Raw genomic sequence first — 57,671 nt, 5'->3', positions numbered from 1 at the left:
GCGAACTCGCCGTACCACCGGTTGGCCTCGCCCTGGGCGGGGCCGGAGATGATCAGCGGGGTGCGGGCCTCGTCGATGAGGATCGAGTCCACCTCGTCGACGATCGCGTAGTGGTGCTCACGCTGCACGAGCTCGTCGAGGGACCAGGCCATGTTGTCCCGGAGGAAGTCGAAGCCGAACTCGTTGTTCGTGCCGTAGGTGATGTCCGCGGCGTACTGCTCGCGGCGTACGGCCGGGGTCTGGCCCGCCACGATGACGCCCGTCTGCATGCCGAGGAAGCGGAACACGCGGCCCATGAGGTCGGCCTGGTAGGAGGCGAGGAAGTCGTTGACCGTCACCACGTGCACGCCCCTGCCGGACAGTGCGTTGAGGTAGGCCGGAGCGGTGGCCACGAGGGTCTTGCCCTCGCCGGTCTTCATCTCCGCGATGTTGCCCTGGTGCAGCGCGATGCCGCCGAGCAGCTGGACGTCGTAGTGCCGCTGGCCGAGCGTGCGTCCCGCGGCCTCGCGGACCGCGGCGAACGCCTCCGGCAGGAGCAGGTCCAACGACTCGCCGTCCGCATGCCGGGCCCGGAGCGTGTCCGTCTCGGCACGCAGCTCCGCGTCGCTGAGCGCCCGGAAGTCATCCTCGAGGAGGTTCACGGCGTCCACCGTGGCCTGCATGCGCTTGAGGACGCGGTTGTCCGAGATCTTCAGGACGCGGTCGATGATCGAAGGCACTGGTTCTCTGCTCCCTTGCGGTGTGGCCGGGGCGGGACGGGATGCCCCTCGCGCTCGGCCGTGGCGCGGTCTCCGGGACAGTGTACGGGCCGAGTCCGGACGGGCCGCGGCGCCCGTCCCGGAGGGGACGGGCGCCGCGGCGTCAGCAGGTCGTGGTCGACGTCGGCGGGGCGGTCAGTCCTCGCGCGCCTGGTAGGCCCGCTCCCCCTCGGAGGCGGAGACGTGATCCTGCGGGAGGGACTCGTCCAGGCGGATCACGCCGTAGCTCCAGCCCCGGCGGCGGTAGACCACGGAGGGCACGCCGGTCTCGGCGTTCTGGAAGAGGAAGAAGTCATGGCCCACCAGCTCCATCGCGTCCACGGCCTCGTCCACGCTCATGGGGGTCGCGGGGAACGCCTTCTGGCGGATGCGCACCGGGGTGCCCACCTCGGGGGCGTCCTGCTCGGCGGCCTCCTCCGCGGCCAGCGCGGCACCCGACGGCGGCAGCGGCGGCACGAATCCGACCTCGCCCGCGCCGCGGGAGGCGCCGAGCTTGCCGTGACGGCGGTCCTTGCGGCGGTCGCGCATGCGCCGCAGGCGCTCGGCCAGTCGGGTGGCGGCCTGGTCGAAGGCGACCAGCTTGTCGTCCGCGTCGGCCTCGGCCCGCACGACGTCCCGCGGGCCACGGACCGTCAGTTCCACGCGGACCGTCTCGTCCGAGTGCTTGTGGTGGGAGGACTTCGTCACGCGGACCTCGAGCGTGTCGGCGCCCTCGGCGAGCGGCTGGAGGCGCTCGGTGCGCTCGACGACGTGGTCGCGGAAGCTCTCCGGGAGCCTGAGGTTGCGGGCGATGTAGCTGACATCCATGGTCATGGCGTCCTCCTGGTCCGACTCTCACGGGTCCGGCCTCGGGAGGGGAGGTGCGCCTCGGTGTCGCGTCCGCAGGGCGGCGGCGGGTCCGAGGGTGCGACCTCCTTCCAGCCGTCGGCAGGACGGGAACCGTAGGGGCGATTCCGTGCCGTTCACCCTACCCGGGGGCCTGGCCGGGGGCCAGGCTCGGCGGGGTCCCGCGGCGGGGCCACGGCCGCGAGCACGACGGCCCCGACGGGGTGCCCGCCGGCGCGGCGCACCGCCTCCGCGAGCGCGGCGAGGGTGGCGCCGGTGGTGAGGACGTCGTCCACGAGCAGGACGGGCGCGCCGGCCGGCAGCCGCCCGGCGGCGACGCGCCAGTCCCGGGCCCGCCGGCGGCGCTGGCCCGCCCCGGCGCCCGCGTGGGACGGGCCGCCGCCCCGGAGCGTGCTCGCGCGGGGCAGCAGGCGCGCACGGACGGCGTCGGAGACCAGCCACGGCGCCGGCAGCGCCCGGGTGAGCTCGGCGAGCGGGTCGTAGCCGCGCCGTCGGAATCCGACCGCGCCGCCCGGGACCGGGACGAGCAGGGCGTGCCGCGCCCCGGGCAGGTCCGGCTCGAGACGCGCCGCGGCGACGGCCCGGCAGAGGGCCTCGCCCAGCACGCCGCGCAGGTGCAGCGCGTGATGGTCCTTGAACGCGAGCACGGCGGCCGCCAGCGGGTCTGCGTAGCGCCCGGCCGCCATCACCGGCAGCGGAGCGCCGCCGGGGCCCAAGGGTAAGGCCGGGGCGTCCTGCTCCGCCCGGAAGGGCCGGGACAGGACGGCGGTCAGTCCCTCCGCGCAGGCCGGGCAGAGCCGGTGGCCCGGCGCCGCGCACACCGCGCACTCGGCGGGCAGGACCAGGTCGGCCAGGGCCCGACCGAGGGCGCCGAACGCCGGGGACGGGGAGGACGGCGGGGAGCGCATGGGACGAGTCCACCGCACGACACCGCCGTCCAGGCGCCGGGGCGGGCCGCTGTGCGGGACAGGACGGCTGTGCAGGAGTGGACGACGGGGCGGTGAGCGCCGGCCCGGCTCAGTCCGGGAACGAGAGGTCGCGTACCCCGCGGTCGAGCTCCTGCGCCCGCCACGAGGAGCCCACCAGCAGGAACACGAACTCCTCCGTCTCCGCGTAATAGGCGCCGTCGTCGCCGGCGGAGATCCCCCGCAGGCCGCCCAGTGGGTTGAGCTCCCGGACGGTGCCATCGACCGAGACGATCCGCGGCACCACGCGCTCGTCGGGCTTCGCGGCGTACGCCGAGACGAGCAGGTTCGTGTCGCCGGCCCACTCCACCGAGTCCTCCGACCCGGAGGAGGGCAGCAGGATCGGCTCGGTCAGGGCGTTCGGCACCCCGTCCGAACCGCGCACGACGCCGGACACGCGCAGGGTGGTCCGCTGGCCGTCGTCGACGAGCATCGCGGCCCGGGCCCCGCTCCGGGCCAACCGCAGGTCGACGATCCGCTCGCCGGGGCGCAGCCAGGTGGCCGTCACGATGCGCTCCTGCCCGCCGGGCTGGGCCGAGACGGCGCGGATCCGCGAGGTCGTGCCCCGGTCGGCCGCCCACACCCAGCCCAGGAGGTCCAGCGACGGGACGGTAAGCCCGGTGCCGCGCAGCACCTCCCGCAGGGAGCCGTCCGTGCCGGCGACGTGGACCGCCGTCCGGTCACCGGTGACGAACGCGAATCGGCTGCGGTCGCCGGACATCGTCGGGCGGACCGGATCGAGCGCGGTGACGTCCGGAGCGCCGCCCACCGGCGTGACGCTGCTCCCCTGCACGTACACGAGTCCGCCCGTCGCCGCGTCGATGCCCACCTGGACCGATCTGACGGCGGGGTCGGTCTGGACCGGGGCGGGGCCGTCGTCTCCCGACGTGGACAGCTGGGCACCGGCGACGGTCACCTCGACCTCCTTGACCGACTGGAGGCCCCTCAGGGTCAGCTCCAGCTGCTCCCGCATGCGGTGCCGCCGCTCGGCGTCGGCCCCCTCGGCGGCCGCCTGGGTGAGGTCGACGTGGGCCACGCCGTCGTCGTCGACGGGCACCGTGGGCGCGGCCAGGTCGGTGCCGGTGCGCAGCGGGAAGGCCGTCTCCACCGCCCCGGCCAGATACGGTGCCGGCCCGCGCAGCAGCGCTCGCGTCACCGCGGTCACGGTGGTGCCCCGATTGACGAACCACCGCACGTCCGGCACGATATAGCGCTTCGCGGTGTCGTAGAAGGCGAGCTCGTGCGGCGCGAACAGCTGTCCGAACTGCGCCTGGGAGAGCAGCGTGCCGTTCTCCGTGGACGTGATCCGCATGCCCTGGGGCCGTTCCTGCACCGTGACCGCCCAGGCCCGTGTGGTCCCCGGCGGCGCGACGGTCCGCAGGCCGTACTCGTCGATCTCCGAGTCGACCTCGACCAGGACCTGATAGTCCCCGTCGCCGTCGCCCCGGGTGATGCGCGGCTCCGCCGAGTACACGAGGGTGCGCTGCCCGGGCGTCCACTGGGTGGCCGCGGGGCCGTCGAGGAACTCGCGCGCCACCGCGTAGTCGTCCTGCGGGCTCGTGCCCGCGAGCAGGAAGCCCCGGATGGCCTCCTCCGCCGTGTCCGACTCGGCGGGTCCCGGCGGATGGAACTGCGGCGCGTCGGCGGCCGCGCCGGCCCCGTCGACCGGGTCGGCACTGCGCACTTCGGAGCTCTGGGGGATCTGGGTGCAGCCGCTGAGGGCGAGCACCAGGGCGACGATCACCGCGACGACGGCGACACGCGGCGGACGGGGCGGCTGCGGATCCACGGTGGTCATCGGGCCTCCTCTGCCGCATCCTCGCCGGTCCGGTCCCCGGCGGCCGGCCCGTCGGCGGGATCCCCCGGAGGGACCCTGCGCACCGGCCGGGTCGGTGCGGTCAGGGCCTGCTCGTCCTGGCGCGCGCACGGCGGGGCGTCCGCGGCCGTGGCGGCGACGTCCGCGACCCTGCCGACGGCGTCGGCGTCGGCGTCCGCCTCCTGCGGGACGGGTCGGGACAGGTCATCGGCGTACCGGCGGTCCGCCGTGCTGTAGCGGGGCGGGATGGGCAGCACGGAGCGGCCGATCGGTTCCGGGGCCTCCGCGCCCTGCGCGGCCGGGCGCGGCGCCCGCGGCAGGGTCACCATGAACGTGGACCCCTCCCCCAGCTCGCCCCACGCCTCGAGCCGGCCGCCGTGCAGCCGGGTGTCCTCGGTGGCGATCGCCAGACCCAGTCCGGACCCGCCGGTGGTGCGCTTGCGTGAGGGGTCGGCCCGCCAGAACCGGTCGAACACGCGCTGCACCTGCTCGGGGCTCATGCCGATGCCGTGGTCCACGACGGCGAACGTGACGGCCTCCTCGTCGGCCGCCACGAGCACGTCCACCGGCCGGCCCTCGGCGTGCTCGATCGCGTTGTTCACCAGGTTGCGCAGGATCCGTTCGATCCGCCGCGGGTCGACCCAGGCGACGTGGCCGTCGGCGCGGTCCCGGTCCATGGGCACCACGTACACGGGCACGCCGCTCTGATCGGCCAACGGCTGAGAGGTGAGCACGACGTCGCGGGCCAGCTCGAGCATGTCCGTGGCCTCGAGGGCTGGGGTGGCGGCGCCGGCGTCGAACCGGGTGATCTCCAGCAGGTCCGCGAGCATGGCCTGGAAGCGATCGACCTGGTGGTAGAGCAGCTCGGTCGAGCGTCGGTTGACCGGGTCGAAGTCCTCGCGCGAGCCGTACAGCACGTCGGCCGCCATCCGCACGGTCGTCAGCGGCGTGCGCAGCTCATGGGAGACGTCCGAGACGAACCGCTGCTGCATCTGGGACAGCTGGGCGAGCTGGCCGATCTGGTCCTGGATGCTGTCCGCCATCCGGTTGAAGGACATGCCCAGGCGGGCCATCTCGTCCTCACCGTCGACCGGCATCCGCACGGCCAGGTTGCCGCTCGAGAGGGACTCGGCCGCCCGGGCCGCCTGCTGCACGGGCAGGGTCACACGCCGCGAGACCCACCACGAGACCAGCACGTTGATCACCAGGAATCCGACGCCGAACACCAGCAGCACCCCGAGCACCGAGTCCAGCGAGCTCTGGACGTCCGCGAGGTCGTAGACGAGGTAGAGCCCGTAGGTGGCACCCGGGGGCAGCACCACCTGGGCGCCGAACACGAGGCCGGGCCGGGTGCCGCCGCCGGGGTCCGGCAGCGCCACGCTCGCGTCGTACACGCCCGGCCCGGAGGCGACCGCGTCCTGCAGCTCCTGGGGGATCACCGCGGGATCGAGACCGGCGGAGGAGATCGTCCCCACGTACGCGGACTCGGAGCCCGGCAGCGGGGCGAGGTGGTAGCGGCGGCGGATCGTCGTGCCCGAGTCCCCCTCGAGGGCACGCAGGGTCTGGGTCACCAGCACGTCCGTGCTCTGCGCGTCCGTGGCGGTGGTCTGCGCGAACGTCTCGCGCACCTGACTCAGGCCACGGCGGGCCTCGGCCTGGACCTGCTCGTAGCGGGCCTCGAAGAGGGCCTGGGTGATCTGCTGCGTCAGGAACGCGGCGACCACGAGGCCCGCGAGGATCGAGAGCAGGGCCGCGAGCACCGCCGTGCGCAGCCGCAGGGACCGACGCCACCGGCGGCGCAGCGCACGCCACGCGGGGCCGGGGACCCACGACCGTGGGCGGCCGGCGGCGGGCTCGACCGGCTCGGCGCCGGGCTCGGCCGCCGGGGCCGCGCTCAGACCCGGGCCGGACACCGTCATGCCCTCAGCCCTGGCCGGCCTTGTACCCGACGCCGCGGACGGTCAGCACGACGCACGGGTTCTCGGGATCCGGCTCGACCTTCGAGCGCAGGCGCTGGACGTGGACGTTCACGAGCCGGGTGTCGGCCTGGTGCCGGTACCCCCAGACCTCCTCCAGCAGCATCTCGCGGGTGAAGACGTGGCGCGGCCGCCGGGCGAGGGCCACGAGGAGGTCGAACTCCAGCGGGGTGAGGGCGATGCCGACGCCGCCGCGGGTGACCTCGTGGCCCGCCACGTCGATCTCGAGGTCCCCGATGTGCAGGACCTCCGCCGGCTTGGCCTCCCCCTCACGCAGGCGGGCCCGGACGCGGGCCACGAGCTCGGCCGGCTTGAACGGCTTGGGCACGTAGTCGTCCGCACCCGACTCGAGGCCGCGCACGACGTCCGCCGTGTCCGACTTGGCCGTGAGCATCACGATCGGCACGTCCGACTCGTCTCGGATGAGCCTGCAGACCTCGATGCCGTCGATGCCGGGGAGCATGAGGTCCAGCAGCACGAGATCGGGACGCTCGCGGTGGAACGCGGGCAGTGCGGAGGTGCCGTCCGCGGCGAACGCCGGCTCGAAGCCGTCGTTGCGCAGGACGATGCCGATCATCTCGGCCAGCGCCTCGTCGTCGTCCACCACCAGGATCTTGGCCTTGCCCATCCTGACCTCCTCGTCAGCGCTCCCCCCGGCGCCGCAGGCGGGACCGGCCCCGGGCACAGGAAATTTTCAGGATCAGCCCGATGATACCCGCCGGGCGGGCCCGTCCACGGCCGACGACGCCGGAGGTCGTCCCGGTCCGTCGGGGCGCCGGCTCAGCCGCGCAGCTCGGCGAGCCGTGCGGTCAGCTCCTCCGCGTCCCGCCGCAGAGTGTGGAGCACGACCGGGTCGTGCAGCCCCGCCGCCGTGAGGCCGACGTCGCCCACGCGTCCGGGGTCCACCCCCAGCCGTTCCCACGTGCGGACGACCTCGACCGGGCGCACGCCCGGTTCGGGGGCCAGGGTCAGCCCGCGCCCGATGTCGGCCCAGCCGGCCGCCGCCTCCCACGCCTCGCGGGTGCCGGGCGTGCCGTCCGCGCCGTCGTCGAGGGCGCCCACGCCCACCACGAGGGAGACCGGGGCCGGGGCGGGCGCGTCCGCGGCTGCGTCGGGCCTGGGCAGGGACTCTCCCGTCAGCGTTGACAGCGCGGCGGGCCCGGGCAGCTCGGCCCCCGGGGAGGCGGCGCGGCGGCCCGGTGCGAGCCACACCCGGGCGACGTCGGGCAGGGCGGTGAGCCCGTCGAGGGCGGCGCGCCACAGCCCGCGGGCCTCCTCGCGCGGCAGCGACCGGACGGTGCGGTACCCGCTCGCGGTGGGCAGGGTCCCGGCGAGGACGGCCGCCGCCCACGGCTCGTCGACGACGACGCCGAGGCGTCCCGCGCCGGTGGCCCTCCGGAGGCGGGGCAGGGCGTCCTGCAGTCCCTCGAGATAGGACTCGGCGACGTCGCGGCGCGCGCCGTGGTCGCCGAGCACGCGCTCTCCCCCGGGCAGCCAGAGGCAGGCGAGCAGGCTGAGCGGGCCGCGCACCCGCACGGCCAGACGTTCGACGACGGCGCCCTCGGCCCCCGCGGTGTCCGCCCAGCGGTGCGCGTCCTCGTGCCAGAGGGAGACGGCGCGGCGTCGGTCGCGGCCGGAGCCGGCGGCCCCGGGCGGGCTGACCCGCCAGCCGTGCGGCTGCAGGTCGACGGCCAGCTCCTGCAGGAGGGCGGCCGAGCGGCCGGTGGCGTCGGCGCCGGGTCCGCGATCGGGCAGCTCGGGGAGCACCGGCCAGTGGTCCGCGCCGAGCTCGCCGAGCGTGACGCGCTGCGCCTCGGCGACGTCGGTGCCGCGCCACGGCGTGCCGCCGAGGGCGACGGGGCCGGTGGCGCCGTCGTCGTGGGCGGCCTCAGTCATCCGCGTCCCCGGGGCTCTCCCCCGGCTCCGCCTCGGCGTCCGGCCGGCCCTCGGCCGCCAGCGCGCGGTGGTGGCGGATGACCTCGGCGATGATGAAGTTCAGGAACTTCTCGGCGAACGCGGGCTCGAGGTCCGCCTCGAGCGCGAGTCGGTGCAGCCGCGCGATCTGGGCGGCCTCACGTCCGGGGTCCGAGGGCGGCAGGTCGTGCCGGGCCTTGAGCGCGCCGACCCGCTGCGTGAACTTGAACCGCTCGGCCAGCAGGTAGACGAGCGAGGCGTCGATGTTGTCGATGCTGCCGCGGATCGCGAAGAGCTCGTCGAGGACCGCCGGGTCCGCGGTGCCGGGCAGCGAGCTGGCGTGGGGGTCGTAGTCCGGGCTCATGGCCGAAGCCTACGCATCCGCGGGGGCGGACAGCCGGGCATTGCGGGCGGTGTCGATGGTGGCCTGGCCGAGCACGCGGGTGCCCCGGTACAGGACGGCCGTCTGACCGGGGGCCACCCCGCGCAGGGGGCGCGCCGGCTCGATCTCCCACCCCGGGTGCCCCGCCGCGTCCGCGCGCTGGCGGGCGCGGGCCTCGACGATCTCGCCGTGGGCCCGGAACTGCAGCGCGCAGTCGAACCAGGCGCCCGTGCGGGCTTCGGGCACCGGGGCGCCGGCCCAGGACGGGCGGATGCCGGTGATGCGGTCGACGTCGAGCAGCTCGCGCCCGCCGACGACCACGGTGTTCTCCTTCGGCCGCACCTCGAGCACGAACCGGGGCTTGCCGTCGGGCGCGGGACGGCCGATGGCCAGGCCCTTGCGCTGGCCGACCGTGAACGCCTGGGCGCCCGCGTGGGTGCCGAGCTCCTGCCCCTCCGGGTCCACGATGGGGCCGGGGGCGAGGTCGATGCGCTCGGCGAGCCAGCCGCGGGTGTCGCCGTCCGGGATGAAGCAGATGTCGTGGGAGTCCGGCTTCGCCGCCACGGACAGGCCGCGCTCGGCCGCCTCGGCGCGCACGAGCTCCTTGGACGGCGTGTCCGCGAGCGGGAAGAGGCAGTGGGCGAGCTGATCCGCGGTGAGCACGCCGAGCACGTAGGACTGGTCCTTCGCGTCGTCCGCGGCGCGGTGCAGCTCCAGCGAGCCGTCCGGACCGGGCCGCACGGCGGCGTAGTGGCCGGTGCAGACGGCGTCGAAGCCCAGCTCGAGGGCGCGCTCGAGCAGCGCCGCGAACTTGATGCGCTCGTTGCAGCGCATGCACGGGTTGGGCGTGCGGCCGGCCTCGTACTCGGCCACGAAGTCGTCCACGACGTCCTCCGCGAACCGCTCGGAGAAGTCCCACGTGTAGAAGGGGATGCCGAGCCGCTCGCACGCGCGCCACGCGTCCGAGGCGTCCTCGATGGTGCAGCAGCCACGCGAGCCGGTGCGCAGGGTGCCGGGCATGCGGGACAGGGCCAGGTGGACGCCGACGACGTCGTGCCCGGCGTCCACGGCACGCGCCGCGGCGACGGCGGAGTCGACTCCCCCGGACATGGCAGCCAGGACCTTCACGGGCGGACTCCTCTCTCGACGACGGACGCTGCTGGGGCCGGGCGTCTAGACTGGACCGCCCGCCCCAGCAGCGTCCGCAGCGCGTCGATGAGCGCGGCCGCCTCGGCCGGCGTCGTCGTCCGGCCGAGGGCGAACCGCTGGGTGGCCCGTGCGTCGGCCTCCGTCCGCCCCGGCAGGGCCGCGACCACGTGCGACGGCTCGGCCACCCCGGCGGTGCACGCCGACCCGGACGAGGTGTCCAGTCCGGCCATGTCGAAGGAGAACAGCAGCGCGTCCGCCGTCCGGCCCGGCACGGTGATGTGGACGTTGCCGGGCAGTCGGCGCGTCCCCGGCGGCAGCGGCTCCCCCGTCGCCGGGTCGAGGTCCCGCGGCCCGGTCAGGCGCACCCCGTCCAGGGCGTCGACGGCGGCGATCACCTCGTCCCGCAGCCCGCCCAGGCGGGCGGCCTCGGCGGGCTGCTCCGCGACGGCCTCCGCCACGGCGGCCGCCAGCGCGGCGGCCAGCGCCACCGACACCGTGCCCGAGCGCAGGCGGCGTTCCTGACCGCCGCCGTGCACCACGGCCTCCAGGGTGACGTCCCGGCGCACGAACAGGGCGCCGACACCCACGGGGGCACCGACCTTGTGCCCCGAGACGGCCAGGGTCGCGGCCCCGGACGCGGCGAAGTCCACGGGCACCGCCCCGAGGGCCTGGACGGCGTCGGTGTGCAACGGGATCCCGTGGTCGGCCGCGAGCCGGGCGGCCTCCGCGACGGGCTGGACCGTGCCGATCTCGTTGTTGGCCCACATCAGCGTGGCCAGGGCGGTCCGCTCGGGCGCGGCCGCCAGCGCGGCCCCCCATGCGGCGAGGTCGACCCGCCCGTCGTCGTCGACCGGGACGAGCACCGGCTCGGCACCCTCGTGCGCGGCGAGCCAGTCCACCACGTCGAGGACCGCGTGGTGCTCGATGCCGGTCAGCACGATCCGGGTGCGCTCCGGCGCGACCGCGCGGCGGGCCCGGTACAGCCCCTGGACGGCGAGGTTGTCCGCCTCGGTGCCCCCGGACGTGAGGATCACCTCGGGGGGGTGCGCCCCGAGCGCCGCGGCGATGCGCTCCCGCGCCTCCTCGAGGTGCAGCTTGGCCCGGCGGCCGGAGGCGTGGAGGGAGGCCGGGTTGCCCGGCAGCGCGGCCGCCTCGGCCAGGGCCGCGAGCGCGGTGGGGCGCACCGTCGTGGTGGCGGCGTGGTCCAGGTGCACGCGGTCCGGGGTGGTCACCCGGCCAGTCTAGGAGCCGCGCCGGATGTGCCCGGATCAGTCCCGGGCGAGGAACCGCTCGACGTCGCGGGTCGGGCCCACCAGGAGGATCGTGTCCTCGGGCTCGAGGACGTAGTGACTCGGCGGGTAGAGCCACGTGCCGCGGCTGCGGACCGCGACCACGCGCATGCCCCGCTCCCCCGCGAGCCCGGTGGCTCGCAGGTCCCTGCCCAGCAGGCGCGACGGCGGCGTGGCCCGGACCATGGCCAGGCCCGGCTCGACCTCGACGAAGTCCTGGAAGGACGTGCTGACCAGGTGCGCCACGCGGCGGCCCATGTCCCGCTCCGGGTGGACCACGTGCTCCACGCCGAGCTGACGCAGGATCTCGCCGTGGCGGTCGTCATTGGCCTTGGCCCAGAGCTGGTGCGTCCCGAACCGCCGCATCAGCGAGACGGTGAGGATCGAGTCCGCGAGGTCGCCGCCGATGGCGACGACGACGTGGTCCATCTCGTGGACCGAGAGCTGGCGCATCGCCTCCTCGTCCGTGCTGTCCGCGCGGACGACGTGGGTCAGCCGGCCGTTGAGCGCCTGGACGGCCTCGGCATCGGCGTCGACCCCCAGCACGTGGCAGTCGGACTCCATGAGCTCGCGGGCGACCCCTGAGCCGAACCGGCCGAGCCCGAGGACGGCCACGGTGGGGCGGTCGCCCCGGCGGGGGGCGAACAGGGAACGGGTGAGATCAGCCAATGAGGGGTCTCTCCTTCGGGTACTCGAAGTGGCGGGTGCGGTCGGTCAGGGCCAGGCTGCCGGCGACGGTGGCGGGGCCGATGCGGCCGACGAACATGAGGAGCATCAGGATGCCCTGCGCGGCCGGCGGCAGCTGGGCGGTGATGCCGGTGGACAGGCCCACCGTGCTGAACGCGGACACGCACTCGAACAGGATCTGGTCGGTCGTGAACGAGGACAGGCCCATGAGCGCCATCGTGGCGACGGCGATCGCGGTCGCGGAGAGCATGATCACGGTGATCGCCTCGCGGTGCGTGGTCCGGGAGAGCCGGCGGCCGAACGCATGGACGGCGCCCTCCCCCCGGATCTCCGCGAGCACGATGAACAGCAGGACGCTCGCCGTCGTGATCTTCACGCCCGAGGCGGTGCCGGCGGGGCCGCCGCCGATGAACATGAGCACGTCGGTGGCGAAGAGCGTCACGGGGTGCATCTGCCCGTAGTCCAGGGTGTTGAAGCCGGCGGTGCGGGTCGTGACGGACTGGAAGAACGCCGCGAGCACGCGCGAGGCCGGGTCCAGACCGCCCAGGGTCCGCGGGTTGGACCACTCGAGGACGAGGTACATGAGCGTGCCGCCCACCAGCAGCACCGCGGTGCCCACGAGCACGAGCCGGACCGTGAGGTTCCACCGCTCGGGTCGGCGCAGGTCTCGCCGCAGGGTCAGCACGACCGGCAGGCCCAGGCCGCCCAAGATGATCGCCGCCGCGATCGGCAGGCAGATGAACGGGTCCGAGACGAAGCCCATGAGGTTGTCGCTGAACAGCGCGAACCCGGCGTTGTTGAATGCGGAGACCGCGTGGAAGACCCCCTGCCACAGTGCCTGGCCCGGGGACATTCCCGCGCCCAGCCAGAAGCGCAGGCTCAGCAGCAGCGCCACCGAGGCCTCGACGGCCGTGGAGTACAGGATCAGGGCCCGCAGCACCCGGGGCAGGTCCCCGATCCCCTCGGCCCGGGTGGAGGCCGCGGCGTCGAGGCGCTGGGTGAGGCCGAGCCGCCGGAGGATCACCAGCCCCAGCAGCGACGTGAACGTCATGACGCCCAGGCCACCGAGCTTGATGAGCGTGAGGATCACGAGCTGACCCAGGGGTGTCCAGAACGTCTGGGTGTCCACGACGCCGAGGCCCGTCACCGTGGTGGCGCTGGTCGCCGTGAACGCGGCCTCCAGCGGGGTGGGCGCGCGGCCCTGATACGAGGCGGGCAGCAGCAGTGCGCCGGTGCCCGTCACGATGGCGACGAGGAAGGACCCGACCACGAGCTGGGTCGGACGGATGCGGGGCCGGCGCGGGCCGACCCGCGGCGACGAGGTAAATGTCACGGGAGGGAAACATAGTCCTTCCGGGGCGCACTGTCACCGTGCGGCGCCGGTGGTTGAATGGCCGGGTGCCGACCCCCTCCGTCCCGCTCGTCCACCCGGTGCACCGGTTCGCCCACCACGAGATCGACTTCCGCCGCCGGATCGTCACGATGGCCGTGGTCAACCGCACCCCGGACTCCTTCTACGACGACGGCGCCGGCGCCGTCCTGGAGGACGCCCTCGCCCAGGCCCACGCCGCGGCGGACGCCGGAGCCGAGTGGGTCGACGTCGGCGGCGTGCCGTTCGCGCCCGGGGCGGAGCTCGACCCGACCGAGGAGGCGGCGCGGGTGGTCCCCCTGATCGCGGCCCTGCGGAGCGGGGACGGGGCCGGGTCGTCCGAGGCATCGCGCCGGCTGATCCTCTCGGCGGACACGTTCCAGCCGGCCGTGGCCGAGGCGGCCCTGGCGGCGGGGGCGGACGTCGTCAACGACACCACGGGACTGTTCCACGCGGACCTGGGCCGGGTGGTGGCCGCCGCGGGCGCGCACCTCGTGGTCACCCACTCCCTCGCCCACGTGCGCGGACCCCGGGCCGTGGTCCCCCGGCCGACCTACGGCGACGTCGTCAGGGAGGTCCGCGACCACCTGCGGCGCACCGTCGACCGGGCCGTGGCGCTCGGCGTCCCCGAGGAGAGGATCATCGTGGACCCCGGCCACGATCTGAACAAGAACACCCGGCACACCCTCGAGATCACGCGGCGGCTGGACGAAATCGCCACCCTGGGGCTGCCCGTGCTGGCCGCGGTCTCGAACAAGGACTTCATCGGCGAGAGCCTGGACCGGCACCGGCACGAGCGCCTGCCCGGCTCGCTGGCCGCGGCCGCGGCCTGCGTGTACGGCGGCGCCCGGATCCTGCGCATGCACGACGCCGACGCCTCCGTCTCGGCGGCCCGCATGCTCGAGTGCGTGTTCGGGTGGCGTCAGCCGGCGCGCCTGGTCCACAACATGGGCGCGGAGAACCCGCCGCCGGACCGCAGCACCCTGGCCGGACACCGCGCCCACCGCGGGGGGCGGGCATGAGACGGCTGACCGAGACCGGCCCCGGCCTGGACGACGACGCCCTCCGCACCGCCCTCGCGGCCCCGGCGGCTGAGGACACCGGCCCCGGACCCTGGGTCCGCGTCGTGTTCATCGCCTCCGCCGACGGCGCGGCCACCCTGGACGGCCGTGCCGGTGGGCTCGGCTCCCCCGCGGACCAGCGGCTGCTCTCGCTCTCCCGGCACGACGCCGACGTCGTGCTCGTGGGGGCCGGGACCATCCGGGCCGAGGGCTACGAGGGAGCGCTGCTGTCCGATGAGGACCGGCGTCGACGCGCGGAGGCCGGCGGGCCCGCAGACCCGCCCGTGGCCGTGGTCAGCGGCAGCCTGGACCTGGACCCGGAGTCCGCGTTCTTCACGGCCGCCCCGGTGCGCCCCTGGGTCCTCACGTCCCGGGCCGGCCTCGCGGCCGAGCCGGAGCAGGCGGCGGCGCTGGCCGCGCACGCGGACGTGCTGGCGGTCGGCGAGGAGCACGTGGACCCCCAGACCGTGGTGGCGACCCTGCACGCGCGCGGCGCCCGCGTCGTCCACTGCGAGGGCGGACCGCGCCTGTTCGGCAGCCTCGCGGCGGGCGGCCTCGTGGACGAGGTGCACCTCACCGTGGCGCCGCTGCTGGCCGGACCCGCCGCCGGCCGCGTCCTGACCGGTGAGGACGGCCCCGGCCTCCCCGCCCGGCTGCAGCTGGTCCAGGTGCTCCACGACGACGGCATGCTGTTCCTGCGCCTGCACCACGAGCGGCATGCCTCCCCCGGCCCGGACCCCACGCCGTGAGCGCGGCCGAGGAGCACCGCACCGCCTACGAGGTCCTCGGCGTGCCCCGCGACGCGACCGCCGAGGAGGTCCGGCGGGCCTACCGCCGCGCGGCCCGAGCCGCGCACCCCGACGTGGGCGGCGACCCCGCCGCCTTCCGGGCCGTGACGCGGGCGTGGGACCTGCTCGGCGACGCCGAGGCCCGGCGCCGGTACGACCTCTCGCTGCCCGGCCCGGACGCCGGTGTCCGCGGCCCCCGCTCGACGGCCGGATCAGGGAGGGCGAGACCGTCGGGACGGTCCGGACCCGGCGGACGTGCCGCCCGCCCCGTGCGCTACGAGCCCCCGCCCGGCGAGGCGGAGGCGGACCCGACCGTGCTGGACCTGCCGCGATCGAGCCAACGCGTCCACGGGGCGCCGCGGCCGCGCGGGATCCTGCCGGACGAGCACCGGGTGCGGCGGCAGGCCCGCACCCTCGACGTGCTGCTGCGCCACGTGGCGGACGCGCTGCCGGCCGCCCGGATCCTGACCGGGCTGCGGCTGGGCGGGCGCTGGGGACGGCACCTCGACGTGGACCACGCGGTGCTGTGCGGCCACCGCCTGGCGCTGATCGGCTCCGTCATGGTCCCGGAGGGGACCTACACCTGGGACGGGGCGGACCTGCGTTCCCGGGCCCGTCCCGTGGCCCCGCCGCTGCTCGGCCCCGCGATGATGGCGTGGCAGCAGGCCCTGCCCCAGGTCACCGTCGGCGGCTTCGTGCACGTGATGACGGACCGCGACGCGCGGCACGCGCCCGTGATCCGGCACGCGCGGGGCGCGAACGCCCCGGGGACGCAGGCCGACCTGCTCACCGCCCCGCCCGCACCCGGGCTCGCCTTCGCCCGCGAGGTGGCCCTCTTCCTGGGCACCGGCCCGGACCCGGACCTCGTGGACCGCCGCGCGCTCGGCGCGCTGGTCGCCCGGCTCCACTGAGGCAGACCCCCGCCCGGCGACGCCGCACTAGGCTGGGCGCGTGCCCGACTCGCCTCGCCCGAACCCGCACGAGGGCGCCGACCGCGCCCCGGCGCCCGGCACTCCCGGGTTCCGTATCCTGCTGCTCACCCCGGAGATCCCGGGCAACACCGGCAATGCGATCCGGCTCGCCGCCCTCACGGGGGCCGAGCTGCACCTCGTGGAGCCGCTCGGCTTCGGGTTCGAGGACGCGCACCTGCGCCGCGCGGGCCTGGACTACCACGACCTCGCGGTGGTGACGGTGCACCCGGACCTCGACGCGGCGCTCGCGGCCCTCGCCCCCGCCCGGGTGCTGGCCTTCACCGCGCGCGGGTCCGTGCGCCACGACCGGGTCGCCTACCGACCCGGAGACGTGCTGCTCTTCGGCCGCGAGTCCACCGGCCTGCCGGAGGAGGTGCTGGCCGACCCGCGGGTCACCGAAACCGTCTGCCTGCCCATGCAGCCGGCCCGTCGGTCCCTGAACCTGGCGAACGCCGTCTCCATCGCCGTGTACGAGGCCTGGCGCCAGTACGACTTCGCCGGGTCCGCTGCCCACCCCGATTCCCTAGACTGAGGCCACCATGCAGACTCCTGACGCGTCCGAGCCCCATGCCGACCGCCCCGACGACGCCGGCCAGCCCGCCCTGGACACCCTCCTGCGCCGCAGCGCCGAGGGCGACCGGGCGGCCTTCTCCGCGTTCTACGACGCCACGGTCCCGTGGGTGCACGGCCTGGCCGAGGCGATGTTCGGCCCCGGCGACGACGCCGCCGAGGCCACCGTCCGCACCTACCTGACCGCGTGGGAGGAGGCGTCCGAGGCCAGCCTCGACCTGAGCGAGCAGGACGACGCGACCCACCGCGAACGCCAGGTGTTCACGTGGCTCGAGGTCCTCGCCCACCGCGTGATGACCTCGCTGCGCCGCGCCGGCGGCTCCGCGGCGGAGCGTGGGCGTCGTCCCGGCCCGGCCGGCCCCGCCGCGCTGCCGGAGGACCTCGTGGACCGGGTGGACCCAGACGCGTTCGAGGCCGTGCGGCTGGCCTGGCTGGGCGGCTGCACGGACCGGGAGGTCACCGAGCAGCTCGGCCTGCCGGCCGACCGGGCCCGCACCCTGCTGCGCGACGGCGTCCGGCAGGTCGTCGCGGCCCGCCGCGACCTCACGCAGGACGCCGCCCGGCCGTCCGCGCCCGCCCCGGCCTCCGGCCCAGCCCTGGGCGCGGGCGTGCGCGAGGACGTCGACGCCGGCCGCACACTCGAGTTGGCCGACCTCGCGGCCGTGCACGCCCTCGACACGGCCGGGCACACCGCGGCGTTCTCCGCCGTGCAGCGGCGGGGCGGCGAGCTGGCCCGGTGGCGTTCCCGGGTGGACGGGGCGCGCCAGGCGGTGGCCTGGGCGTTCCGCTCCGTGACGGCCGAGCCGCCGTCGGCCCTGCTCGACGAGGTCCTGCGCCGCCTGCCCGCCCAGGACGTGGGCATGGACCTGATCGGCGACGAGTCGGCCCCCGCCGGCCCGCCGCGGGACCGCCTGCGCTGGCTCAAGGTGACGGCGCTGGTGCTGCTCGCGGCCCTCGTGCTCGGCGTCGGCGGGTGGACGGTGTGGAGTCAGTTCACGCGGCCGGGCATCGTGCACCGCATCGACCAGTCGAAGGACCTGTTCACGACCTCGGAGTATCCGGCCCAGGACGGCGGGACCGTCCAGGCGTTCCTGTCCCGGGAGCAGAACAGCGGCTACCTGATGATCAGCGGGATGCCCCAGCTGCCGGAGGGTCAGTCCTACCAGCTGTGGCTCTACCCCTCGGACGGCACGGCCCCGGCCTCGCTCGGCACGTTCGACGCCAACGGCTTCGGCGAGCCCGTGACCTTCCGGGGGCTGGACCGCTTCGCGGCGATGGGCATCTCCGTGGAGCCCAGCTCGGGCTCCGAGGTGCCGACGTCGGAGCCCATCGTCGGCGTGGACCTCGACCCCACCGCGCAGACCGGCCCGCGCTACGGCGGGCGGCCGAGCAACAACTGAGTCCCCGGAGCAGAAGGGCCGACGACGCGGCGCGTCGTCGGCCCTTCTGCTGTGGGGGCGGTTCAGAACCCGGCGATGGTGCGCGGACCGTTGACCGTGACCAGGTGGAACGCCTCGGCGTGGCCCTGCCCGGCGGCCGGGCCGGCGGCGTGCCGGTGATGTTCGGCCATCTGGGCGAGCACCTGCCGCCGCATCGCGTCGACGTCCGGGTGCTGGGAGAGGTGGGCGTCGAGGGCGCGCAGCTTCTGCTCCGCCAGGCCCGTGACGTCCACGACCGTGTTCCGCCGTGCGGCGGGGGCGGCGTACAGCAGCAGGTGCCGGATCTTGAACGCCTCCAGCCCCTCCGCCGCGAGCTCCGGGTACGCGTACGGGTTCTCGACCGCCGGGTACGCGGCGCGCACCACGGCCTCGCCGCAGGCGAGGTGGTCCGGGTGGGCGGCCTGCATCCGCTCCCAGTCCCGCTCGGGGTGGGTGCTGAGGACGACGTCCGGGCGGACGCGGCGCATCAGGGCCACGAGCTTGCGGCGCACGCCGTGGTCCGGCTCGAGGTGTCCGTCGCGCTCGCCGAGGAAGTGGACCTCGGCGGCGCCGACGACGGCGGCGGCCGCCCGCTGTTCGCCGTGGCGGCGGGCGGTCATCGCTTCGGGGCCCTCCGAGTCGAAGCCGCCGGCATCCCCGTCCGTCACGATGCACAGCTCGATGTGCAGCCCGGCCGCGCTGAAGCCGGCCAGGGTGGCGGCGGCCCCGAAGTCGAGGTCGTCCGGATGGGCGCCGACGGCCAAGACTCGGCGCCAGCCGTGGTGGGCGGCGAGCTCAGCGGGGGTGGTGAGTGTGGTGGTCACGATTGGGTGTCCTCCGTGAACGTCACCTCGGCCTTCTGCTCCGCGCCGTCGCGGAGGTAGGTGACGTCCACCGAGTCTCCCACGCGGTGCTCGCGGACGACGGCGGTGAGGGACTCGGAGTCGATCACCGCGCGGTCGCCGACGGCGGTGATCACGTCGCCCTCCTTCAGCCCGGCCGCCGCGGCCGCCGACCCTTCCACGACCTGCTGGACGCGGGCGCCGTCGCTGAACACGGTCCGGGCGTTCTCGCCGCCGCCCTTCACCTCGGCGGGCTCCGGGGTGACGCTCACGCCGAGCATGGCGTGCGTGGCCTTGCCGTGGTCGATCAGGTCCTGCGCGACCCGCTGGGAGTAGTCCACGGGGATGGCGAAGCCGACCCCGATGTTGCCCGCCGCGCTCGGGTCCTGGCCGGTCGAGGCGATCGCGACGTTCACGCCCACCAGGCGGCCCTCGGCGTCGACGAGCGCGCCTCCGGAGTTGCCGGGGTTGATGGCCGCGTCGGTCTGCAGCACGTTGATGTACACCTCGCCCTGGGTGCCCTGCGGGGTGCCCGGCAGCTGGAAGCGGTACTGGTCGGAGCCGGAGGACGAGCCGGAGCTCTCGCCCTGCGGCTCGGGCGCCTCGGAGGACGCCACCGCGATGGTCCGGTCCAGGGTGGAGATGATCCCGTCGGTCACGGTGTTCGGCAGGCCCAGGGGGGCGCCGATGGCGACGGCCTCGTCCCCGACCTTCAAGTCCCCGGACCGGCCGATCTGGATGGGGGTGAGGTCCGTGGCGTCGATCTTGATGACGGCCAGGTCGGACAGCGGGTCGGTGCCCACGACGGTGGCAGCGTAGACCTCCCCGTCCGAGGTGCGCACCGTCAGCTCGGCGTCGTTGGCCTGGCCGCCGAGGGTGACCACGTGCGTGTTCGTGAGGATGTGCCCCTCCGTGTCCAGGATCGAACCGGAACCGGAACCGGAGGCGGAGCTCGACGTCGCGGAGATGGTCACCACGGAGGGCAGCGCGGTCTTCGCGGCGTTCCCGACGGCGGTGTCCGCCACGGGCTGTCCCCCGGCCTCCGCCGAGGTGTCCGTCGCCTGCGAGGAGGAGGAGCTCGCGGCCTCGGACGCGGCCTCGCCGCCGTCCTCCGCGACCGCGCAACCGGAGAGCCCCACCATGAGCACGGCTGCGGCGAGCAGGCCCGCCCCGGCACGGGCGCGGGACTGGGGCCGGGGACGCGCGACGGTGCGGGCCGTCGGCACGGGGGGCTGGGTGGGGGCGGCGGTCTGGTCCACGGGGTCCTCGCTTCGGGTCGGGCCCCGGGCGGTCGACACAGACGCCCGTCGTCTTGCGGACGCGCGCCCCGGGGCACGTCCACGCTAGCGTGCAGGACTGAACGCCGCCTAGAGGCCGAACGTCCGCTCCTCCCACGGTCCCGGCCGCGCCGGATCCCTGGTGCCCGATTCCCACGCCGCCCTACACTCAACCCCAGGATCCGGCGGGTCCGCCCGGTGCGGCGGCTCGCCTCCGCCGTCGAAGGAGACCCCGCATGACCGTGCCCACCCGCCCCGCCGATGTCGGCCGTCTGGCGCGCGCCGTGACCGCCGCGGGTCTGGGAGGCCTGGGCCTCCTGGTGGCGGCACCCGCCTCGCACGCCGTGACGGTGCCGCCGGGCGTGTACGTGGTGGACGAGGCCGGGGTGCTCTCGACCTCCGATGAGCAGCGGCTGACCCAGGAGATCCAGGACCTGCGCCGGGACACCGGGCAGGGGCTGTACGTCGTCTACGTGGATGAGTTCAGCACGGACGCCCAGACGCTGGCCCAGGACGTGGCGCGCCAGCGCGGGCTCGGGACGAACGACTCGGTCCTGGCGATCGCGGTCGAGGACCGCGCCTATGGGCTGGACAGCGGCGGGGACGCGGACCTGCAGAACCAGGTGACGCGCACCTACGTGGGCCCGGAGCTGTCCAAGATCGGCACGGACCCCGGCTCGGCGGACTGGCTGGCGGTGGGCACCGCCGCGGTGCAGGGGCTCGACGACGCCGCCGACGGCACGCTCGACGGCACGGGGGCCAGCGGGGCCGAGTACGATCCGGCCGGCGCCCTGCCAGCCGGCACCACGGGCGGCGGGAGCACGGCCCAGGGCGCCTCCGACGGCGGTGGGGCCCTGACGGCGGTCCTCGGCGCGGGTGCGGTGGCCGCGGCCGTGGGCGGCGGCGTGCTCGTGGCCCGCAGCCGGAGGCGCACGCAGGGCGGCGAGGTCGAACGGGGCCGCACCGAGGAGGCCCGCCGCGACCCCCTCGATGAGCTCAGCGTGGAGCAGCTGCGCACCCAGGCCGGCTCGAAGCTCGTGGCCGCGGACGACGCCATCCGCTCCTCGGAGCAGGAGCTGGGCTTCGCCGAGGCGTCCTATGGGGAGAAGTCCGTGGCGACGTTCCGCGAGGACATCGACCAGGCCAAGGAGCACATGCGGGCCTCGTTCCAGCTCCAGCACCAGCTCGACGACGAGATCCCGGACACCGAGGCCGAGCAGCGCGCCTGGCTCAAGGAGATCATCCAGCGCAGCGAGGCCGTGGGTGCGTCCCTGGCGGCACACAAGAAGGAGTTCGACTCCCTGCGCGACCTCGAGAACCACGTGCCCGAGGCCCTCGAGCGCGTCGACGCCCGCCTGCCCGAGGCCCGCTCCCGGGTGCAGGACGCCGAGTCGGCGATCGCCTCGCTGCGCGGCCAGTACGCGGAGTCCGCCCTCGCCGAGGTCGCGGACAACGCGGCGCAGGCCCGGGAGCGGCTCGAGTTCGTGGAGACCGCCGTCGCGAAGTCGCGGAGCGCGTGGGACGCCCAGGACCGCTCCACGGCGGCGCTGGCCGTGCGTGCCGCCGAGGAGGCGCTCAGCCAGGTGGACACGCTCACGGAGGCGGTGGGCAAGGCCGAGGGGTCCCTGCGGGCCATGTTGAGCAACCTGCAGACGGGCCTCGCCCAGTCCGAGCAGGACGTGGCCGAGGCCGAGGCGCTCGTGGCCAACGGGTCGAACCCCGAGCTGGCCGGCCCGGTGGCGAGGATGAAGACCGCCCTGAACGCGGTGCGCCAGGCCCTCGCGGCCGGCCGCCCGGACCCCCTGCAGCTGCTCCACCAGCTCGAGGCCGCGCACCGCCAGCTCAACACCCCGCTGGCCGGCGTCCGCGACGCTCGCGAGCAGGCCCGCCAGGCCTCCCAGGTGCTCACCTCCACGATCGCCCAGGCACAGGCGCAGATCGACGGCACGGCCGACTTCATCGGCGCCCGGCGCGGTGCGGTGGGCTCGGAGGCCCGGACCCGGCTCGCGGAGGCCGACCACACGCTGCGTTCGGCGATCAGCCTCGGCCGCACCGACCCCGTGGCCGCCCTCCAGCAGGCGCAGCGCGCCTCCCAGCTGGCCGAGCGCGCGAGCGAGCTGGCCCGCGCGGACGTCGAGGGCTTCGGCTACGGCCCCGGCATGGGCGGCATGTACGGCGCACGCCCGCGCGCCGGAGTGGGCGGCAGCTTCGGCGGCGGCCTCGGCGGGGCACTGCTCGGCGGCATCCTGATGAACTCGATCCTGAACAGCGGCCACGGCGACAGCTGGGGCGGCGGCGGCTTCGGCGGGTTCGACGGCGGCGGCCTCGGCGGCGGCGACTTCGGCGACATCTCCGGCGGCGGCTTCTGACCGCCGCCCCATGAACTCCGGCGCCCCGGGCGCCGGCCCGGCCCGCACGCGCGGGACGGGGTGGACGCAGGCCGACGGTCTGCGCTGACGTGAAAGACCGACGAAAGGCAGACACCATGGTCAAGCAGTCCATCTTCGGCCGCATCAGCACGCTGGCGAAGGCCAACATCAACGCGATGCTGGACAAGGCCGAGGACCCCCAGAAGATGCTGGACCAGATGGTCCGCGACTACACGAACAACATCGCGGAGGCCGAGGCCGCCGTCGCCCAGACCATCGGCAACCTGCGGATGATCGAGGACGACTACCACGAGGACCAGGACGCGTCCCGCAGCTGGGGCCAGAAGGCGCTGGCCGCCTCCCAGAAGGCCGACGACTTCCGCGCCAAGGGCGACACCGCCTCGGCGGACAAGTTCGACAACCTCGCCAAGGTGGCCATCGAACGCCAGATGGACTTCGAGCGTCAGGCGAAGTCCGCGGAGCCGACCATCGCCTCGCAGCGCGAGATCGTCGAGCGCCTGAAGACCGGTCTGGACCAGATGAAGGTCAAGCGTCAGCAGCTGGTCGCCAAGCGTGACGAGCTGACCGCCCGCGCCAAGTCGGCCCACGCCCAGTCCGCGGTGGCCGACGCCGTGAAGTCGATCGACCTGCTGGACCCGACCTCCGAGGTCTCCCGCTTCGAGGAGAAGGTCCGTCGCGAGGAAGCCCGCGTGCGCGGCCAGCAGGAGATCGCCGCCTCCTCCCTCGACGCCCAGTTCGAGTCCCTCGAGGACCTCGGCGAGAAGACCGAGGTGGAGGCCCGCCTCGCAGCCCTCAAGGCCGGCGGCGCCAGCCAGGCCGCCCTCGCCTCGGGCGACGTCGACGCCGACGAGACCCTGACCCTCGACTACGCGGCCGAGGGGACCGCCGAGGAGACCGGCACCGCGCGCGGCTGACCCCGCCCCGCCCCACGGCCCGTCGCCCGGCCCACGCCGGCGCGGCGGGCCGTCCTCGTGCGCCCCGGCCCGGTGCTCCTCCCGGACGCGCCCCGGCCCCCGCGCTCCTTTGGTACTGTCCCGGGGTCCCTCGGCACGCTCCGTGGGACACCCCCGTCCCCGCACAGAGGAAGAACCCCATGCAAGAGCAGTTCACGGCCTGGTCCGTGCTGGTCGACGCCGGCCTCATCGGCGCGCTCCTGGCCGTGGGCACGCTGGCCCGTGCCGTCATCACGCCCCTCCAGACCCTGATGATCCCGGCCTCCGTCATCGCGGGCATCCTGGGCCTGGCCCTCGGCCCGAACGGCCTGGGCTGGCTGCCGTTCAGCTCCCAGCTGGGCACGTACGGCTCGATCCTGATCGTCATCGTGTTCGTGTGCATCGCGCTCACCGACGACTTCGACGTCCGCAAGATCGGCCGCCCCGTGGGCGCGTTCGCGTCCTACGGCGTGCTGATCTACTCCTCCCAGGTGGCCATCGGCGCCCTCGTCACGCTGGTCCTCCTGCAGCCGCTGTTCGACGCGCCCGACTCGTTCGCCGCCCTGCTGTTCGCCGGCTGGGCGGGAGGCTTCGGCTCCGCGGCCGCCGTGGGCCAGGCGTACGCGGCCAACGGTGATGCGACCGTCACCTCGCTGGCCTACACCTCGGCCACCGTCGGCATGATCGTCGGCGTGGTGGGTGGCATCATCCAGGCCAAGATCGGCGCGCAGCGCGGCCACGCGCGGGAGTTCGCGGGCCTGACCTCCATCCCGGAGGAGCTGCGCACCGGGGTGCTGAACCAGGTGGAGGAACGCCCGGTCATCGGCCGGCACACCTTCTCGGCGGCCTCGGTGGAGTCGCTGGCCTTCCAGGTCGGCGTGGTCGCGATGATCGCGGCGGCCGCGCACGGCGTGGTCTCCTGGATCACGGCCGTGTGGCCGAGCGTCGTGGGTGAGGACGGTCCCCAGCTGATCATCCCCGCGTTCGCGATCGCGTTCCTCCTCGGCCTGATCGCCCGCGTCCTGTTCCAGGCCACGAAGACGGCGAAGTTCCTCGACCCGGGCTCGCTGAACTCGGTGTCCGGCACCGCCACGGACATCCTCATCGTCTGCGGCATCGCCGCGATCGCCCCGACCGTGGTCGTGGACTACTGGCAGCCGCTGCTGCTCCTGTTCGTGATCGGCCTCGCGCTGGCCCTGTTCCTGGGGATCGTCGTGGCGCCGCGCGTCATGACCGACGCGTGGTTCGAGAAGCAGCTGTTCACGTGGGGCTGGGCCACCGGCGCCGTCGCCACGGGCGTGGCCATGCTGCGCATCGTGGACCCGAAGCTGAAGTCCGGGACCATGGAGCAGTTCGGCGTGGCCTACATCCCGGTGGTGCCCGTGGAGATCGCGGCCGTGTCCTTCGTGCCGCTGCTGCTCCTCGCGGGCCTGTCCTGGGCCGTCGTCGGCATCTGGGGCGCCATCGCGGTCATCGCGATCATCGCTGCCGTCTGGCTGCGCCGCACCGACCCGGGCCGCCGCACCCCGGCCCAGCAGGCGGTCCGGGCCTCGAGCCGCTGACGCTCCCGCTCCCCCGCGTTGATCGCCCGAGGGCGGTCGGCTCGCCCGCCGGCACCGTGCCGGCGGGCCGGGGCGACCGGGTCCGGACATGCGAGAAGGCCCCCAGCAGATGCTGGGAGCCTTCTCCTTCTCGTTGCGGGGGCAGGATTTGAACCTGCGACCTCCGGGTTATGAGCCCGGCGAGCTACCGAACTGCTCCACCCCGCGGCGACTCCTACAACTATACACACCTGTTCCGTCGAGTTCAAATCGGCGTCAGCACCCCGCCATCCGGCGGCCATGCGGCGGCCACCTGCCCCGAGACGACAGCGGCCCCGACCACGCGCGGTGCGTGGCCGGGGCCGTCGTCGACGGTCCGGCGGGCACGGCCCGCCGGCGCCGGCTCAGCCGCTCGGCGTCGGGCTGGGGCTCGACGACGGCGCGGGGCTCGCCTCGGCCGGGGCCTGCTCCTGGGCAGGCGCGTCACCGCCCAGGGCGTCGTCGGCGGCAGTGGCACGCTTCAGGGCCTCATTGAGACGCTTCTGCTGCTCGCCGTAGCCGGCCCAGTCGCCCTCGGCCAGACGCTCCTGGCCCTGGGTCAGGGCGTCCTGAGCCTCCTCGAGGGCCGCCGAGAGCTCCTCCTCGACCGTGCCCGGAGCCGTCGGCTTCTCGCCCGGTGCGGGCGCCTCCGCCTGGTTCTCCTCCGGGGTGACCGCGCCCGAGTCCCCGTCGAACACCTGGTCCAGGGCCTCCTGGAGGGTGTCCGCGAAGCCGACCTTGTCGCCGAAGGAGACGAGCACCTTGCGCAGCGTCGGGTAGGTGGTGCCGCCCGAGGAGCGGACGTACACCGGCTGGACGTAGAGGATGCCGCCGGCCACCGGCAGGGTGATCATGTTGCCGTTGAGCACCTCGGACGCGCCCTGGCGCAGCAGGTTCAGCTCCCGCGAGACGTCCGCGTTCGAGTCGAAGTTGGCCTGCGCCTGGCCCGGGCCGGGCACCGTGGTGGACCGCGGCAGCTCGAGCAGTCGGAGCTGCCCGTAGCCCTCGGCCTTCACGCCGTCCTCCCCCGTGCCGGCGTCGCCGGCGGCGGAGAGGAACCCGTAGAGCACGTTGCGCTGCTGGGCACCGTCCGTGATCTGCGGTATGTAGCTGCTGGTGAGGGAGAACGCCGGCTCGTCCTGGCCGGGCATCTGCAGCGTCATGTAGTACGGCGGCTGCTTGACGTCCTCCTCGCGCGTGGGGTCCGACGGCACGGACCACGCGTCGTTGTTCTCGTAGAAGTCGTCCGCGTCGGTCACGTGGTAGCGGCCGAGCAGCTCGCGCTGGACCTTGAACATGTCCTCCGGGTAGCGGACGTGGTCCAGGAGTCCGGCGCTCATCTCCGAGTACGGGCGCAGCGAGGACGGGTAGACGTTCTGCCAGGCCTGCAGCAGCGGATCCTGGTCGTCCCACGCGTAGAGGGACACCGAGCCGTCGTACGCGTCCACCGTCGCCTTCACCGAGTTGCGGATGTAGTTCACCCGGCCCTGGAGCGCCGGGTTCTGGCCCTGGCTCAGGGAGTCCACCGTGACCTCGCCCAGCTGCTGCGCGGTGGAGTACGGGAACTGGTCCGAGGTCGTGTAGGCGTCCACGATCCACTGCACGCGGCCGTCGACGATCGCCGGGTAGGGGGCGGTGTCCACCGTCAGGTAGGGCGCGACCTTGCGGACGCGCTCGGCCGGGTCGCGGTCGTAGAGGATCTGCGAGGCCTCGTTCACGTCCGAGGACAGCACGAGCTCGGGCGAGCCGAACTTCACCGCGTACGCGAGCCGGTTGAACAGGTTGCCCACCGAGGGGCCGCCGTCGCCGGAGAAGGTGTACGCCGTGTCCTCCTGGGAGTCGGCCGTCTGCGGCCGGTCGCGTTCGACGGCCGGCGCGCCCTCGGGCGCACCCACCACCGAGTACGAGGGCGAGTTGAGCCCGAAGTAGATGCGCGGCTCGTAGTCCTGGTCGGAGGCCAGCGGCCCGCGCGTCGGGATCTCGGAGAGCAGCCACTGGGGCCGGCCGCCGGCCGCGACCTCGGAGGCGTCGGCCACGACCATGCCGTAGCCGTGCGTGTAGATGGTGTGGCGGTTCACCCACGACTGCATGTCGTCCACGTTGACGTCACGGGCCGCCAGGATGGTGTCCCGCGTCTGGCCGTCCACCTCGTAGCGGTCCACGTGCAGCGTGGTGGGGAACGAGTAGTACGGACGGAACTGCTGGAGCTGCCCGAAGGTCTGGGAGATCAGGTTCGGGTCCATGAGACGGACGTTGGCCGTGTTGGCCTCCTCGCCCGCCAGGGCCCCGGCCTCGGGGTCCGTGGCGCCCTCATAGTTCGTCACCTCGACGTCGTCCAGGCCGTACGCCTCGCGCGTCATGGCGATGTTCCGCTCGATGTACTGGGATTCGAGCGTGCGCTCGGACGGCTTCACCTGGTACTCCTGCACGATGAAGGGGTACGCCGTGCCCACCACGAGCGCCGTGATGACCAGGACCGCGGTGCCGATCAGCGACAGCCGCCACCGGCCCGAGACCACCGTCCACACGAACAGGCCGGCCACGATCACGGCCGTGACCGCCAGGATCGCCGACGTCGGGATGACCGCGTTCACGTCCGTGTAGAGCGCGCCGGCCCAGTTGCCGGTCTGCGACTGCGTGGTGCGGTAGCGGTTGAGCCAGAAGTTGACGCCCTGCAGCAGCAGGAACACGGCCAGGGTGATGCCGATGTGGGCGCGCGCCGCCGGGGTGATCCGCACGCTGCCGCCCTCCTCCACGCGCACCGCGCCGTACAGGTAGTGCACGAGCAGACCGGTGATGCCGGAGACCAGGACCACCGAGATCAGGTACCCGACCACGAGCGTCAGGAACGGCAGGGTGGCCATGAAGAACATGAGGTCCAGGCCGAACTCCGGGTCCGCCTGGCCGTAGGGCACCTGGTTCAGGAACAGCAGGACCGTGTTCCAGCCGTTCATCGCGGTGGAGCCGGCGAACACGCCGAGCACGAGCGGGACACCCAGGAACACCAGGCGGCGGATGGGCTCGAGCTGGCGCTGGGCCTGGCTGAGCGAGTCCCGCGCGGCCGCGGACGCGTCCGCGGGGCGGTGGCGCCAGGCCGTGCGGATCGCCAGCCACACGGCGAGGGCCATCCCGAGCCCGGCGATCAGGAACAGCGCGGCCTTGGCGAGGACCTCGGTCCAGAAGACCTCGGTGAAGCCCAGCTGCGAGAACCACAGCACGTCCGTGTAGACGTTCGTGAACACCACGAACAGCCCCACCAGCACGGCCATCGCAATGATGGTCAGCACGAGCGCGCTCGGCCGGCCCGGCCGGCCCCTGCCCCGCGCGGCGGGGGCGGGTCCTCCGCGTGTCAGCCCGACGCTGCCCAGGGCGAGCCACCCGGAGAAGGGCACGCGGGCGGCGCGGGTGGTCCTCGGGGGCACTGCGCGCACGCGACACCGTCTTTCCTGGGGGTCCTGATCGGGCCGTCCTCGCCGCCGGGCACGTGCCGCGCGGCGACGGTCACACCAGTCTACGCGGGACCGCGACCCCCGCCTGCCCCGCGCGACGCCGTGCGCCATGGGCGAACCGCGCCGCCGCGACGTCGGGAGGGCGGGCGCGCCGCGCCGACGCGGATACGCTGGAGACATGAGCAACGACGCGCGCACGCCCGGATCCGACGACGGCCGCGACCCCCTGGAGGAGATGCTGCGGCAGCTCTTCGGCGGCCAGGGCCCCGACCCGGACGACGTCCGACGCGCCATGGAGGGCCTGGGCGGCCCCGGCGGGGTGCCCTTCGACCCGTCCCAGTTGAATCCGGCCATGATGCAGCAGGCCATGGCCCAGTTCCAGGCGATGATGAGCTCCGGCTCCGGCTCGGACGGCCCCGTGAACTGGTCTCTGGCGAAGCAGGCCGCCCGCCAGGCCGTGGCCGGCGAGGACCCGGCCGTCGGCTCGTTCGCGCGACGCGAGGTGGACGAGGCGCTGCGGCTGGCCGAGCTGTGGCTCGACGGCGTCACGCAGACCGAGCCCGTCGGCAGCGTCGGCGTGGCCTGGTCCCGTGCCGAGTGGGTCGAGGCGACCATGGACCAGTGGCGCCGGCTCACCGAGCCCGTGGCCGTCTCGATGTCCCGGGCGATGTCCGCGGCCATCGAGCAGCAGCTGCCGGGTCAGCTCCCCGAGGGCATGGACGCCTCCCTGCTCGGCGGGCTGCAGCCCATGCTGAAGAACATGGGCGGCACGATGTTCGGCCTGCAGCTCGGCGGCGCCGTGGGCGCCCTGGGCAAGGAGGTGCTCTCGGGCACGGACATCGGCCTGCCCGTCGCCGGCCACCGCCTCGCCCTCGTCCCCGTGAACATCGAGGAGTTCGGCGACGGGCTCTCGGTGCCGGACGACCAGATCCGCATCTACCTGGCCCTGCGCGAGGCCGCACGCATGCGCCTGTTCCTGCACTCGCCGTGGCTCGAGCGGGACCTGTACGCCGCCGTCGAGCAGTACGCCGCGGGCATCCGCCTGGACACCGAGGGCATCGAGCGGGCCGCGCAGTCGGTGGACCCGATGGACCCCGGTTCCCTGCAGGCCGTGTTCGACGGGGCGTCCTTCATCGCCGCCCCGGACGCCACCCAGCAGGCCGCGCTGGACCAGCTGGAGCTGCTCGTCGCCCTCGTGGAGGGCTGGGTGGACGTGGTGGTCGCCGAGGCCGCGCGCCCGCTCGAGTCGGCGGCCGCCCTGCGCGAGACGATGAACCGACGCCGCGCCTCGGGTGGCCCGGCCGAACAGGCCTTCGCCGCCCTCGTGGGCCTCGAGCTGCGCCCGCGCCGCCTGCGCGAGGCCGCCGCGTTCTGGGAGTACGTCACGGCCGAGCACGGCACGGAGTACCGCGAGGAGATCTGGCGCCATCCCGAGCGTCAGCCCACGGCGGAGGACCTCGAGGACCCCGCCGGGTACGCCGGGCGCCGCTCCGCCGCGGACGCCAGCGCCGAGTCCCTCGACGACGAGCTGCGCAAGCTCCTCGAGGGCGGCTTCGGCGACGCGCCGCGCGAGGGCTGAGCCCCTCCCGGCACGACGGCGGCGGGCGGTCCGGCACCTCGGGTGCGGGCCGCCCGCCGTCGTGTCAGCCCGCGTCCTCGTCCTCCGCCCACCGGTCCGGCGCCGTGCGACCGCGGCCCTCGGCGAAGGTGACCCCCTCGAGGAAGGCCATCGCCTCGGCGTAGCGCGGGTACCGGTCCACGAGGCGTCGGAAGGCCGGGCCGTGTCCGGACTCCAGCAGATGGGCCAGCTCGTGGACGAGCACCGCCGCCACCACCCAGTCCGGCATGCCGCGCAGCTGCGTCGAGAGCCGGATGGTGCCGCGGGCCGGCGTGCACGAGCCCCAGCGGCGGCGCTGCCGGGCCGACCACGTGACCGCGACCGGACGGGCCCGCCCGCCCAGGTGCGCCGCCGAGAGCCGTCCCGCCCAGGCCAGGAGCGCGTCGTCGGAGCGGGCGTCGGCGGGGCGGCCGTCCGGGTCGGCCGCGGGCTGCCCCGTCCCGCCGCGTGCGCCCACCTTCGCAACCATCCGGCCGATCCACTCGCGCTCCTGCGCGGCCGAGAGCCGGGCCGGGACATTGACCTGCAGGCGGCCGTCGCGCCACGCCGCCGAGACGGTGCGGGTGCGGGCCGTGGAGCGCACGAGCCGCACGGGCGTGCCCTCCCAGTCCAGATCGATGCTCTCGCGGGCGGGACAGGGCGCATCCGGCCATTGTCCGGCATGGACCGCAGGCTGTGGACAATCCGGCGCGGTCCGGGAGTGCCCTGGCAGGGTGGGAGGCACCGAGCTGAGAGGAGAGCCGTGCGCACCGTCGCCGAGACCGTCACCACCGTCCCTCATGACGCCGCCGCGTCAGCGCTGGAGCCGGGGGCGTGGGCCCCGCCGACCGACGTCCATGTGGCGGGCCTCGACGCGGTGGGCGCGGCGATCGCCCACGCACTCGCGGGGGCCGGGGCGCTGCGCCTGGCCCTGTGGGATCCGCGGCCCGTCGACGCCGCGGACCTGGGGACCGGCCTGCTGCCCGGGGACCTCGGTCGGCCCCGGGCGGGTGCGCTCGCGCGCCGGCTGGGCGATGTGGCCCCCGGGCTGCGCCTCTACGCGCACCACGGCCCGGTGCCGGTGCTCGTGGGGCAGGCGACGGTGGCGGTGGGGTCCGTGCTCGACGCGGACCTGGCCGCGCACGCCCTCGCCGCCGACCACCCGCTGCTGCCGGTCACGGTGGGGCCGAGAGCGGTCACGGTCGGACCGTGGTGCGCCCCCGGGGTGCGCGGGTGCCCGCTGTGCCGATGGCCCGCGGACCCGGCGGGCGTCCCCGGTGCCCCGACGGCGCCCGGCCCGTCGGCGCACCGGGGACAGGTGGACGGGCTCGCGGCGCTGCGGGCCGCCGTGCTGACCGTGGACGCGCTGCGGACCGGACCGGCCCCCGGCGTGCTGCGGGCCGATCGGGTGACGGGACGCACGCGCCGAGTGAAGGTCCGCCCCCGGCCCGGCTGCGCCTGCGACCCGGACGCGCTCGGCTGGGCGTTCTGACGGGGGCGGCGCCGCCGGCGGAACGGGGTGCGGGCCCGCGGCTCAGGCCGTCGGGGTGCCGTGCAGCAGCTCGAGCAGCTCCGGTCCGTGCTTCTCCAGCTTGGCCTTGCCGAGGCCGGGCACCTTCAGGAGCTCTGCCGGGGTCCTCGGCATGGCCTCGGCGATGGCCACGAGGGTGGCGTCCGTGAACACCACGAACGCGGGCATCCGCATCTCGGCGGCCGTGCGGGTGCGCCAGTCGCGCAGCTCCTCGAGCACCGCCTCGTCGTAGGTGGCGGGGCAGTCCAGGCAGCGGCCGACCTTGCGCTCGGCTCCCGTCTCGAGGGGCTTGCCGCACGTGCGGCACACGGCGACCTTCGCACCCCGGCGCCGCGGCGCCGTCGGGCCGGCCGCGGATCCGCGGGCCGGGGCGTGCTCGCGGGTGCCGCCGAGGGTCGGGTCGATGGCCCACAGGAACCGGGAGGGCCGCCGGGTGGAGCGCCCGCCCGTGCCCCGCGAGAGCGTCCACGTCAGCGACAGGTGCTGGCGGGCACGCGTGATCCCCACGTAGAGCAGGCGCCGTTCCTCGTCCACCTCGGCCTGGGTCTCCGCGAAGGAGATCGGCATGAGCCCCTCGGACAGGCCCACGAGGAACACCGCATCCCACTCGAGGCCCTTGGCCGAGTGCAGCGAGGCCAGGGTGATGCCCTGCACCGTCGGCGCGTGCTGGTGCTGGGCCCGCTCGTCGAGCTCGGCCACGAGCTCGGTCAGCGTGAACTCGGCCCCGCGCGTCGTGGCGAGCTGGTCGGCGAGGTTGACGAGGGCGTGCAGGGACTCCCACCGTTCACGGGCCGCGCCGGTGGCCGACGGCGGTTCGGCGGAGTAGCCGAGCGAGGAGAGCACGTCCCGCACCCGGTCCGTGACGTCGTCGCCCGTCAGGTCCTGGGCCGCGCGGGCGGCCGCCCGCAGCTGCAGGATCCCGTCGCGCACCTCGCGCCGGGAGAAGAACCGCTCGCCGCCGCGCAGCTGGTAGCCGATCCCCGCCGAGGACAGCGCCGTCTCGAAGGCCTGGGACTGGCCGTTGGTGCGGAACAGGACGGCGATCTCGGAGGCGGGCACGCCGTCGTCGATCAGCGCCGCGATCCGGTCGGCGACCCAGCCGGCCTCGGCCTCGTCGTCGGTGCACTCCGCGAACACGAGGTCGGGGCCGGCCGGCCGCTGGGAGACGAGCTCGAGGGGGTCGGGCCAGCGCGGCATCGTGCGGTCCCGCTCCCCCGCCTTGGTGCGGTCCGCCAGCAGGCGGTTGGCCGCCTCCACGATCTGCGGGCTGGACCGGTAGTCGCGCACGAGCCGGACCACCGTGGCCGCGGGGTACCGCTCACGGAAGTCGGTGAGGAAGCGGGAGGTCGCGCCCGTGAACGAGTAGATCGTCTGGGAGGCGTCGCCGACGACGCACAGGTCGCCGCGGTCGCCGAGCCAGAGGTCGAGCAGGCGGTGCTGCAGCGGCGAGACGTCCTGGTACTCGTCCACCACGAACACGCGGTACTGGTCCCGGATCGTGGCCGCGATCTGCGGCTCGGTGGACAGGATCCCCACGAGGATCAGCAGCACGTCCTCGAAGTCGATCATGTTCCGGGCTGTCTTGGCCTCCTCGTAGCCGGTGTAGAGACGGGCGACGGTGGTGGCGGTCCAGCCGGCGGGCATCTCCCGCTCCTTCGCGGCCTCGGCGTAGCCCTCGGGGGCGTGCAGGGAGACCTTGGCCCATTCGATCTCGCCGGCGAGGTCGCGCAGTCCGGCCCGGTCCACGGTCATCCGCATGCGCTGGGCGACCTCGGTGAGCAGGCGCACCTTGTTCTCGATCAGCGAGGGCATGGGGCCGCCCACGGCCTGGGGCCAGAAGTACTGCAGCTGGCGCAGGGCAGCGGAGTGGAAGGTGCGGGCCTGGACGCCGGCCACGCCGAGGTCGCGCAGGCGGGTGCGCATCTCCGCGGCCGCACGCGCCGTGAAGGTCAGGGCGAGGGTGCGGTGCGGGTCGAAGACGCCGGAGGCGACGCCGTAGGCGATGCGGTGCGTGATGGCGCGGGTCTTGCCGGTGCCGGCGCCGGCCAGGATGCAGACGGGCCCGTGCAGGGCCGTGGCGGCCCGGCGCTGCTCCGGGTCGAGGCCGCGGAGGATCTCGTCGGGAGTGCTCATGCGGGACGAGTCCTCCTAGGTGATCAGGGTCTGCGCATCGGGCAGCGTCCCACCGTACCAATCCTCGATGAGCGCCCGCGCGATGGACACGGCCCCGGGCAGGGTGACGTCGCCCTCGCGGGCCAGACGCGCGAGCTCCTCCCGCTCGAACCAGCGCACGGAGAGGATCTCCTCGCCGTCCGGAACCGGCTCGGCGCCGGCCGGTGCCAGCGCGGTGAACCCGAGCATGAGCGAGCGCGGGAACGGCCACGGCTGGGAGCCGCGGTAGCGCGGCTGCGTCACCGTGACCCCGGACTCCTCCGCGATCTCCCGGACCACCGCGTGCTCCAGGGACTCCCCCGGCTCCACGAACCCGGCCAGGCAGGAGTACAGCCCCTCGGGCCACGCCGCGTTGCGGCCCAGCAGGATCCGCCCGGCCGGGTCGATGACGGCCACGATCACCGCCGGGTCCGTGCGCGGGAACTGCTCCCGGGAGCAGTCGCGGCAGCGACGCACCCAGCCGGCCGCCTCGACGTCCGTGACGCCGCCGCAGAACGCGCAGAAGCGGTGGGTGGCGTGCCAGTTGGCGTTCGCGACGGCGGCCACGAACAGCCCGGTGTCCGCGTCGCTGAGGGCGGCGGCCGCGTCGCGGAGGCCGACCCACACGGCGTCCGCGAGCGCGGTGGCCGCGTCCTCGGGCAGGGCCGCCGGCGGCTCGACGGCGACGGAGACCACCTCGCGCTCCCGCCCGTGCGGGCCCCGGTCCGCCGCGGTGCCGCGGCCCAGATACGCGGCCTCGGCCGGCACGGGACCGGAGGGCGCGGTGAAGACGAGCCGGCCGTCCGCGACCGGTGCGCGGCCGCCCTGCAGCCACAGGACCTCCGTCCCCTCGCGCGCCCAGGACGCCGCCAGGTGGCCCGGGTCGAGGCGGGCCACGGCACCGCGGTCCAGCTCCTCGCGGGCCAGCGGCAGGGCCAGGGGTGGTGCGACGGTGGGGTCGGACGAAGACGGGGGGCAGGAAGCCATGCGTCCAGGCTAGCGACCCGTCTCCGGTGCGCCCGGCGACGGGGGAGGGCGTTCCGCGCCTAGGCTGGAGGGGTGGATCGTCAGCCCCTTCGTCTCGCAGCCCTGGCCGCCGCGGCCGTCCCTGGCCTCGCCCCCGTCTCCGTGGAGGCGAGCCCGGACGACCCCGCGGACTTCTCGACCGCCGTCGTCGTGGACGGTGAGGGCCAGCGGTGGCGTGTCCGCTCGCCCCGCACCCCGGAGGCGGGCATCCGTCTCGAGACGGAGCTGCAGGTGCTGGCGGGCCTGACCCCGGCGGTGCGCGCCGGCCTGCCGTTCCGCACGCCCTCCGTGGCGGGCGCGGTGCGGCTCGAGGGGCTGCGCACCTTCGTCTACCAGGACATGCCCGGGCGTCCCGTCACCCTGGACGAGCTGGCCCGGCTCGGCGAGCCCGCGGTGCAGGACGTGGGCCGTGTGCTGGCCGCGATCCACACGCTGCCCTCGGACGTCGTGGACCACGCGGACCTGCCCTCCTACACGGCGGAGCAGATCCGGCAGCGCCACCTCCACGCCCTCGACCAGGCGGCCACCTCCGGCCGCGTGCCACCCCTGCTGCTGCGCCGCTGGGAGGAGGCCATGGAGGAGGAGGCCCTGTGGCGGTTCACCCCGGTGCCCGTGCACGGTGACCTGCACGAGGACAACCTGCTCCTCGAGCGCGGCCGCGTGGTGGGCGTGACAGGCTGGACGGACCTGCACGTGGGCGACCCCGCCGGCGACGTCGCCTGGCTGGCCGCCGCCACGGACCCGGACCTGGCCGACCGCGTCCTCGACGCCTACGCGGCCCGGCGGGCCGACGCGGGGGCCGCCGACGACGGCGACGCCCACCTGATGCGCCGTGCGGCGCTGCTCGCCGAGTTCGCCCTCGCCCAGTGGCTCACGCGGGTCCTGGACCGGCACGACGAGGCCATGGTCGCCGAGGCGGAGGCCATGCTGGCCGAGCTCGCGGGCGACGTGCGCGCCGCGCAGGAGGCGGCCGCGCGCCAGGCGGAGGCCGACGCGGCCGCCGACGCCGCCGAGGACGCCCGGGATGCGGCGGAGGACGCCCGGGAGGCCGCGGCCGCGAGGACCGCGGACCCGGAGACGGGCCCGCTGCCCGCCGCCGAGGTGGTGCGGCCGATCAACGGCGGGCCAGGGCGTCCGTGATGTGACGCTCGAGCTCCTCCTCCCCCGGCAGGTCCGGGAAGGAGCGCTCCTGCCCGTGGGCCACGTACACGAAGCTGGCCCCGATCCGTTCCAGCGGGATCCCGTGCAGCCGTGACCAGGCGAGCCGGTAGACGGCCAGCTGCAGCGACTTGAGCTCGAGGTCGCGGCCCCGCGGCACGGCGCCGGTCTTCCAGTCGACGAGCTCCCAGTCGGCCTCGGGGTCGAAGGGCAGGCGGGGGTCGCCGCCGGAGCGGTAGATCGCGTCGACCCGGCCGCGCAGCGTGATCCCGCCGACCGTCGTCTCGACCGGGGCCTCGACGAAGGCCGGGGTGCGCTCCGCCCAGCGCGAGGAGCGGAACCACTCCTGCATCGGGCCGAGGTCGAGGGCCTCGTCGACCCACAGGTCCGCGGCGTCCTCGGCCGAGTCGATGTCCAGCATGCCGGTGGCCCCGAAGCGCTCCTCGAGCCACGCGTGGAACGCCGTGCCGCGCCGCGCCGCGTGCGCGGGCGGCCGGGGCAGGGGCCGGCGCAGCTGCTCGGCCACGGCCTGCGGGTCGGCGGCGAGCTCGCCGTAGAGGGACACGGAGACGTGCTCGGGCAGGGCGGTCTCCCCGCCCGTCCCGGCGACGTCCCGGCGGCGCACCAGCACCCAGTCCACCTGGCGGGCCAGCTCCGGGTCGTCCCCGAGCGCCGCCGGGTCCGCGGCGTGCACGGCCGCGGCGGCCGCCTCCACCCCGTGCCGGCGGGCCCGGGAGCGGCGCGGCAGCGGCTGCCAGCGTTCCTCGTCCTCGGGGTCCTCCGGGTCGGCGACGAAGGCCTCCGGGCCGTCGAGCGGGTCGAAGGGCCAGCGGGCGACCAGCGTCCGGCCCGCGGCGGGGTTGGCCTCGGGCAGGTCGTCCTCGGCCGGGGCGGGGCCGAGCGCGACCCCGGGCACCTCCCCCGCCAGACCGGCCACCTCCTCGAGGAAGGCCGAGGCCGGCAGGGGCTCCTTGTTGACTCCCTTGAACAGGGAGGTGCTCAGCCACAGGGCGGATCGCGCGCGCGTGTACGCGACGTAGGCCAGGCGCCGCTCCTCGCGCTCGGCGTGGGCGGCCACGGCCACGGCATAGGGGTCCGGGTTGCCCTCCTGGGCCGCCTTCGAGCTGTATCCGGTGCCGGCCGACTGGACCCAGTCCCGCTGGTCCTGCGCCCACGAGCCGTCCCACTGCGGCAGCGACGCGCGGTCCCCGCGCAGGGGCCACGGCAGCGCGCCGGCCCGGGGGCTGGTCCAGCGGTCCGCCCGCGTGGAGGGGAACGTGCCCTCCTGCAGGCCGGGGACCGCGACGACGTCCCACTCGAGCCCCTTCGAGGCGTGCGCGGTGAGCACCTGGACCAGGCCGGGGGTGGGCTCGGCGTTCTCGACGCCGAGGCCGTCCTCGTGCTCGAGGACGGACTCCGTCCAGGCCAGGAACGCCGTCAGGTCCGTCGCCGTGGTGCCGGCGCCGAAGTCGCGGGCCGCGTCCTGGAACGCGTTCAGGTGCCGCCGGGCCGCGGCCGCGGAGACGCCGGGCCGCAGGGCCACCTCGACGTCCAGCCCCGTCTCACGGATCACCTCCGCGATGAGGTCGGCCGGGTCCTCCCCGGTGCGCGTAGAGAGCCGGCGCAGCTCGGCGTTGACGGCCCTCAGTCGGGCCAGGCCCTCGGGTGAGAAGCCGCGGCCGCGCGAGCCGACCCAGTCCGTCCCCTCCCCGGGCAGGGAGTCGAGGGCCTCCAGCAGGGCGGCGGCGTCGGCGTCCTCCTCGGGGCTCACGTCCCGGGCCGGGTCCGGGGCGTCCCCGGCGGGGTCCTCCCGCCCACCGCCGGCCCGCCGGGCCCGCAGCCGCGAGACGAACCGGGCGCGCTCCTGCAGCACCTCGAGGTCGGCCACGCCGATGCGCCAGCGCGGGCCGGTGAGCAGGCGGACGAGCTGGTCGCTGCGCGTGGGGTCGGCCAGCACGTGGAGGACGGCGAGCACCTCGGCGACCTCCGGCAGCGCCAGCAGCCCGGAGAGCCCGAGCACCTCGTAGGGCAGGCCGGCGGCGTCGAGCGCGTCCAGCACGGGGCCGAACTGGGCGCGGGTGCGGCACAGGACGGCGCGGCTCGGGGTGGTCCCCCCGGGCCCGGACCCGGTGAGGGCGCCGAGGCGGGCGACGACGTCGGCGGCCTCCTCCTCCGCGGTGACGAACCGGTCCACCCGGACGACGCCCTCCCCCGCGCCCGGCCGGGGCCGCAGGGTGCGCACCTCCACCGGCGCGCCGCCCGTCGCGGCGGCGTGGGCGTTCAGCGGTGCGGCGACGGTGTTGGCGACCGCCAGGATCGACTCCTCGTTGCGCCACGCGATCGTCAGGTGCGAGACGTCCGCGTTCACGCGCCGCGGGGCGCCGCCGGGGCCGGTCTCCAGTCGGGGGAAGGCGTGCGGGAAGGCGAAGAGCTGCCCGGCGGAGGCGCCGCGGAAGCCGTAGATCGACTGGTGGGGGTCACCCACCGCGGTGACGCAGTGCCCCAACCCGGGCGCGTCGTCCTCGGGGCCGCGCGGGCCGAACAGCCCGGCGAAGATCCGCATCTGGGCGTGGGAGGTGTCCTGGAACTCGTCCAGCAGCACCACGGGGAACCGCGCGCGCTCCTGCTCGCCGGCCGCCGGCACCTCGACGGCGATGCGCGCCGCGTGGCGCAGCAGGTCGCCGAAGTCCATCACGTCCTGCTCGCGCTTGACCTCGTCGTAGCGGGCCACGAGGTCCGCCATGAGGGCGCGGTCCGCCAGGCCGGTCAGGAACTCCTGGATCTCCTTCGAGGGGGTCTTGGCGCGCGGGGGCAGCGGCAGGGCGCTCCCCTGCTCGGCCAGCCGGGCGAGGAACCCGCGCACCTCGTCCGCGGTCACCAGGTGCTCGGCCATGTCCCCGGCCAGCCGCAACGCCTGCGTGATGAGCCGGGACGGGGCCACGCCGAGGGTGTCCGCGACCACCGGATGCGAACGCACGACGGCGCCCATGAGCCGGTGGGCGTCCGCGCCCCCGAGCAGCCGCGCCTCCGGTTCCACGCCGATCCGCAGACCGTGGTCCCGCACGAGCGCGCCGGCGTAGGAGTGGTACGTGGACACCGAGGCGCGGCCCAGGTCCTCGGGCTCCCCGTCGAAGCCGGGGATCTCGAGGCCGGAGCGCAGCAGGGCGTCCACGCGCCCGTTGATCCGCTCGGCGAGCTCACCGGCCGCCTTCCGGGTGAACGTGACGCCGAGGACCTCGTCCGGGCGCACGAGCCCGTTGGCCACGAGCCAGACCACGCGGTCGGCCATGGTGGCGGTCTTGCCGGAGCCGGCGCCGGCCAGCACCAGGCGCGGAGTGAGCGGGGCGGTGACCACCTCGGCCTGCTCCTGCGTGGGCGGGGGCAGCCGCAGCCGCGCCGCGATGTCCTCCGGGGAGTGGACCGCGTCCTCGACGCGCGGACGATCGGTCTGGGCGGCGGGATCGCCGGTCAGCGGGGCCATTCGGTGACCTGCCTTCCTTCGGAGCAGAGCGGACAGACGGAGGGCAGCGCGCACCGGCGGGCGCCGGCCTCGTGGAGGGCGAGGAAGCGCGGCCCCGTGGTGCGGCGGGCCGCCGTGAACACCTGCTCGAGCGCCCAGGTGTCCTCGTCCTCGAGGGCCGGCTGGTCCTGCACCTTGGTCTTCTGGGTGCCGGCGCCGAGCTGGACGAGGGCCGCGCCGGCCGGTGTCGTGGGGTGCTCCAGGCCGGCGAGCGCGGCGCGCAGGGCGGGGTCCGTGGCGGGGTCGTCCCGGACCTGCTCCAGACCGCCGGCGCGGACGGCCACCTGATAGGCGGCCAGCTGGGGCTGGCGCGCCATCTCCGCGCCGGTGGGCGCACTGCGGCCGGTCTTGAGGTCGGCGATGAAGGGTCGGCCTTGCGCATCCGCCTCGAGCCGGTCCACGACGCCGGTGATCCGGACGGTGGTCCCGCCCCAGGTCAGGTCCGCGAGGAGCCGCACCTCCTGGGCCACGGGCCGACGCCCGGCCGCCCGGGCGATGCTCCAGTAGCCGATGTAGGCGTCCACCAGGCCGCGGGCCCGGTCGTGCTCGATCTCCGTGATCCAGCCCTCCGGCAGGCCGAGTTCGGGCAGGCGGCGCTCCAGTTCGGCACGCACGTCCTCGGGCACGCCCTCGGGATGGTGTTCGGCCACCGAATGCACGAGCGTGCCCACGGACTGGGCGAGGGTCCCGCCCGCGTTCGCGCCGACGTGGTACAGCACCCAGTCCAGCGGATTGCGCAGGGCCGTCTCCACGCGGGAGGGCGAGAGCGCGACGACCTCGCGCTCCGGGTCGACGAGCGCGGCCTCGGTGGACAGCGGCAGCAGGCCCCACCAGCGTCGGGGGTCCGCGACGGTCACGCCGTCCTCGGCGAGGGCCGCCAGGCCGGCGGCCGCCGCCGCCCGGGGTGTCGCCCCGTCGGCCGCGTCCGCCTCGTCCCCGGCCTCCAGGACGCGGCGCAGCCGGCCGACGAGCGCGGGCGCCGTGATCGGGTCGGGGACCGCGGTGAGCCGCCGGACGCCGGCGGCGTCGCGCGCCTCGGCGGGCAGCCGTTCGGGCGGGTCCACCAGGTCGAGGAAGTCGGAGGGGCCCTCATCCGGCGAGCGCACGGCCGTGGCGACCACCTGGCGCCGTGCCCGGGAGACGGCGGCCGCGAGCATGCGCAGCTCGTCCTGGCGGACCTCGCGCAGCCGGGTGCGGTGGTCCGTGGGCCACGGGGCGTCCGCGGGCAGGGTCACGAGGTCCACGAGGTCGGTGGCGCCGAGCAGCTGGCCGCGCAACCGGGTGTTCGGCCACACGCCCTCCTGCAGGCCCACGACGATCACCGTGTCCCACTCCTGGCCGGCCGCCGCGGCGGGGGTGCGCACGTGCACGGCGTCGCCGGACTCGGCCCGGCGGGCCAGGGTGTCCACGGGCAGGTCCTGGGACTCCATGTAGACGGCGAACGACTCGGGCGAGGCGCCCGGGAACTGGTCCACGAAGCGCTCGGCCACCTTGAACAGGGCGACGACGGCGTCGAGATCCGCGTCCGCACGGCGGGACTCGCGGCGGTCGTTCGCGTGCTCGGCGGGCCGCAGCGCGAGCGAACGCCACCGCTCGGCCCGACCGGAGGCGGACCACAGCGCCCACAGCACGGTCTCGGGCGAGGCCGAGGGGGCGCGGGCGGCCTCCAGGCCGTCCCGGAGCATCCAGTGGACGCGGCGCAGGGCGCGGTGCCGCTCGTGCTCGGGGCCGGCCAGGCTCGGGTCCAGGAGGGCCGCGGCGAGCAGCGCGTCCGAGGTGCGCCGGCCGCCCCGGCCCCGCTCGGCGGCCAGCAGGTCCTGGCGCAGCCGCCGCACGTGCAGCGCGCTGGCCATCCCGTACCGGCCGGTGAGCAGTCCCACGACCTCGTCCGGGTCGAGCACGTCCTCGACCCGGGCCTCCGGATCCTCCGCGAGCGCCCCCGCCGCGTCCAGCAGGGTGAGCAGGGGCGCGACGGCGGGCTCCTCCTTCAGCACGAGCCCGGCGGCGTCCCGCAGCACGGGGACGCCCTCGGCCTCCAGGTGACGGGCGAGCGCGGCCACGCGGGAGCCGGAGCGGGCGACCACGAGGATCCGGTCCAGGGGCACCCCGTCCTCGTGGTGGACCCGCAGCACCCGTTCGAGGACGAGCTGGTCCTCGTGGGCGCGGGTAGGCACGACGTGCGCCCGGACGGCGCCGTCGCCGTCCGCCGGGACGGTCTCGGTGCGGGTCCGTTCGACGCCGGCGGTGCGCTGGCGGACCCGGCGGGCCACGCGGAGGTAGGCGTCCTGGACCGCGGCGCGCATGCGGTGCCCGCGCGTCAGCACCCGGACGCGTCCGTCCGGGGACGCGGGCGGGGCGGCCCCCGGCACGGGATCGGGGTCGAGGACCTCGGGGTACCGGGCGAGGAGGTCGGGCCGGGCGCCGCGGAAGCCCTCCACGGTGGTGTCCGGTGACGCGGTGAGCAACACGTCCCGCCCGCGGCCGAGCACGCTGAGCAGGTCGTGTACGGCGGGGGTGGCCTCGTGGAGGTCCTCGACCACGAGCACGGCCAGGCGGTCCCGCTCCTCCGCCACGAACGCCTGCGCCGCGGCGTCGCGCTCCGGGTCCTCCGGATGCCGCTCGGTGAGCACGCGGACGGCAGCGGACAGCAGCCCGGCGGCGTCGAACGCCTCGGCCATGCCCAGGTCGATCCGGTCCCGGTAGTCCTGCAGCAGCACGGCCGCGGCCTCCCACTCGGGGCGCCCGTGGGCGGTGCCGAGCTCCTGCAGGCAGCCCGGCTCGAGGCCGAGCTCGCTCATGCGGTCCACGAGCTCGCGGACCTCACGGCGGAATCCCCTCGCCTCCACGGCGGGGGCGACGTCGTCCGGCCAGTCCGGCGCGGCGGCGAGGCCGGCGGCGTAGCCCTCGAGCAGCTCGGCGATCACCGTGTCCTGCTCGGCACCGGTGAGCAGCCGGGGGGCGACCTCCAGATGCCTCAGCGGTCCCGTGACGCGGGCACGGCGCAGCAGGTCGAACGCGTAGGAGGACCAGGTCCGCACGGGGGTGACGGCGCGGGTGCCCCGACCGGCGGCGGCGAGCCGGCGGGTCAGCGCGTCACGCAGCCGCGCCGCCGCATCCCGGCTCGGGGCCAGCAGCAGGAGGGACTCGGGGTCCAGCCCCGCCTCGATCCGGCGGGCCGCGTACTCGACCGCCACGGTGGTGCGCCCCGTGCCGGGGGCGCCCAGCACGAGCACGGCGTTGTGCCCGGGGGCGAGCGAGGCGATCGCCTCCTGCTCGTCCGTGAGCGTGATCCGGTCCTCGGGCGCGGCGGCCGTGCGCACCAGCCGAGCGGCCCGTTCCGGCGCCGCCGCGTCGTCATCGAAGGGGTCCACCCCGTGTTCCCTGGTCATGGCCTCATCCTCGCACCGGGCCCGGACACGATACGGTCGGCGATCGCACGGATCGCCCGCGCGGCGCCGTCGTCGGGTTCCCAGCGGGCCCGGGGCAGGTCCACGCGCCCGGCCGGGGTGCGGGGCGTGGCCTCCCGCTCGTGCTCGACGGCGGCCCGCGCGGCCAGCTCCGGAGGCAGCGAGCCGTCGGCCCGGACCACCCGCCACCAGGGCGTGCCGGGGCTCGATTCGGCCATCGCCCGACCGGCCTGCCGGGGGCCGCCGACCCCCAGCAGGCCGGCCAGCCCCCCGTAGCTGACGGCGTGTCCGGGCGGGACCAGACGGGCGAGCGCCTCGAGCCCCTCGCCGAGGGTGAGCGGTCCGTCGTCGCGGTGGCGGGCGCCGGGGAGCACAGGGTGATCGGTCACGACCCCATCCTGTCGTGTCCGCCGGTCCGGGTAGCGTGAGGCGCGTGACTTGGCATGAGAGCATCCGCGCCGGCTTCGACCTCGAGACCACCGGACGTGATCCGCGCACCGCGCTGATCGTGACCGCCACCCTGGTGATGGTGGACGAGCAGGGCCGCGCCGCGTCGTCGGCCGAGTGGCTCGTGGACCCGGGCGTACCCATCCCGGCCGAGGCGGCCGAGGTCCACGGCGTCACCACGGAGCGGGCGCAGGCGGAGGGCATGCCCGCCGCGCAGGGTGTCACGGAGATCACCGAGACCCTGCGGGACCTGTTCGCCGCGGGCATCCCCGTGGTGGCGTTCAACGGCGTGTACGACTTCACGGTGATGGACCGGGAGGCGCGCCACCACGGGCTGACGCCGCTCGAGGCCCGCCCCGTGATCGACCCGTTCGTGCTGGACAAGCAGGTGGACCGGTTCCGCAAGGGCAAGCGCACGCTCTCCGCGGTGTCCGAGCACTACGGGGTGACCCTGGAGAACGCGCACACCTCCGCGGCGGACGCCCTCGCCGCCGTCCAGGTGGCCGACGCCCTGGCCGCCCGGTACGAGCAGCTGCGCGTCGCGCCGGTGGACCTGCACGAGCGGCAGGTCCGCTGGAAGGCCGAGCAGGCGGAGAGCTTCGAGCAGTACCTGCGACGCAAGGACCCGCAGGCCACCGTCTCGCGCCACTGGCCGGTCGAGGCCGAGCGCTGAGCGCCCGGCCCCGACCCGCACCCGGGTCTCAGCCCTGGGGCGTCGCCGCCGCGGCCGCCTTCGCCGCGGCCGGCAGCGCGTCGAGCACCCGGGTGACCGCCGCGTCGTCGTGGGCGGCGGAGACGAACCAGGCCTCGAACACGGACGGCGGCAGGTACACGCCGGAGGCCAGCAGCGACTGGAAGAACGGGGCGTAGCGGAAGACCTCCTGGCCCTGGGCGTCCCGGTAGTCCCGCACGCCGGTGCCGGAGGTGCCGAACGCCAGGGAGAACAGGGTGCCGGCCCGCTGGATCGAGTGGTCCACGCCCTCGGCGTCGAGCGCGGCCACGAGGCCCTCGCGCACGGCGTCCGAGGCGCGCGTCACGGCCGCGTAGACGGCCTCGTCGGCGCGGGAGAGCGTGGCGTGGCCGGCGGCCATGGCCACCGGATTCCCGGAGAGGGTGCCGGCCTGGTACACGGGGCCGAGCGGGGCCAGGTGGTCCATGATCTCGGCGGAGCCGCCCAGGGCGGCCGCGGGCATGCCGCCGCCGATCACCTTGCCGAAGCACCAGACGTCCGGGGTCCAGCCCTCGGGCTGTCCGGACAGGCCCCAGCCGCCCGTGGCGGTGGCGCGGAAGCCGGTGAGCACCTCGTCCCAGATCAGCAGCGCGCCGTGGCGGCGGGTGATCTCGCGCAGGAACGCGTTGAAGCCCTCGGCGGGCTCCACGACGCCCATGTTGCAGGGCACGGCCTCCGTGATGAGCGCGGCGATGCGCTCGCCGTGCTCGGCGAACACGGCCTCGACGGCGGCGCGGTCGTTGTAGTCCACCACGAGGGTCTCGGAGGCGGCGGCCTCGGTGACGCCCGCGGAGCCGGGCAGGGCGGCGGTCGCCACGCCCGAGCCGGCCGCGGCCAGCAGGCCGTCCGAGTGGCCGTGGTAGCAGCCGGCGAACTTCACGATCAGGTTGCGGCCGGTCACGCCGCGGGCCAGGCGCAGGGCCGTCATGGTGGCCTCGGTGCCGGTGGACACGAAGCGCACGCGCTCGACCGGGACCTTGGAGGCGATCAGCTCGGCCAGCGCGGTCTCCTCCAGCGTGGAGGTGCCGAAGCCGAGGCCGCGGTCCACGGCGGCGTGCACGGCCTCGACGACCTCGGGGTGCTGGTGGCCCAGCAGCATGGGGCCCCACGAGCAGACCAGGTCCACGTACTCGTTGCCCTCGACGTCGGTCAGGTACGGGCCGCGTGCGCCGGCCATGAACCGGGGCGTGCCGCCCACCGAGCCGAAGGCGCGCACGGGTGAGTCGACGCCGCCGGGGATGACGGCCTGGGCCGCGGCGAAGGCGGCGGCGTTGGTGGTCGGCTGGGACGCGGTCACAGGGACCCCTCCTTCATCCAGCGGCCGAGCTCGGCCGCCCAGTAGGTGAGCACGGAGTCGGCGCCGGCGCGCCGGATGGAGAGCACGGACTCGACGATCGAGGCCTTCCGGTCGATCCAGCCGTGCGCGGCGGCGGCCTCGATCATCGCGTACTCCCCCGAGATCTGGTACGCGGAGACGGGCACGTCCGCCATGTCCGCCACGTCGCGCACGATGTCCAGGTAGCTCATCGCGGGCTTGACCATCACCATGTCCGCGCCCTCCTCGAGGTCGAGGGCGACCTCGAGCAGGGCCTCGCTCCGGTTGGCGGCGTCCATCTGGTAGGTCTTGCGGTCGCCCGTGAGCTGGGAGTCGACGGCGTCGCGGAACGGCCCGTAGAACGCCGAGGAGTACTTCGCGGCGTAGGCGAGGATCGCGGTCTCGTGGTGGCCGGCGCCCTCGAGGGCCTCCCGGATCACGCGGACCTGGCCGTCCATCATCCCGGAGGGGCCGAGCACGTCCGCACCGGCCTCGGCCTGCGCGACGCCCATCCGGGCGTAGATCTCCAGCGTCGCGTCGTTGTCCACGGCGCCCTCGGCGGTGAGCACGCCGCAGTGGCCGTGGTCGGTGAACTCGTCCAGGCACAGGTCGGACATCACGACGAGCCCGTCCCCCACCTCCGCCTTCACGTCCCGGATGGCCCGGTTCAGGACGCCGTCCGGGTCCAGGGCGGCGCTGCCGACGGCGTCGCGCGTGGTCGGCACGCCGAACAGCATGATGCCGCCCAGGCCCAGCTCGGCGGCCTCGGCCGCGGCGGCCTTGAGCGAGTCCGCGGTGTGCTGCACGACGCCCGGCATCGAGGCGATCGGCACGGGCTCGGCGGCGCCCTCCTTGATGAAGGCCGGCAGGATCAGCTCGGCGGGGTGCAGGCGCGTCTCGGCGGCGAGGCGGCGCATCGCGGCGGACCGGCGCAGACGCCGGGGACGGTGCAGCGGGAAGGACATGACGGGGTCACACGCTCCTGGTTCGGGGACCCGTCCAGTCTAGGCGCGGAGGCTGACCGCGCGCCGGGTACAGTCATGGCGCCCCGTTCGCCGTCGAGAGGCCCGTGATGCCCCCGCGCCTGCGCCCCGGTCAGACCCTGCTGCTGGCCTCGCTCGTCTTCGGCCTGTTCTTCGGCGCCGGCAACCTGATCTTCCCCGCCGGCCTGGGCCGGGATGCGGGCGCCGCGGTCACGCCGGCCACGCTCGGCTTCCTCGTCACGGCGGTGGGGCTGCCGGTCCTGGGCATCGTCGCCTCGGCGGTGACGGGGGCGCGCTCGGTCCGTGAGATGACGGCGCCCGTCTCCCGGCGCTTCGCCGTGGCGTTCACGTGCCTGCTGTACCTGACGATCGGCCCCCTCTTCGCCATCCCCCGCACCGCCACGGTGTCCTATGAGATCGGTGTCGCGCCCCTGGCGGGCGACGGCGGCCTGCGGCTGCTCGGCTTCACGGCGGCGTTCTTCGCGGTCGCCGCGGTGGCGGCGTTCCGTCCGGGCCGGCTCATGGAGTGGGTGGGGCGCTACCTGACCCCGGCGTTCCTGGTCCTGCTCGGCGCCCTGATGGCGGCCGCCGTCGTGGCCCCGATGAGCACGGGCGCCCTGCCCTCGCCGACCCCCGCCTACGCCGACGGGGCGCTCGTGCGGGGCCTGCTGGACGGCTACAACACCATGGACGCGCTCGCCTCGCTCGCCTTCGCGGTCGTGATCGTCGACGCCGCCCGGCGCCTGGGCGTGACGGGCCCGCGCCGCATGGCGGTGGAGCTGGGCAAGGCGGGGCTGCTCGGCGGTGCGGCGATGGCGGTGGTCTACGCCTCCCTGGCGTACGTCGGCGCCACGAGCCACGGCGCGTTCGCGCAGGCCGCGAACGGCGGCGACGTCCTCGCCCGCAGCGCGAGCCACTTCTTCGGCGCGGCGGGCGTGTACCTCATCGCGGCCATCGTCGTCGTCGCGTGCCTGAAGACCTGCATCGGACTGATCGTGGCGTGCACCGAGATGTTCGCGGAGATGTTCCCCGGGTCCTACCGGCTGTGGGCGAGCCTCTTCCTCGTCGTGTCCTTCGCGCTCGCCAACCTGGGCCTGGAGGCGATCATCGCCTGGTCCGTCCCGGTGCTGATGTTCCTCTACCCGATCGCCGTCGTCGTCATCCTGCTCGGCCTCGCCTGGGCCTGGGTGCGGGGCCGCCCGGCGGTGGCCCGCTGGGTGGTCGCCTGCACGGGGCTCGCCGCCTCCTTCGACCTGCTGGGCGCCCTGCCGGAGGCGCTCGCGACGACGACGCCCGTCACCGCCCTGACGGGCCTGGCCGGCCGGGTGCTGCCCGGCTACGCGGTCGGCTTCGGCTGGGTGGTCCCGGCGCTCGTCGGGCTGGTCGTCGGCACGGCGGCCGCCGCCTCGCGGCCCCGCCCGCGCCGGGACGAACGGGAGGCGACCCCGGTCACCGCCCGACACGGGCGCGCCGCCGCCGACTAGGGTGGGACACATGCCCGAACCCACCCCCGCATCCCTGCGCATCGCCGTCCTGATGGACAGCGACAACGTCTCCCCCAAGTTCGCCCCCCTGATCCTCGAGGAGCTCGCCACCTACGGCACCCCCACGATCAAGCGTGCGTACGGCGACTGGACCACGACCAACCTGAACGGCTGGAAGAAGGCGCTGAACCACCACGCGATCCAGCCGGTCCAGCAGTTCGCCTACACCGTGGGCAAGAACTCCTCGGACTCCGCGCTCATCATCGACGCGATGGACCTGCTCTGGATGGGCAACGTGGACGCGTTCGCCCTCGTCTCCTCCGACTCCGACTTCACGCGCCTGGCCACCCGCCTGCGCGAGGGCGGCAAGCGTGTGATCGGCCTGGGCGCCCGCAAGACCCCCGCCTCGCTGCGCAACGCCGTGGACCAGTTCATCTACCTCGAGCTGCTCGGCACGGCCACGGACCACGACGTCGACGACGACGAGACCGGCGAGGACGCCCCTGCCAAGGAGGAGAACGCCAAGGCGTCCGAGGGTTCCGGCCGCTCGGGGTCCCGCCGCGGTGGTCGAGGCCGCGGTCGCGGGGCCAAGACCACCGACGCCACCGACACCCCCGAGGCCACCGACGCGGACGCCGAGGCCCCCATTGCCGACGAGGCCCCTGCTGCCGACGAGGCCCCCGCTGCCGACGAGGCGCCCGCCGGGGACGCCGCCGCAGGCAAGGACGGGAAGGACGGGAAGGGTTCGCAGGCGAAGTCCGGAGCCGGCCGTCGGGGCCGCCGTGCGTCGTCGTCGGACGTCACCGAGGACCCGACCCCGCCCGAGGTGCCGGTCGAAGCCGAGCCCGAGCACGACGAAGCCGAGCACGAGCACGACGAGGCCGACGCCGCCCCGCGCATCGACCTGCAGGCCGCGCTCACCAAGGCCGTCAACGCCACGAGCACCGACGACGGCTGGGCCACGCTGTCCCTGATCGGCCAGCACCTGAGCCGCACCCACGTGGACTTCGACCCGCGCGACTTCGGGCACTCCAAGCTCTCCACCCTCGTGGAGGACCAGCCGTACCTGCGCACCCGCACCGAGGGCCGGACCATGGAGGTCTCGCTGGTCCGGCGCCGCAGCCGCCGCGCCGAGGGCTGAGCGGCACGGCCCGTCGTCCCCCGCGGCCGGCGGGCCGGTCCACCGGCCGTTCGCCCGCCGGCCACCTGTCCACCACGCGCGCCCGGTAGGCTCTCCGCCATGGGGAACACTCTGGGCTTCCTGCGCGGCGTCGACCGCCTGCACGCCTTCTACACGGAGAACGTGCGCATGCTCGCGCACGCGTACGACCTGACGGACGAGGAGGCCTCGGAGCTGCTCGCCAACACGGGCTTCACCAACGTCTCGGTCGCCATCCTGCGCGACCCGCGGGTGGACATCATGGCCGCCGCCACCGGCGTGCCGGAGGACGAGACGCACGACGCCGGCCCGGCGTCGACGGAGGACGACGCGACCGACCGGGACGGCGGCCGCCCCGACTGAGCCTCGCCTCGAGTGCGGACGGGCGGCTCAGGCCGCAGCGCGCAGCACGGCCAGCACTCCGGCCGCGTCCGGCGTGGGGGCCGTCCCGAGCAGGGGCAGACCCCGCCGCGCGCACGTGTCACGGGTCGGCGCGCCGATCGCCACGAGCCGCACCCGCTCCCCCACCAGCGGCGTCAGGCCCGCGGCCACGAACTCCTCCGCCGCGGACGAGCTGGTGAGCACCACGGCGGTCCCCGCCGCGACCGCGGCCAACCGCGCGGGCGTCACGACGTCCCCCCGGCCCTCGTCTGCCGCCCCGTCGAGCAGCCGCCTGCCGACCTGCGCCGGATACGGCACCGTCCGGTAGGCGAGCCCGGTCCGCACGTCCCAGCCCGCCGCGCGCAGGCCGTCGGCGAGGCGGGACCGGGCCCGATCGGACTGGGGCAGCCACGCGCGGGCGCCGCGGGGATGCAGGGCGGCGAGTCCGGCGATCAGGCCATCGGCGGAGCGGTCCTCGGGCGGCAGCCACGGCGCCGCGTCGCAGCCCGCCTCGGTCAGCACCCGTGCCGTGCCCGGTCCGGTGACCGCGATCCGCGCGCCCGCCGGGACATGGCCGTCCCAGCTGACGGCCCTGAGTGCGCGCACGGTGTTGGGGCTCGTCAGCACGAGCCAGCGGGACCCGTCCGAGCGCACCGGCCCGGCCGCATCACCGTCGGCCCCCGCCCAGTCCGCGAGCAGCGCGCGCAGGGGGCCGTCGTCGTCGGGCAGCGCGAAGTCGGTCAGCGGCAGGAAGCCGACCCGCAGCCGCCGCCCCGCCACCTCGGCGCCGGCGAGACCGGCCTCGAGGTCGCCGGCCTGGGCCGGCTGGCGGGTGAGCAGGACGCGCATCTCAGGCCGGGTCGTCGGGCCGCGGGGCGCCGTCGCCCCGGTCCACCCCGCGCACCGTGCCGGGCAGCAGGTCGGCGCCCTCGGCCACGAACTGCTCGGCCACGTGCACGCCGAGTGCCTCCGCGGCCACGAACAGGGTGTCCTCGAGCCACTCGTCGGCGGCCGCCGGGTCGCCGGCCACGTCGGCCGGCACCGGGTCGAGCTGCACGGACGAGGTCCGGCGCAGCACGCGCGAGCCGTCGAGGGCGGCCACCATCGCGGTCATCTCGATGCGCGGCGCGCCGGCCTCGCCGTCGGTCACGCGGGCCACGGCCCCGATCGGCGCGGCGCAGCCGGCCTCGAGGCGGCGCAGCAGGGCCCGCTCGGCGGTGACCGCCACGTGGGTGTCCCGATCGTCGACCAGCTCGAGGGCGGCGTGCAGCCTCCCGACCGGCGCCTGGGGGTCCAGGAGCGCCCGACCGAGGAAGGACTCGTCCTCGGCCCGGATCTCCACGGCCAGGGCGCCCTGCCCGGGGGCGGGCACCATGACCTCCGGGTCGATCCGCTCGGTCATCACGTGGTCCAGGCCGAGCCGGTCGAGCCCGGCACAGGCCAGGATCACGGCGTCGAGGTCACCGCGGGGCGAACCCACGGCGGCCGGGGCGTGGTCGTCGTGCTGCTCCAGCCCGGGCACGCGGGCCAGGCGGGTCTGCACGTTGCCGCGGATGTCCACGAGCTCCAGATCCGGGCGCAGCGCCTTGAGCTGGGCCACGCGGCGCGGAGAGCCCGTGCCCACCCGGGCGCCCTCGGGCAGGGTCGCCAGGGTGAGGCCGTCGCGGGCGCACAGGGCGTCCCGCAGGTCGGCCCGGGCCGGCACCGCGGCGATCTCGAGGGTCTCCGGCTGGGCGGCCGGCAGGTCCTTGAGCGAGTGCACGGCCGCGTCCACGACGCCGTCGAGCACGGCGGCCCGCAGCGCCGAGGCGAACACGCCGGTGCCGCCCAGCGAGGCCAGCGAGCCGGTGGTGACGTCGCCCTCGGTGCGGATCACCACCAGCTCGTGGGCCAGGCCGGAGCGCTCCGTGAGCGCCTCCGCCACGTGGGTGGTCTGCGTGGTCGCCAGGGCGGAGCCCCGGGTGCCGATGCGCAGGGGGGTCACGGTCTCAGGCCTCCTCGGCGGGGGCCGCGGCGCCCGCCTCGTGCTCGGCCAGCCCGCGCACGGCGGCGTCGACCGCGGACGTCGTCGGCCGCGTCGAGCCGTCCCGCATCACCTTGGCGCAGCAGTCCGGCCGGCACACGTCGTACCAGGCCGGGAAGCAGCCGGCCGCGGCGCGGCCCTCGCGGCGGCCCAGCCGCTCCTCCACGATGTCCACGAGCCCGGCCACGAACCGCGGGTCGGTGCCCGGGGTGGGGCTGCGCCGGAACCCCACGCCCAGCCCCTCGGCGGTCTCCTTGGCCTCGGTGTCGAGGTCCCAGACCACCTCCATGTGGTCCGAGACGAAGCCCAGCGGCACGACGACGAAGCCCGCCACGGCGCGCCCCTGCGCGTCCGTCTCGGCGCCCTCGCCCGCGAGGTGCTCCATCGCGTCGTTGATGTCCGGCTCGAGCCACGGCACCGAGGGCGGGCCGGAGCGCGACTGGTACACGAGCGACCACGGCACGTCCGCGGCCTCGGGCACGCCGGCGAGGATCTCGCGGGCCACGTCGAGGTGCTGCGCCGAGTACACGTCCGCACCCTCGTCGCCCGGCTCCGCCCCCGCCTGCGCGCGCAGGTCGGCGGCGAGGCCGCGCGGGCCGGCGGCGGCGGCGTCGGAGGTGGGGATCGAGTGGGTCGCGAAGAGCACGTGGATCCGCGCGTCGTCCCCCAGCTCCGCGCGCAGCGAGGCCAGGTCCGCGCGCAGGCCGTCCCGGAACGGCTCGATGAAGCCGGGGTGGTTGAAGTACTGGCGCGTCTTGTCCAGGTCCACCTTCCCGGTCAGGCCGGTCTGCTCCAGGGCCATGCCCATGTCCTCGCGGTACTGGCGGCACGAGGAGTAGCAGGAGTACGCGGAGGTGGTGACCGTCAGGATGCGGCGGTGCCCGTCGGCGTGCATCCGCGCGAGGGTGTCCGGGAAGTAGGGCTCCCAGTTGCGGTTGCCCCAGTACACGGGCAGGTCCAGGCCGCGGGCGGCCAGCTCGGCCTCGATGGCCGCCTTCAGCGCGCGGTTCTGCGCGTTGATGGGGCTGACGCCGCCGTTGGCGCGGTAGTGGGTGGCGACCTCCTCGAGGCGCTCGTCCGGGATGCCGCGCCCGCGCGTGACGTTGCGCAGGAACGGGATCACGTCGTCCTGACCCTCGGGCCCGCCGAAGGAGGCGAGCAGCAGGGCGTCGTAGTCCTTGGGGGCCATCACGCCGCACACGTCGTAGTCGACGCCGGCGGCGGCCTTCTCGGGCGTCCGGAGGGCCGGGGCGACGCCGGCGTCCGGGCCGGTGTGGACGGGCGCGTCGGCGCGGGGCTCGGGGGCGGCGGTCATCAGGCCAGCACCTCCGCGATCTCGGCGGTCTCCAGACGGCGTCCGGTGTAGAACGGCACCTCGCTGCGCACGTGCAGGCGGGTCTCGTTGTTGCGCAGGTGGCGCATCATGTCCACCAGGTCCGTCAGCTCGTCCGCCTCGAGGCCCAGCAGCCACTCCCAGTCGTTCAGGCCGAACGCGCTGGTGGTGTTCGCCCATACCTGCGGGAAGTCCTGGCCGAGCTGGCCGTGCTCGCGGAGCATGCGGGCCCGCTCCTTCGGGTCCAGCAGGTACCAGTCGTACGAGCGCACGAACGGGTAGAAGCACAGCCACTTCAGGGCCTTGCGGCCCATGGCGAAGGCGGGGACGTGGTCCTTGTTGAACTCGGCCATGCGATCGGCGCCCATGGCCGAGAGCACCATCGTGGTGCCCTCGAGCAGACGGGTGCGGCGCAGTTCGCGGATGGCGGCCTGCAGGTCCTCGGGCACCTGGCCGTACATCCACACCATGACGTCGCCGGCCTCGCGCATGCCCGAGACGTCGTAGACGCCGCGCACGGTCACGCCGGTCTGGGCCACCCGCGCGACGGCCTCGTCGAACTCCTTGGCGGCCTTCTTCGCGTCGCGGCCCTCCAGTCCCAGCCAGCCTGGCTCGCCCTGTGGGCGGGCGAACACGGTGTAGGTGGTGAACCAGTCCTTGCCGGCCTCGGCAGGGGTGGTGGTGCTGTCCTTGGTCATGGTCCTCTTCCTTGAGATCCGATTGCGTCAGGGGTGGTCTGGGGGCGAGGTCAACCCGCGGGCGGCGCGTCGGCGCCGAGGGTGCGGTCCACGCCGGCGACGACGGCGGCCAGCCCGGTGCCGTGCACCCAGCTGCCCACGAGCTCGAGGCCGGGCACGTCCCGTGCCCAGTCGATCAGCGTGTCCGCCTTCGCGCGGTCGGGGCCGGCCTGCGGCGGGATGGAGCGGCGCCAGCGGGTGACGGTGCGGGCGACGACGTCCTCCTCCGCCAGCGGCACCCCGGTGAGAGTCGCCGTGTCCACGAGCGCCTGCGCGAGCAGCTCCTCGTCCGCGCTGCGGTGGCCCAGCGCCTCGGGCCCGCCGCCCTGGCGGCCGTAGGACAGGCGCAGCACGTGGCGATGGGGATGACGGGCGACGCCGCCCTCCTGTGGCCGCGCGACGACCTCGCGCAGCCACGCCCACTTGGCGGTGGCGTGGGTCAGGGCCTTGGCGGCCACGTCCGTCCCGGCGCCGACCAGCACTCCGGTGCCGCGTGGCGCGTCGTCCAGGCCCGCGGCCTCGACGACGAGCGTGGCCAGCGCGATGCCCTCGCCGAGGGCGGGGCCGGCGCCGGGGTCCAGGGCCTCGGCCGAGAGCGGGGCCAGCAGGTCCCAGGCGGTGACGCCGTCCACGGCCAGCACGACGCGGTCCACGTCGAGCCCGCGGACGACCTCGTCGTCCCGGTCCGAGATCTGGGCCCACCAGCCGCCGGTGGCGGGCACGCGGGACAGGGCGGCCACCCGGACACCGCGCAGGACGGTGGCCCCGTCCTCGCGCAGCGCCTCGACGAGCCGGCCGGTGAGGCGGACCATGCCGCCGTCCAGACCGGCCACGAGCGAGCCGGGGGTCCCGGTGGACCGCAGCGCGGCGACGCCCGCGGCCAGCCCGCCGTGCTCCACGGCGGCGGCGAGCAGGCCGGGGGCCACGCGCTCCAGCTCGACGACCGCGGGGTCGGCCGAGTGGACTCCGGCGACGACGGGGGCCACGAGGCGGTCGAGCACCTCGTCGCCGAGGCGGTCGGCCACGACCTGCGCGACGGTCACCGGTTCGCCGGCCGCGAGCGCGGCGGCCCAGCGATCCATGGGGGCCTCGGCGTCCTGCCGGGCGCGCTCCAGGCCGGCCGGCGTGAGGGCGGCGGCGAGGTCCTCGGCGTCGAGGTCGCCCGGGATGCCGACGATGCCGAGACGCGGGGCGCGCACGGGGCCGGCGGGACCGTGCAGCCACGAGCCGAGGGGCTCGGGCGCGACGATCTTCTCGCCCAGCCCGAGCTCCTCCACGAGCGCGCGCACGGCGGCGCCGCGGACGGCGAACGACTCGGCGCCGCCGTCGAGTTCGAGGGTCTGGGTCTCGGGGGCCCCGGTCTCGCCGTGCGAGGGGACGTCGAGGAAGCGCGGGGAGACCGCGCCCCCGAGCACGGAGGTGGCCTCGGCGAGGGTCACGTCCCAGCCCGCCGTGGACAGTCGGTGGGCCGCGACGAGGCCGGCGATGCCGCCGCCGACCACGAGCGCCGTGCCGCTCATGCGCGCTCCTCCCGCTCGGCGGTCTCGACCCCCGGTGCCGGGTCCTGGCCCTCCCGCTCCGGCACGGGCAGGGAGTGGATTAGCTCGACCACGCGGGTCAGCACGGCCGCGTCCGTCTCCGGCGGCACGCCGTGGGCGAGGTTGACGACGTGGCCGGGCGCGACGGCGCCGGAGGCGACGACGTCGCGCACGTGGGCCTCGAGGACCTCCCACGGGGCGGCGAGCAGGGCCGGGTCGATGTTGCCCTGCAGGGGCACGGCGCCGCGTCCGTCGGGGCCGGGGTTCGCGCTGAGCCGGCGGTGCGCCTCGGCGAGCGTGAGGCGGTGGTCCACGCCGACGGCGGTCGCGCCCGCGTCACGCATGTGGTGCAGGAACTCTCCGGTGCCCGTGCCGAAGTGCAGGAGCGGGGCGCCGTCGGGGACGCCGGGCCCGGCGAGGTCGGCGACATGGGCGAGGGCCGCCGTCGAGTGCGGCTGCACGTGCTCGAGGTAGTCGTCCGCCGAGAGCGAACCGGCCCACGAGTCGAACAGCTGCGCGGCGGAGGCGCCGGACTCGAGCTGGGCGCGCAGGAACTGGCCGGACACGGTGGCCGCCCAGCCGGCCAGGGCGGCCCAGGTCTCGGGGTCGGCGTGCATCATGCGTCGCGGGCCGAAGTGGTCGCGGGAGGGACGGCCCTCCACCATGTACGCCGCCAGCGTGAAGGGGGCGCCGGCGAAGCCGATCAGGGGGCGCGGGCCCAGCTCGGCGACGGTGGCCGCGACGGCCTCGCGGATGACGTCCAGGGCGGCGTCCTCGAGGACGGGCAGCGCGGCGACGTCGTCGGCGGTGCGGACGGCCTGGCCGAGCACGGGGCCCACGCCGGGCTGGATCTCCACGTCCACGCCCGCCAGGCGCAGGGGGACCACGATGTCCGAGAAGAAGATCGCTGCGTCGACGTCGTGGCGGCGCACCGGCTGCATCGTGATCTCCCGGACCAGGTCCGGCATGAGGCAGGAGTCGAGCATCCCGATCCCCTCGCGCACCCGGCGGTACTCGGGCAGCGAACGGCCGGCCTGCCGCATGAACCACACGGGGTGGCGGTCGGGGCGCTGGCCGCGCAGCGCGCGAAGGAGCGGGCTGGCCACGGTCGAGCGTGACGGATCCTCGGTGCGCAGCGGGTGCTCGGCGGGCAGTGCCGGGACGGCCGCGGGGGTCTCGGGGGTCTGGGACAGGGCGGACATGCCCCCAGTGTCCCACCGGTCGTGTCCCGGTGGCACATCAGCGTCCTCCGTGAGCGCCGTCACACTGGCCGACGGCACCCGGGTCAGGTCCGCCTTCCCGGACGGGCGGGGCGGTCGGGGCTAGACTTGGCCCGCTGTGACTGTCTTCTCTCTCGTCGCCTCCCACCATGACCTGGACCTGGACACGGTCGCCCGCCTCAGCGCCGGCGCGACCGGGGTCGGGCCCGCCCTGCCCGGCAGCGGCGCGGCGGGCGCCATCGTGCTGGCCACGTGCAACCGCGTGGAGATCTACGCCGAGGCCGACGGGGCCGGCGTCGAGGCCGCCCGCGCGGGGCTGCTGTCCGCCGTCGCCGCCTCCACCTCCCTGCCGGACGAGGACGTGCACGCCGCGTTCCGCACGCTCGACGCCGACGCCACGGCCCGTCACCTCTTCGAGGTCGGCGCCGGACTGGACTCCGCCGTGGTGGGCGAGCGCGAGATCGCCGGTCAGGTCCGACGCGCCCTGACGGCGGCCCAGGAGGCCGGCACCGCCTCGGGCCCGCTCGTCCGCCTCTTCGAGTCCGCCACGCGCACGGCCAAGGACGTCGGCTCCCGCACGGCGCTCGGCGCGGCCGGCCGCTCGGTCGTCTCCGTCGCCCTGGACCTCGCGGAGGAGCTGCGCGGTCTCACCGACGCCGCGGCCCAGCGCGACTTCTGGGCCGGGGCCACCATCCTGCTGATCGGCACGGGCGCCTACGCCGGCACCACGCTCGCGCAGCTGGCGGACCGGGGTGCGACCACCGTCGGCGTGCACTCGGCCTCGGGCCGCGCGGAGCAGTTCGTCGCGGACCGCGGCGGCTGGGCCCTCGCGCTCGGCGGCGAAGCCGTGGCCGGTGCCGTCGCCGAGGCGGACGTGATCATCGGCTCCTCCGGGGGCGAGCGCCAGATCAGCCCCGAGCGCCTGCAGGAGCTGCGCGAGGGCGGACGGCGCCCGCTCACGGTGGTCGACCTGGCCCTCTCGCGCGACTTCGCCCCCGCCGTCGCGGACCTGCCGGACGTCGACCTCATCACCCTCGAGTCGGTGCGGCTGGCCGCCCCCGAACAGGCCGAGGTCGCCGTCGCCGAGGCCCGCGCACTCGTGGACGACGCCGTCGAGGAGTACCGCGCGGCGCAACGCGGCCGCAGTGCCGACGCGGCGATCAAGGCCCTGCGCCGCCACACCCTCGGCGTGCTCGACCGGGAGCTCGAGCGCGTGCGCGCCCGCCACGGCTGCACGGCGGCCGCCGAGGAGGTGGAGTTCGCCCTGCGCCGCATGGTGAACCTGCTCCTGCACGAGCCCAGCGTGCGCGCCAAGCGACTCGCCGCCGAGGGCCGGCTCGACCGCTATGAGGACGCCCTCGAGGCGGTCTTCGGGATCGAGGCCCCCGGCCGCCCCGCCCCTGCCGTGGGCACGGTCGAGGCGGCCTGCCCCGCGCACGAGGACGAGGGCGGCGCCGCGCGCATCGCGTGAGCCCGCCCCGCGCCAGGAGGACCCCGTGACC

General features: G+C 75.4%; 45 protein-coding genes and 1 tRNA gene (1 of these 46 running past the window's edge). 16 read left to right on the top strand and 30 right to left on the bottom strand.

Going from position 1 to position 57,671, the window contains the following annotated elements; translation table 11 throughout:
- The 12 genes from secA to J1M39_RS05840 form a co-directional block, all read right to left on the bottom strand.
- A protein-coding gene (gene secA, locus J1M39_RS05895) for a preprotein translocase subunit SecA (protein WP_170080010.1) crosses the window boundary here: on the bottom strand, positions 1–719 show its 5' end (the start). Its footprint begins 2,017 nt before the window's first position; 719 of the gene's 2,736 nt are visible here — the first part of the coding sequence; its start codon is at positions 717–719; the stop codon falls past the left edge of the window.
- A gap of 174 nt (positions 720–893) precedes the next feature.
- Positions 894–1,571 carry a ribosome hibernation-promoting factor, HPF/YfiA family gene (gene hpf, locus J1M39_RS05890; RefSeq protein ID WP_060973936.1) on the bottom strand — a complete coding sequence of 226 codons (678 nt, stop codon included), beginning with the start codon at positions 1,569–1,571 and terminating at the stop codon, positions 894–896.
- Positions 1,572–1,720: 149 nt separating this feature from the next.
- Positions 1,721–2,512, bottom strand: coding sequence for a ComF family protein (locus J1M39_RS05885; RefSeq protein ID WP_122054428.1), 792 nt, complete (start codon positions 2,510–2,512; stop codon positions 1,721–1,723).
- A gap of 109 nt (positions 2,513–2,621) precedes the next feature.
- On the bottom strand, positions 2,622–4,367 hold the full coding sequence (locus J1M39_RS05880) for an LpqB family beta-propeller domain-containing protein (RefSeq protein WP_206496568.1): 1,746 nt from the start codon (positions 4,365–4,367) through the stop codon (positions 2,622–2,624).
- The gene (mtrB, locus tag J1M39_RS05875; RefSeq protein ID WP_078025576.1) at positions 4,364–6,304 is read right to left on the bottom strand and encodes an MtrAB system histidine kinase MtrB; all 1,941 of its coding nucleotides are present in this window, start codon (positions 6,302–6,304) and stop codon (positions 4,364–4,366) included. The genes J1M39_RS05880 and mtrB overlap by 4 nt, the downstream gene beginning before the upstream one ends.
- Positions 6,305–6,308: 4 nt before the next feature.
- Positions 6,309–6,989, bottom strand: a complete 681-nt coding sequence (gene mtrA / locus J1M39_RS05870; RefSeq protein ID WP_061867002.1) for an MtrAB system response regulator MtrA — start codon at positions 6,987–6,989, stop codon at positions 6,309–6,311.
- Between the two features lie 152 nt (positions 6,990–7,141).
- Positions 7,142–8,257 (bottom strand): hypothetical protein, encoded by a 1,116-nt coding sequence (locus J1M39_RS05865; protein ID WP_206496567.1) that lies wholly within the window; start codon positions 8,255–8,257, stop codon positions 7,142–7,144.
- On the bottom strand, positions 8,250–8,639 hold the full coding sequence (locus J1M39_RS05860) for a chorismate mutase (RefSeq protein ID WP_060974202.1): 390 nt from the start codon (positions 8,637–8,639) through the stop codon (positions 8,250–8,252). The genes J1M39_RS05865 and J1M39_RS05860 overlap by 8 nt, the downstream gene beginning before the upstream one ends.
- Before the next feature lie 9 nt (positions 8,640–8,648).
- A complete protein-coding gene (gene mnmA, locus J1M39_RS05855; RefSeq protein WP_036315990.1) occupies positions 8,649–9,785 on the bottom strand; it encodes a tRNA 2-thiouridine(34) synthase MnmA in 1,137 nt (378 codons plus the stop codon).
- A complete protein-coding gene (locus J1M39_RS05850; protein ID WP_206496566.1) occupies positions 9,782–11,038 on the bottom strand; it encodes an aminotransferase class V-fold PLP-dependent enzyme in 1,257 nt (418 codons plus the stop codon). The genes mnmA and J1M39_RS05850 overlap by 4 nt, the downstream gene beginning before the upstream one ends.
- Before the next feature lie 36 nt (positions 11,039–11,074).
- Entirely contained in the window at positions 11,075–11,764 is a 690-nt protein-coding gene (locus J1M39_RS05845; protein ID WP_036315984.1) for a potassium channel family protein, read from the bottom strand.
- On the bottom strand, positions 11,757–13,115 hold the full coding sequence (locus J1M39_RS05840) for a TrkH family potassium uptake protein (protein WP_162833775.1): 1,359 nt from the start codon (positions 13,113–13,115) through the stop codon (positions 11,757–11,759). The genes J1M39_RS05845 and J1M39_RS05840 overlap by 8 nt, the downstream gene beginning before the upstream one ends.
- 65 nt (positions 13,116–13,180) lie before the next feature.
- On the opposite strand from J1M39_RS05840, the gene folP reads away from it, so the two are divergent.
- Genes folP through J1M39_RS05815 form a run of 5 tightly spaced genes read left to right on the top strand, consistent with a single transcriptional unit; the run spans position 13,181 to position 17,941 of the window.
- Positions 13,181–14,173 (top strand): dihydropteroate synthase, encoded by a 993-nt coding sequence (folP, locus tag J1M39_RS05835; RefSeq protein WP_036315981.1) that lies wholly within the window; start codon positions 13,181–13,183, stop codon positions 14,171–14,173.
- Positions 14,170–14,961, top strand: coding sequence for a pyrimidine reductase family protein (locus J1M39_RS05830; protein ID WP_206496565.1), 792 nt, complete (start codon positions 14,170–14,172; stop codon positions 14,959–14,961). Before folP ends, J1M39_RS05830 begins: the two co-directional genes overlap by 4 nt.
- Positions 14,958–15,911 (top strand): DnaJ domain-containing protein, encoded by a 954-nt coding sequence (locus J1M39_RS05825; RefSeq protein WP_206496564.1) that lies wholly within the window; start codon positions 14,958–14,960, stop codon positions 15,909–15,911. Before J1M39_RS05830 ends, J1M39_RS05825 begins: the two co-directional genes overlap by 4 nt.
- Positions 15,912–15,951: 40 nt before the next feature.
- Positions 15,952–16,503, top strand: a complete 552-nt coding sequence (locus tag J1M39_RS05820; protein ID WP_206496563.1) for a TrmH family RNA methyltransferase — start codon at positions 15,952–15,954, stop codon at positions 16,501–16,503.
- Positions 16,504–16,510: 7 nt separating this feature from the next.
- Complete coding sequence (locus J1M39_RS05815; protein WP_206496562.1) at positions 16,511–17,941, top strand: anti-sigma factor; 1,431 nt, start codon at positions 16,511–16,513, stop codon at positions 17,939–17,941.
- A gap of 62 nt (positions 17,942–18,003) precedes the next feature.
- On the opposite strand, the gene J1M39_RS05810 is transcribed toward J1M39_RS05815, so the two are convergent.
- Positions 18,004–18,783 (bottom strand): PIG-L deacetylase family protein, encoded by a 780-nt coding sequence (locus tag J1M39_RS05810; protein ID WP_069941446.1) that lies wholly within the window; start codon positions 18,781–18,783, stop codon positions 18,004–18,006.
- Complete coding sequence (locus J1M39_RS05805) at positions 18,780–20,060, bottom strand: S1C family serine protease (RefSeq protein WP_247298619.1); 1,281 nt, start codon at positions 20,058–20,060, stop codon at positions 18,780–18,782. The genes J1M39_RS05810 and J1M39_RS05805 overlap by 4 nt, the downstream gene beginning before the upstream one ends.
- 254 nt (positions 20,061–20,314) lie before the next feature.
- Between J1M39_RS05805 and J1M39_RS12435 the strand changes: the two genes are divergently transcribed.
- The 3 genes from J1M39_RS12435 (at position 20,315) to J1M39_RS05790 (ending at position 24,962) form a co-directional block, all read left to right on the top strand.
- Entirely contained in the window at positions 20,315–22,447 is a 2,133-nt protein-coding gene (locus J1M39_RS12435) for a TPM domain-containing protein (protein ID WP_206496561.1), read from the top strand.
- 116 nt (positions 22,448–22,563) lie between these two features.
- On the top strand, positions 22,564–23,382 hold the full coding sequence (locus tag J1M39_RS05795) for a PspA/IM30 family protein (protein ID WP_206496560.1): 819 nt from the start codon (positions 22,564–22,566) through the stop codon (positions 23,380–23,382).
- Between the two features lie 179 nt (positions 23,383–23,561).
- Positions 23,562–24,962, top strand: a complete 1,401-nt coding sequence (locus J1M39_RS05790) for a sodium/glutamate symporter (RefSeq protein ID WP_036341163.1) — start codon at positions 23,562–23,564, stop codon at positions 24,960–24,962.
- A gap of 133 nt (positions 24,963–25,095) precedes the next feature.
- Here J1M39_RS05790 and J1M39_RS05785 read toward each other — a convergent pair.
- Both J1M39_RS05785 and J1M39_RS05780 read right to left on the bottom strand, forming a co-directional pair.
- A tRNA-Met gene (locus tag J1M39_RS05785) sits at positions 25,096–25,169 on the bottom strand.
- Positions 25,170–25,345: 176 nt separating this feature from the next.
- The gene (locus tag J1M39_RS05780; protein ID WP_241253886.1) at positions 25,346–28,249 is read right to left on the bottom strand and encodes a UPF0182 family protein; all 2,904 of its coding nucleotides are present in this window, start codon (positions 28,247–28,249) and stop codon (positions 25,346–25,348) included.
- Between the two features lie 358 nt (positions 28,250–28,607).
- Between J1M39_RS05780 and J1M39_RS05775 the strand changes: the two genes are divergently transcribed.
- Positions 28,608–30,008: a zinc-dependent metalloprotease gene (locus tag J1M39_RS05775; protein WP_206496559.1), complete on the top strand. Its 1,401-nt coding sequence runs from the start codon at positions 28,608–28,610 to the stop codon at positions 30,006–30,008.
- Between the two features lie 64 nt (positions 30,009–30,072).
- Here J1M39_RS05775 and J1M39_RS05770 read toward each other — a convergent pair whose 3' ends face one another.
- Positions 30,073–30,639 carry a M48 metallopeptidase family protein gene (locus tag J1M39_RS05770; RefSeq protein ID WP_342344716.1) on the bottom strand — a complete coding sequence of 189 codons (567 nt, stop codon included), beginning with the start codon at positions 30,637–30,639 and terminating at the stop codon, positions 30,073–30,075.
- Between the two features lie 150 nt (positions 30,640–30,789).
- Between J1M39_RS05770 and J1M39_RS05765 the strand changes: the two genes are divergently transcribed.
- A complete protein-coding gene (locus J1M39_RS05765; RefSeq protein WP_122054442.1) occupies positions 30,790–31,518 on the top strand; it encodes a ThiF family adenylyltransferase in 729 nt (242 codons plus the stop codon).
- A gap of 42 nt (positions 31,519–31,560) precedes the next feature.
- On the opposite strand, the gene J1M39_RS05760 is transcribed toward J1M39_RS05765, so the two are convergent.
- Together J1M39_RS05760 and nudC are read right to left on the bottom strand one after the other, a co-directional pair.
- Positions 31,561–33,690, bottom strand: coding sequence for an ATP-dependent DNA helicase UvrD2 (locus J1M39_RS05760; protein ID WP_078025606.1), 2,130 nt, complete (start codon positions 33,688–33,690; stop codon positions 31,561–31,563).
- Positions 33,691–33,705: 15 nt separating this feature from the next.
- Positions 33,706–34,695, bottom strand: a complete 990-nt coding sequence (nudC, locus tag J1M39_RS05755) for an NAD(+) diphosphatase (protein WP_078025605.1) — start codon at positions 34,693–34,695, stop codon at positions 33,706–33,708.
- 72 nt (positions 34,696–34,767) lie between these two features.
- On the opposite strand from nudC, the gene J1M39_RS05750 reads away from it, so the two are divergent.
- A complete protein-coding gene (locus tag J1M39_RS05750; protein WP_122054445.1) occupies positions 34,768–35,874 on the top strand; it encodes a phosphotransferase in 1,107 nt (368 codons plus the stop codon).
- Here J1M39_RS05750 and J1M39_RS05745 read toward each other — a convergent pair.
- Genes J1M39_RS05745 through J1M39_RS05735 form a run of 3 tightly spaced genes read right to left on the bottom strand, consistent with a single transcriptional unit; the run spans position 35,849 to position 43,208 of the window.
- Positions 35,849–39,373, bottom strand: a complete 3,525-nt coding sequence (locus J1M39_RS05745) for an ATP-dependent helicase (protein WP_122054448.1) — start codon at positions 39,371–39,373, stop codon at positions 35,849–35,851. The genes J1M39_RS05750 and J1M39_RS05745 overlap by 26 nt on opposite strands.
- Positions 39,361–42,801, bottom strand: a complete 3,441-nt coding sequence (locus J1M39_RS05740; RefSeq protein ID WP_122054450.1) for an ATP-dependent helicase — start codon at positions 42,799–42,801, stop codon at positions 39,361–39,363. Before J1M39_RS05740 ends, J1M39_RS05745 begins: the two co-directional genes overlap by 13 nt.
- Positions 42,798–43,208, bottom strand: coding sequence for an MGMT family protein (locus J1M39_RS05735; protein WP_049147288.1), 411 nt, complete (start codon positions 43,206–43,208; stop codon positions 42,798–42,800). The genes J1M39_RS05740 and J1M39_RS05735 overlap by 4 nt, the downstream gene beginning before the upstream one ends.
- Positions 43,209–43,252: 44 nt before the next feature.
- Here J1M39_RS05735 and J1M39_RS05730 point away from each other — a divergent pair, with 44 nt between their 5' ends.
- Positions 43,253–43,939, top strand: a complete 687-nt coding sequence (locus J1M39_RS05730; protein ID WP_036314335.1) for a 3'-5' exonuclease — start codon at positions 43,253–43,255, stop codon at positions 43,937–43,939.
- Between the two features lie 28 nt (positions 43,940–43,967).
- Here the strand turns inward: J1M39_RS05730 and hemL are convergent, their stop codons facing one another.
- Both hemL and hemB read right to left on the bottom strand, forming a co-directional pair.
- Positions 43,968–45,293: a glutamate-1-semialdehyde 2,1-aminomutase gene (gene hemL / locus J1M39_RS05725; protein WP_036314334.1), complete on the bottom strand. Its 1,326-nt coding sequence runs from the start codon at positions 45,291–45,293 to the stop codon at positions 43,968–43,970.
- Positions 45,290–46,276: a porphobilinogen synthase gene (gene hemB, locus J1M39_RS05720; RefSeq protein WP_036314332.1), complete on the bottom strand. Its 987-nt coding sequence runs from the start codon at positions 46,274–46,276 to the stop codon at positions 45,290–45,292. Before hemB ends, hemL begins: the two co-directional genes overlap by 4 nt.
- 107 nt (positions 46,277–46,383) lie before the next feature.
- Between hemB and brnQ the strand changes: the two genes are divergently transcribed.
- From brnQ to J1M39_RS05705, 3 genes are all read left to right on the top strand, one after another.
- Positions 46,384–47,778 (top strand): branched-chain amino acid transport system II carrier protein, encoded by a 1,395-nt coding sequence (gene brnQ, locus J1M39_RS05715; RefSeq protein ID WP_206496558.1) that lies wholly within the window; start codon positions 46,384–46,386, stop codon positions 47,776–47,778.
- Between the two features lie 10 nt (positions 47,779–47,788).
- Positions 47,789–48,919 carry an NYN domain-containing protein gene (locus J1M39_RS05710; RefSeq protein WP_206496557.1) on the top strand — a complete coding sequence of 377 codons (1,131 nt, stop codon included), beginning with the start codon at positions 47,789–47,791 and terminating at the stop codon, positions 48,917–48,919.
- A 99-nt stretch (positions 48,920–49,018) separates the two neighbouring features.
- Positions 49,019–49,300 (top strand): hypothetical protein, encoded by a 282-nt coding sequence (locus tag J1M39_RS05705; RefSeq protein WP_061867021.1) that lies wholly within the window; start codon positions 49,019–49,021, stop codon positions 49,298–49,300.
- A gap of 27 nt (positions 49,301–49,327) precedes the next feature.
- On the opposite strand, the gene J1M39_RS05700 is transcribed toward J1M39_RS05705, so the two are convergent.
- The 6 genes from J1M39_RS05700 to hemE are packed head-to-tail and all read right to left on the bottom strand — an operon-like array spanning position 49,328 to position 56,151.
- Positions 49,328–50,167: a uroporphyrinogen-III synthase gene (locus tag J1M39_RS05700; protein WP_061867022.1), complete on the bottom strand. Its 840-nt coding sequence runs from the start codon at positions 50,165–50,167 to the stop codon at positions 49,328–49,330.
- A 1-nt stretch (position 50,168) separates the two neighbouring features.
- Positions 50,169–51,302 (bottom strand): hydroxymethylbilane synthase, encoded by a 1,134-nt coding sequence (gene hemC, locus J1M39_RS05695; RefSeq protein ID WP_206496556.1) that lies wholly within the window; start codon positions 51,300–51,302, stop codon positions 50,169–50,171.
- Positions 51,303–51,306: 4 nt separating this feature from the next.
- Positions 51,307–52,656: a ferrochelatase gene (locus tag J1M39_RS05690; protein WP_206496555.1), complete on the bottom strand. Its 1,350-nt coding sequence runs from the start codon at positions 52,654–52,656 to the stop codon at positions 51,307–51,309.
- Positions 52,656–53,372, bottom strand: coding sequence for a hydrogen peroxide-dependent heme synthase (gene hemQ, locus J1M39_RS05685; protein WP_036314319.1), 717 nt, complete (start codon positions 53,370–53,372; stop codon positions 52,656–52,658). Before hemQ ends, J1M39_RS05690 begins: the two co-directional genes overlap by 1 nt.
- 50 nt (positions 53,373–53,422) lie before the next feature.
- Positions 53,423–54,931 carry a protoporphyrinogen/coproporphyrinogen oxidase gene (locus J1M39_RS05680; protein ID WP_061867025.1) on the bottom strand — a complete coding sequence of 503 codons (1,509 nt, stop codon included), beginning with the start codon at positions 54,929–54,931 and terminating at the stop codon, positions 53,423–53,425.
- Positions 54,928–56,151, bottom strand: coding sequence for a uroporphyrinogen decarboxylase (gene hemE / locus J1M39_RS05675; protein WP_069941430.1), 1,224 nt, complete (start codon positions 56,149–56,151; stop codon positions 54,928–54,930). The genes J1M39_RS05680 and hemE overlap by 4 nt, the downstream gene beginning before the upstream one ends.
- 136 nt (positions 56,152–56,287) lie before the next feature.
- Here hemE and J1M39_RS05670 point away from each other — a divergent pair, with 136 nt between their 5' ends.
- The gene (locus J1M39_RS05670) at positions 56,288–57,640 is read left to right on the top strand and encodes a glutamyl-tRNA reductase (RefSeq protein ID WP_134415727.1); all 1,353 of its coding nucleotides are present in this window, start codon (positions 56,288–56,290) and stop codon (positions 57,638–57,640) included.
- The last annotated feature ends 31 nt before the right edge of the window (positions 57,641–57,671 follow it).

Source organism: Micrococcus sp. KRD077, assembly GCF_017168505.1.
In the GTDB taxonomy this organism is placed as follows: domain Bacteria; phylum Actinomycetota; class Actinomycetes; order Actinomycetales; family Micrococcaceae; genus Micrococcus; species Micrococcus luteus.
The sequence above is the reverse complement of the archived record's forward strand: the minus strand, read 5'-3'. Positions and strand labels throughout refer to the sequence as shown.

Coding starts and splice junctions, on each gene's coding strand:
- J1M39_RS05740 (WP_122054450.1), bottom strand. CDS start 42,801: ATGACCAGGGAACACGGGGTGGACCCCTTCGATGACGACGCGGCGGCG.
- hpf (WP_060973936.1), bottom strand. CDS start 1,571: ATGACCATGGATGTCAGCTACATCGCCCGCAACCTCAGGCTCCCGGAG.
- brnQ (WP_206496558.1), top strand. CDS start 46,384: ATGCCCCCGCGCCTGCGCCCCGGTCAGACCCTGCTGCTGGCCTCGCTC.
- J1M39_RS05760 (WP_078025606.1), bottom strand. CDS start 33,690: ATGAGCACTCCCGACGAGATCCTCCGCGGCCTCGACCCGGAGCAGCGC.
- mtrB (WP_078025576.1), bottom strand. CDS start 6,304: ATGACGGTGTCCGGCCCGGGTCTGAGCGCGGCCCCGGCGGCCGAGCCC.
- J1M39_RS05745 (WP_122054448.1), bottom strand. CDS start 39,373: ATGGCCCCGCTGACCGGCGATCCCGCCGCCCAGACCGATCGTCCGCGC.
- J1M39_RS05690 (WP_206496555.1), bottom strand. CDS start 52,656: ATGACCGCCGCCCCCGAGCCCCGCGCCGACGCGCCCGTCCACACCGGC.
- J1M39_RS05880 (WP_206496568.1), bottom strand. CDS start 4,367: ATGACCACCGTGGATCCGCAGCCGCCCCGTCCGCCGCGTGTCGCCGTC.
- J1M39_RS05710 (WP_206496557.1), top strand. CDS start 47,789: ATGCCCGAACCCACCCCCGCATCCCTGCGCATCGCCGTCCTGATGGAC.
- J1M39_RS05700 (WP_061867022.1), bottom strand. CDS start 50,167: ATGCGCGTCCTGCTCACCCGCCAGCCGGCCCAGGCCGGCGACCTCGAG.
- hemB (WP_036314332.1), bottom strand. CDS start 46,276: ATGTCCTTCCCGCTGCACCGTCCCCGGCGTCTGCGCCGGTCCGCCGCG.
- hemE (WP_069941430.1), bottom strand. CDS start 56,151: ATGTCCGCCCTGTCCCAGACCCCCGAGACCCCCGCGGCCGTCCCGGCA.
- J1M39_RS05860 (WP_060974202.1), bottom strand. CDS start 8,639: ATGAGCCCGGACTACGACCCCCACGCCAGCTCGCTGCCCGGCACCGCG.
- J1M39_RS05680 (WP_061867025.1), bottom strand. CDS start 54,931: ATGAGCGGCACGGCGCTCGTGGTCGGCGGCGGCATCGCCGGCCTCGTC.
- J1M39_RS05815 (WP_206496562.1), top strand. CDS start 16,511: ATGCAGACTCCTGACGCGTCCGAGCCCCATGCCGACCGCCCCGACGAC.
- J1M39_RS05795 (WP_206496560.1), top strand. CDS start 22,564: ATGGTCAAGCAGTCCATCTTCGGCCGCATCAGCACGCTGGCGAAGGCC.
- J1M39_RS05830 (WP_206496565.1), top strand. CDS start 14,170: ATGAGACGGCTGACCGAGACCGGCCCCGGCCTGGACGACGACGCCCTC.
- J1M39_RS05780 (WP_241253886.1), bottom strand. CDS start 28,249: ATGGCCGTGCTGGTGGGGCTGTTCGTGGTGTTCACGAACGTCTACACG.
- mtrA (WP_061867002.1), bottom strand. CDS start 6,989: ATGGGCAAGGCCAAGATCCTGGTGGTGGACGACGACGAGGCGCTGGCC.
- J1M39_RS05775 (WP_206496559.1), top strand. CDS start 28,608: ATGAGCAACGACGCGCGCACGCCCGGATCCGACGACGGCCGCGACCCC.
- J1M39_RS05865 (WP_206496567.1), bottom strand. CDS start 8,257: ATGACTGAGGCCGCCCACGACGACGGCGCCACCGGCCCCGTCGCCCTC.
- J1M39_RS05705 (WP_061867021.1), top strand. CDS start 49,019: ATGGGGAACACTCTGGGCTTCCTGCGCGGCGTCGACCGCCTGCACGCC.
- nudC (WP_078025605.1), bottom strand. CDS start 34,695: ATGGCTTCCTGCCCCCCGTCTTCGTCCGACCCCACCGTCGCACCACCC.
- J1M39_RS12435 (WP_206496561.1), top strand. CDS start 20,315: ATGACCGTGCCCACCCGCCCCGCCGATGTCGGCCGTCTGGCGCGCGCC.
- J1M39_RS05885 (WP_122054428.1), bottom strand. CDS start 2,512: ATGCGCTCCCCGCCGTCCTCCCCGTCCCCGGCGTTCGGCGCCCTCGGT.
- hemQ (WP_036314319.1), bottom strand. CDS start 53,372: ATGACCAAGGACAGCACCACCACCCCTGCCGAGGCCGGCAAGGACTGG.
- J1M39_RS05790 (WP_036341163.1), top strand. CDS start 23,562: ATGCAAGAGCAGTTCACGGCCTGGTCCGTGCTGGTCGACGCCGGCCTC.